The sequence below is a fragment of the Donghicola tyrosinivorans genome, assembly GCF_003003355.1.
In the GTDB taxonomy this organism is placed as follows: Bacteria; Pseudomonadota; Alphaproteobacteria; order Rhodobacterales; family Rhodobacteraceae; genus Donghicola; species Donghicola tyrosinivorans.
On record NZ_PVTQ01000002.1, the window covers coordinates 277659 to 333221 of the forward strand.

At 60.2% G+C, this 55563-nt stretch carries 56 protein-coding genes (2 of these 56 running past the window's edge); 32 read left to right on the forward strand and 24 right to left on the reverse strand.

Annotation, left to right across the window (positions count from 1 at the left end; genetic code table 11):
• On the reverse strand, nucleotides 1-69 hold the start of the coding sequence (gene uvrB, locus CLV74_RS03845) for an excinuclease ABC subunit UvrB (RefSeq protein WP_106262896.1). It extends 2127 nt beyond the left edge of the window; the window shows 69 of its 2196 coding nt (coding positions 1-69); its start codon is at nucleotides 67-69; the stop codon falls past the left edge of the window.
• A 229-nt stretch (nucleotides 70-298) separates the two neighbouring features.
• Here uvrB and CLV74_RS03850 point away from each other — a divergent pair, with 229 nt between their 5' ends.
• Nucleotides 299-610 (forward strand): ETC complex I subunit, encoded by a 312-nt coding sequence (locus CLV74_RS03850; RefSeq protein ID WP_106262897.1) that lies wholly within the window; start codon nucleotides 299-301, stop codon nucleotides 608-610.
• Between the two features lie 73 nt (nucleotides 611-683).
• Here CLV74_RS03850 and CLV74_RS23350 read toward each other — a convergent pair whose 3' ends face one another.
• Nucleotides 684-806: a hypothetical protein gene (locus CLV74_RS23350; protein ID WP_281260639.1), complete on the reverse strand. Its 123-nt coding sequence runs from the start codon at nucleotides 804-806 to the stop codon at nucleotides 684-686.
• Here CLV74_RS23350 and CLV74_RS03855 point away from each other — a divergent pair.
• Nucleotides 805-1740 carry an MYG1 family protein gene (locus tag CLV74_RS03855; RefSeq protein WP_106262898.1) on the forward strand — a complete coding sequence of 312 codons (936 nt, stop codon included), beginning with the start codon at nucleotides 805-807 and terminating at the stop codon, nucleotides 1738-1740. The genes CLV74_RS23350 and CLV74_RS03855 overlap by 2 nt on opposite strands.
• A gap of 17 nt (nucleotides 1741-1757) precedes the next feature.
• Nucleotides 1758-2390 (forward strand): alpha/beta family hydrolase, encoded by a 633-nt coding sequence (locus CLV74_RS03860; protein WP_106262899.1) that lies wholly within the window; start codon nucleotides 1758-1760, stop codon nucleotides 2388-2390.
• A gap of 113 nt (nucleotides 2391-2503) precedes the next feature.
• Here the strand turns inward: CLV74_RS03860 and CLV74_RS03865 are convergent, their stop codons facing one another.
• Nucleotides 2504-3040, reverse strand: coding sequence for a hypothetical protein (locus CLV74_RS03865; RefSeq protein ID WP_106262900.1), 537 nt, complete (start codon nucleotides 3038-3040; stop codon nucleotides 2504-2506).
• A gap of 260 nt (nucleotides 3041-3300) precedes the next feature.
• Here CLV74_RS03865 and CLV74_RS03870 point away from each other — a divergent pair, with 260 nt between their 5' ends.
• Complete coding sequence (locus tag CLV74_RS03870; protein WP_106262901.1) at nucleotides 3301-4449, forward strand: muconate/chloromuconate family cycloisomerase; 1149 nt, start codon at nucleotides 3301-3303, stop codon at nucleotides 4447-4449.
• 27 nt (nucleotides 4450-4476) lie between these two features.
• Here CLV74_RS03870 and CLV74_RS03875 read toward each other — a convergent pair whose 3' ends face one another.
• Nucleotides 4477-5367, reverse strand: a complete 891-nt coding sequence (locus CLV74_RS03875) for a LysR family transcriptional regulator (RefSeq protein WP_106262902.1) — start codon at nucleotides 5365-5367, stop codon at nucleotides 4477-4479.
• Between the two features lie 108 nt (nucleotides 5368-5475).
• Nucleotides 5476-6351 carry a dioxygenase family protein gene (locus tag CLV74_RS03880; protein ID WP_106262903.1) on the reverse strand — a complete coding sequence of 292 codons (876 nt, stop codon included), beginning with the start codon at nucleotides 6349-6351 and terminating at the stop codon, nucleotides 5476-5478.
• Nucleotides 6352-6599: 248 nt separating this feature from the next.
• Here CLV74_RS03880 and CLV74_RS03885 point away from each other — a divergent pair, with 248 nt between their 5' ends.
• Both CLV74_RS03885 and CLV74_RS03890 read left to right on the forward strand, forming a co-directional pair.
• Entirely contained in the window at nucleotides 6600-6980 is a 381-nt protein-coding gene (locus tag CLV74_RS03885) for a hypothetical protein (protein ID WP_245888453.1), read from the forward strand.
• The gene (locus CLV74_RS03890; RefSeq protein ID WP_106262904.1) at nucleotides 6977-7810 is read left to right on the forward strand and encodes an alpha/beta fold hydrolase; all 834 of its coding nucleotides are present in this window, start codon (nucleotides 6977-6979) and stop codon (nucleotides 7808-7810) included. Before CLV74_RS03885 ends, CLV74_RS03890 begins: the two co-directional genes overlap by 4 nt.
• 33 nt (nucleotides 7811-7843) lie before the next feature.
• Here the strand turns inward: CLV74_RS03890 and CLV74_RS03895 are convergent, their stop codons facing one another.
• From CLV74_RS03895 to CLV74_RS03905, 3 genes are read right to left on the reverse strand one after another with little or no spacing between them, the layout of a single operon-like run.
• Nucleotides 7844-8770 (reverse strand): FAD:protein FMN transferase, encoded by a 927-nt coding sequence (locus tag CLV74_RS03895; RefSeq protein WP_245888454.1) that lies wholly within the window; start codon nucleotides 8768-8770, stop codon nucleotides 7844-7846.
• Nucleotides 8751-10943: a PepSY domain-containing protein gene (locus tag CLV74_RS03900; protein WP_106262905.1), complete on the reverse strand. Its 2193-nt coding sequence runs from the start codon at nucleotides 10941-10943 to the stop codon at nucleotides 8751-8753. The genes CLV74_RS03895 and CLV74_RS03900 overlap by 20 nt, the downstream gene beginning before the upstream one ends.
• A 9-nt stretch (nucleotides 10944-10952) precedes the next feature.
• Nucleotides 10953-11423 (reverse strand): DUF2271 domain-containing protein, encoded by a 471-nt coding sequence (locus CLV74_RS03905; protein WP_106262906.1) that lies wholly within the window; start codon nucleotides 11421-11423, stop codon nucleotides 10953-10955.
• A gap of 168 nt (nucleotides 11424-11591) precedes the next feature.
• Here CLV74_RS03905 and CLV74_RS03910 point away from each other — a divergent pair, with 168 nt between their 5' ends.
• The gene (locus tag CLV74_RS03910; protein ID WP_106262907.1) at nucleotides 11592-12251 is read left to right on the forward strand and encodes a response regulator transcription factor; all 660 of its coding nucleotides are present in this window, start codon (nucleotides 11592-11594) and stop codon (nucleotides 12249-12251) included.
• 8 nt (nucleotides 12252-12259) lie between these two features.
• On the forward strand, nucleotides 12260-13567 hold the full coding sequence (locus CLV74_RS03915) for an ATP-binding protein (protein WP_211299005.1): 1308 nt from the start codon (nucleotides 12260-12262) through the stop codon (nucleotides 13565-13567).
• Nucleotides 13568-13584: 17 nt separating this feature from the next.
• On the opposite strand, the gene CLV74_RS03920 is transcribed toward CLV74_RS03915, so the two are convergent.
• Nucleotides 13585-14466: a LysR family transcriptional regulator ArgP gene (locus tag CLV74_RS03920; RefSeq protein ID WP_106262909.1), complete on the reverse strand. Its 882-nt coding sequence runs from the start codon at nucleotides 14464-14466 to the stop codon at nucleotides 13585-13587.
• 88 nt (nucleotides 14467-14554) lie between these two features.
• On the opposite strand from CLV74_RS03920, the gene CLV74_RS03925 reads away from it, so the two are divergent.
• Complete coding sequence (locus CLV74_RS03925; protein WP_106262910.1) at nucleotides 14555-15157, forward strand: LysE/ArgO family amino acid transporter; 603 nt, start codon at nucleotides 14555-14557, stop codon at nucleotides 15155-15157.
• Nucleotides 15158-15299: 142 nt separating this feature from the next.
• Complete coding sequence (locus tag CLV74_RS03930; RefSeq protein ID WP_106262911.1) at nucleotides 15300-17603, forward strand: DEAD/DEAH box helicase; 2304 nt, start codon at nucleotides 15300-15302, stop codon at nucleotides 17601-17603.
• A gap of 22 nt (nucleotides 17604-17625) precedes the next feature.
• Here the strand turns inward: CLV74_RS03930 and CLV74_RS03935 are convergent, their stop codons facing one another.
• A complete protein-coding gene (locus tag CLV74_RS03935) occupies nucleotides 17626-18102 on the reverse strand; it encodes a DUF2938 domain-containing protein (protein WP_106262912.1) in 477 nt (158 codons plus the stop codon).
• 189 nt (nucleotides 18103-18291) lie between these two features.
• Between CLV74_RS03935 and CLV74_RS03940 the strand changes: the two genes are divergently transcribed.
• From CLV74_RS03940 to CLV74_RS03985, 11 genes are all read left to right on the forward strand, one after another.
• The gene (locus CLV74_RS03940) at nucleotides 18292-19332 is read left to right on the forward strand and encodes a zinc-dependent alcohol dehydrogenase family protein (protein ID WP_106262913.1); all 1041 of its coding nucleotides are present in this window, start codon (nucleotides 18292-18294) and stop codon (nucleotides 19330-19332) included.
• Between the two features lie 26 nt (nucleotides 19333-19358).
• The gene (locus CLV74_RS22735) at nucleotides 19359-19499 is read left to right on the forward strand and encodes a hypothetical protein (RefSeq protein WP_170107973.1); all 141 of its coding nucleotides are present in this window, start codon (nucleotides 19359-19361) and stop codon (nucleotides 19497-19499) included.
• A gap of 281 nt (nucleotides 19500-19780) precedes the next feature.
• Entirely contained in the window at nucleotides 19781-20806 is a 1026-nt protein-coding gene (locus CLV74_RS03945; RefSeq protein WP_106262914.1) for an efflux RND transporter periplasmic adaptor subunit, read from the forward strand.
• Between the two features lie 3 nt (nucleotides 20807-20809).
• On the forward strand, nucleotides 20810-23851 hold the full coding sequence (locus CLV74_RS03950; protein WP_106262915.1) for an efflux RND transporter permease subunit: 3042 nt from the start codon (nucleotides 20810-20812) through the stop codon (nucleotides 23849-23851).
• A 192-nt stretch (nucleotides 23852-24043) separates the two neighbouring features.
• Entirely contained in the window at nucleotides 24044-24967 is a 924-nt protein-coding gene (locus CLV74_RS03955; protein WP_106262916.1) for a lipid A-modifier LpxR family protein, read from the forward strand.
• Between the two features lie 103 nt (nucleotides 24968-25070).
• A complete protein-coding gene (locus CLV74_RS03960) occupies nucleotides 25071-26120 on the forward strand; it encodes a Hint domain-containing protein (protein ID WP_106262917.1) in 1050 nt (349 codons plus the stop codon).
• A gap of 173 nt (nucleotides 26121-26293) precedes the next feature.
• Nucleotides 26294-26671: a hypothetical protein gene (locus CLV74_RS03965; protein WP_146134895.1), complete on the forward strand. Its 378-nt coding sequence runs from the start codon at nucleotides 26294-26296 to the stop codon at nucleotides 26669-26671.
• Between the two features lie 247 nt (nucleotides 26672-26918).
• A complete protein-coding gene (gene rpsD, locus CLV74_RS03970) occupies nucleotides 26919-27539 on the forward strand; it encodes a 30S ribosomal protein S4 (RefSeq protein WP_106262919.1) in 621 nt (206 codons plus the stop codon).
• A 165-nt stretch (nucleotides 27540-27704) separates the two neighbouring features.
• Complete coding sequence (gene hisC / locus CLV74_RS03975; protein WP_106262920.1) at nucleotides 27705-28793, forward strand: histidinol-phosphate transaminase; 1089 nt, start codon at nucleotides 27705-27707, stop codon at nucleotides 28791-28793.
• Nucleotides 28790-29710 (forward strand): prephenate/arogenate dehydrogenase family protein, encoded by a 921-nt coding sequence (locus CLV74_RS03980; RefSeq protein ID WP_106262921.1) that lies wholly within the window; start codon nucleotides 28790-28792, stop codon nucleotides 29708-29710. The genes hisC and CLV74_RS03980 overlap by 4 nt, the downstream gene beginning before the upstream one ends.
• A complete protein-coding gene (locus tag CLV74_RS03985; protein WP_245888455.1) occupies nucleotides 29707-30582 on the forward strand; it encodes an extensin-like domain-containing protein in 876 nt (291 codons plus the stop codon). The genes CLV74_RS03980 and CLV74_RS03985 overlap by 4 nt, the downstream gene beginning before the upstream one ends.
• Here the strand turns inward: CLV74_RS03985 and CLV74_RS03990 are convergent, their stop codons facing one another.
• Nucleotides 30583-31569 carry a DUF2125 domain-containing protein gene (locus CLV74_RS03990; RefSeq protein WP_170107974.1) on the reverse strand — a complete coding sequence of 329 codons (987 nt, stop codon included), beginning with the start codon at nucleotides 31567-31569 and terminating at the stop codon, nucleotides 30583-30585.
• A gap of 62 nt (nucleotides 31570-31631) precedes the next feature.
• On the opposite strand from CLV74_RS03990, the gene CLV74_RS03995 reads away from it, so the two are divergent.
• The 3 genes from CLV74_RS03995 to CLV74_RS04005 all read left to right on the forward strand — a co-directional run bounded on the left by CLV74_RS03995 (nucleotide 31632) and on the right by CLV74_RS04005 (nucleotide 35450).
• On the forward strand, nucleotides 31632-32162 hold the full coding sequence (locus CLV74_RS03995) for a gamma-glutamylcyclotransferase (protein ID WP_106262923.1): 531 nt from the start codon (nucleotides 31632-31634) through the stop codon (nucleotides 32160-32162).
• Nucleotides 32163-32228: 66 nt separating this feature from the next.
• Nucleotides 32229-33458 (forward strand): ABC-2 transporter permease, encoded by a 1230-nt coding sequence (locus CLV74_RS04000; protein ID WP_106262924.1) that lies wholly within the window; start codon nucleotides 32229-32231, stop codon nucleotides 33456-33458.
• Nucleotides 33459-33461: 3 nt separating this feature from the next.
• Nucleotides 33462-35450, forward strand: a complete 1989-nt coding sequence (locus tag CLV74_RS04005; RefSeq protein ID WP_106262925.1) for a peptidoglycan -binding protein — start codon at nucleotides 33462-33464, stop codon at nucleotides 35448-35450.
• A 3-nt stretch (nucleotides 35451-35453) separates the two neighbouring features.
• Here CLV74_RS04005 and CLV74_RS04010 read toward each other — a convergent pair whose 3' ends face one another.
• The 3 genes from CLV74_RS04010 to gloB all read right to left on the reverse strand — a co-directional run bounded on the left by CLV74_RS04010 (nucleotide 35454) and on the right by gloB (nucleotide 39678).
• Nucleotides 35454-36413: a M23 family metallopeptidase gene (locus CLV74_RS04010; RefSeq protein WP_106262926.1), complete on the reverse strand. Its 960-nt coding sequence runs from the start codon at nucleotides 36411-36413 to the stop codon at nucleotides 35454-35456.
• A gap of 2 nt (nucleotides 36414-36415) precedes the next feature.
• Nucleotides 36416-38752: an ATP-dependent Clp protease ATP-binding subunit ClpA gene (gene clpA, locus CLV74_RS04015; protein WP_106262927.1), complete on the reverse strand. Its 2337-nt coding sequence runs from the start codon at nucleotides 38750-38752 to the stop codon at nucleotides 36416-36418.
• A 155-nt stretch (nucleotides 38753-38907) separates the two neighbouring features.
• Nucleotides 38908-39678, reverse strand: coding sequence for a hydroxyacylglutathione hydrolase (gene gloB / locus CLV74_RS04020; RefSeq protein ID WP_106262928.1), 771 nt, complete (start codon nucleotides 39676-39678; stop codon nucleotides 38908-38910).
• Nucleotides 39679-39742: 64 nt separating this feature from the next.
• Between gloB and CLV74_RS04025 the strand changes: the two genes are divergently transcribed.
• The 7 genes from CLV74_RS04025 (at nucleotide 39743) to CLV74_RS04055 (ending at nucleotide 46070) form a co-directional block, all read left to right on the forward strand.
• On the forward strand, nucleotides 39743-40486 hold the full coding sequence (locus tag CLV74_RS04025; RefSeq protein ID WP_106262929.1) for a class I SAM-dependent methyltransferase: 744 nt from the start codon (nucleotides 39743-39745) through the stop codon (nucleotides 40484-40486).
• A 255-nt stretch (nucleotides 40487-40741) separates the two neighbouring features.
• Nucleotides 40742-41302, forward strand: a complete 561-nt coding sequence (locus CLV74_RS04030) for a F0F1 ATP synthase subunit delta (RefSeq protein ID WP_106262930.1) — start codon at nucleotides 40742-40744, stop codon at nucleotides 41300-41302.
• On the forward strand, nucleotides 41303-42841 hold the full coding sequence (atpA, locus tag CLV74_RS04035) for a F0F1 ATP synthase subunit alpha (protein WP_106262931.1): 1539 nt from the start codon (nucleotides 41303-41305) through the stop codon (nucleotides 42839-42841).
• Nucleotides 42842-42860: 19 nt separating this feature from the next.
• Nucleotides 42861-43733: a F0F1 ATP synthase subunit gamma gene (locus CLV74_RS04040; RefSeq protein ID WP_106262932.1), complete on the forward strand. Its 873-nt coding sequence runs from the start codon at nucleotides 42861-42863 to the stop codon at nucleotides 43731-43733.
• A gap of 20 nt (nucleotides 43734-43753) precedes the next feature.
• A complete protein-coding gene (gene atpD, locus CLV74_RS04045; protein ID WP_106262933.1) occupies nucleotides 43754-45175 on the forward strand; it encodes a F0F1 ATP synthase subunit beta in 1422 nt (473 codons plus the stop codon).
• A 25-nt stretch (nucleotides 45176-45200) separates the two neighbouring features.
• Nucleotides 45201-45599, forward strand: a complete 399-nt coding sequence (atpC, locus tag CLV74_RS04050; RefSeq protein ID WP_106262934.1) for an ATP synthase F1 subunit epsilon — start codon at nucleotides 45201-45203, stop codon at nucleotides 45597-45599.
• Between the two features lie 120 nt (nucleotides 45600-45719).
• Nucleotides 45720-46070, forward strand: a complete 351-nt coding sequence (locus CLV74_RS04055; RefSeq protein WP_106262935.1) for an H-type lectin domain-containing protein — start codon at nucleotides 45720-45722, stop codon at nucleotides 46068-46070.
• A gap of 21 nt (nucleotides 46071-46091) precedes the next feature.
• On the opposite strand, the gene CLV74_RS04060 is transcribed toward CLV74_RS04055, so the two are convergent.
• Nucleotides 46092-47108: a ribose-phosphate pyrophosphokinase gene (locus CLV74_RS04060; protein ID WP_106262936.1), complete on the reverse strand. Its 1017-nt coding sequence runs from the start codon at nucleotides 47106-47108 to the stop codon at nucleotides 46092-46094.
• Between the two features lie 101 nt (nucleotides 47109-47209).
• On the opposite strand from CLV74_RS04060, the gene CLV74_RS04065 reads away from it, so the two are divergent.
• Nucleotides 47210-47809 (forward strand): 2-hydroxychromene-2-carboxylate isomerase, encoded by a 600-nt coding sequence (locus tag CLV74_RS04065; protein WP_106262937.1) that lies wholly within the window; start codon nucleotides 47210-47212, stop codon nucleotides 47807-47809.
• 34 nt (nucleotides 47810-47843) lie between these two features.
• On the opposite strand, the gene CLV74_RS22740 is transcribed toward CLV74_RS04065, so the two are convergent.
• The 9 genes from CLV74_RS22740 to CLV74_RS04110 form a co-directional block, all read right to left on the reverse strand.
• Nucleotides 47844-49535 carry a methyl-accepting chemotaxis protein gene (locus tag CLV74_RS22740; RefSeq protein WP_170107975.1) on the reverse strand — a complete coding sequence of 564 codons (1692 nt, stop codon included), beginning with the start codon at nucleotides 49533-49535 and terminating at the stop codon, nucleotides 47844-47846.
• Between the two features lie 206 nt (nucleotides 49536-49741).
• Nucleotides 49742-50785 carry a threonine aldolase family protein gene (locus CLV74_RS04075; RefSeq protein ID WP_106262939.1) on the reverse strand — a complete coding sequence of 348 codons (1044 nt, stop codon included), beginning with the start codon at nucleotides 50783-50785 and terminating at the stop codon, nucleotides 49742-49744.
• Entirely contained in the window at nucleotides 50785-51255 is a 471-nt protein-coding gene (locus tag CLV74_RS04080; RefSeq protein WP_106262940.1) for a YcgN family cysteine cluster protein, read from the reverse strand. The genes CLV74_RS04075 and CLV74_RS04080 overlap by 1 nt, the downstream gene beginning before the upstream one ends.
• Complete coding sequence (locus CLV74_RS04085; RefSeq protein ID WP_106262941.1) at nucleotides 51252-52190, reverse strand: bifunctional riboflavin kinase/FAD synthetase; 939 nt, start codon at nucleotides 52188-52190, stop codon at nucleotides 51252-51254. Before CLV74_RS04085 ends, CLV74_RS04080 begins: the two co-directional genes overlap by 4 nt.
• 38 nt (nucleotides 52191-52228) lie before the next feature.
• Nucleotides 52229-52672 carry a MaoC family dehydratase gene (locus CLV74_RS04090; RefSeq protein WP_106262942.1) on the reverse strand — a complete coding sequence of 148 codons (444 nt, stop codon included), beginning with the start codon at nucleotides 52670-52672 and terminating at the stop codon, nucleotides 52229-52231.
• Nucleotides 52673-52795: 123 nt separating this feature from the next.
• Nucleotides 52796-53671: a TIGR01459 family HAD-type hydrolase gene (locus tag CLV74_RS04095; RefSeq protein ID WP_106262943.1), complete on the reverse strand. Its 876-nt coding sequence runs from the start codon at nucleotides 53669-53671 to the stop codon at nucleotides 52796-52798.
• 95 nt (nucleotides 53672-53766) lie between these two features.
• Nucleotides 53767-54264 carry a DUF2867 domain-containing protein gene (locus tag CLV74_RS04100; protein WP_106262944.1) on the reverse strand — a complete coding sequence of 166 codons (498 nt, stop codon included), beginning with the start codon at nucleotides 54262-54264 and terminating at the stop codon, nucleotides 53767-53769.
• Between the two features lie 218 nt (nucleotides 54265-54482).
• Nucleotides 54483-55403: a manganese-dependent inorganic pyrophosphatase gene (locus tag CLV74_RS04105; RefSeq protein WP_106262945.1), complete on the reverse strand. Its 921-nt coding sequence runs from the start codon at nucleotides 55401-55403 to the stop codon at nucleotides 54483-54485.
• 138 nt (nucleotides 55404-55541) lie between these two features.
• Nucleotides 55542-55563, reverse strand: the end of a protein-coding gene (locus CLV74_RS04110) for a TraB/GumN family protein (protein WP_170107976.1). 977 nt of this gene lie beyond the right edge of the window; 22 of the gene's 999 nt are visible here — the last part of the coding sequence; its start codon lies off the right edge, out of view; its stop codon occupies nucleotides 55542-55544.

Consider the following 55563-nt stretch of genomic DNA (forward strand, 5'->3'; position numbering starts at 1 on the left):
GCGGGCGCGAACATCGGCCCCGTGCGCCAGATTGGAAGGGTCGGTTTTGTCAGAGTGGGCGTACGGCATCGGGCAGATTCCTTTATCAGCCCCTTCAATGTGGTCCAAAACGGGAACACTTCAACCCCGATTCCCGTGTGCGGGGCGGGGAATGGGGCGAAAAGGCCTCCGTGTCGCGGGCTATGAAGGGCTCGGCATGATCGACATGGGTGAAAACAGCGCAATTTTCGGAATCCCGCTTGCCCATTGGCCTGTGATTTTACATATGTCTCCTATCAGGTACCTGTAGGAGGCCCCCATGCGCGCACGCATCTATCGTCCCGCCAAGACCGCTATGTCGTCTGGCACTGCCAAGACCAAGCAGTGGGTTCTGGAATTTGCACCCGCCAGCGCACGTGAAGTGGATCCCCTGATGGGCTGGACCAGCAGCACCGATACGCAGGCTCAGGTCAAAATGCGTTTTGACAGCAAAGAGGCCGCGATCGAATATGCCCAAGAGCATGGTATCGAAGCTACCGTGACCGAGCCCAAGACCCGCAAGCCCAACATCCGCGCCCGCGGCTACGGCGAGAACTTCGCAACAGACCGCCGGACCGCTTGGACCCACTAAGTTTGTAGATCGGGGTAAAGTTGTCTCGAAATCGGGGCAAAGATTTCGCGGAACCCCAGATTTAGATTTCGGCCTATGTGGCGCACAACATGTTGATGCTGGCCGCGCCGCTGCTGAAATCCCCCGAAACTGACTTCCACAGGGCGACCCAACCGGTCGCCCGTTGTATTTCCAGACCTGCCAGAGTGCCCATCATGACCATCACCCACCTCGTTACCCACAATGGCGGCTTTCACGCGGATGAGCTGCTGTCCTCGGTGATCCTGACCCGCCTTTTCCCGCAGGCCGAAGTGGTGCGCACCCGTGACGCCGCTTGGATCACCCCGGGTGAGGGCAAGATCATCTACGACGTGGGCCGCGATTATGATGCCGAGGCGGGCATCTTTGATCACCACCAGCGCCCCAATCCCGTGCGTGAGGATGACCAGCCCTACAGTTCCTTCGGTCTGATCTGGAAGCACTACGGTCTTGAGTACCTGCGCGCCTTGGATATCCCCGAGGCCGATCTGGAAGACATCCACGCCAGCTTTGAGCAGAGCTTCGTCCTGCCCATTGACCTGATGGACAACGGCGCGATGAACCCCTCAGTTGCGGGGCCGCTGACGTCTCTGACGCTGTCGGTCCTCTTGGAAAGCCTGAAGCCCGTCTTCGACAACCGCAGCCCCGATGCGGACGACAAAGCCTTTGCTGAGGCCCTGCCGATTGCGCGGGCCTTCGTTGAGGCGTCGATCACCAAGAAAGCTGCCAAGCGCCGCGCCGAAGCGATGGTGACCAAAGCCATCGCAGACGCGGGCACCTCGCGCATTCTGGAACTACCCATGGGGATGCCGTTCCGCTCGGCCATCGAGGTGACGGGCGCAGATCACCTGCTGTTCGTGGTAAACCCCCGCGACACGGATTGGTCCATCGGCGGCATCCGCATCAGTGGTGACAGCTTTGAACAACGCGCCGATCTGCCCGCTGCATGGGCTGGCCTCACAGATGAGGCGCTGGAAGAGGCCAGCGGGGTCAAAGGCGCCAAGTTCTGCCACAACGGCCTATTCATCGCCGTGGCCAGCACTCGCGAAGCGGCCATGAAGATGGCTGAGCTGGCCGTGGAAGAGGCTGAGCGCACAAGCCCCGCCGCCTGATCCCGCAGGAGGGCGACATGGAGTTTCTGCTGAACGGAGACGAGAAGGGGCGCACAACGATCCTTCTGGCCCACGGTTCTGGCGCGGCGATGGACACCCCTTGGATGGACATGGTTGCCGAAGGGCTGGATGCCCAAGGCTTCCGCGTTGCCCGTTTCGAGTTCAGCTACATGGCCGCCCGCCGCACGGGCGGCTCGAAACGCCCGCCTGCCAAGGCCGAGACCTACGCGCCGGAATTTCTGGCGGCCATTGACGCACTTGCCTGCGACGGCCCGCTGATCATCGGCGGCAAAAGCATGGGCGGCCGCGTGGCCAGCCTGATTGCTCAGGACCTTTATGACGCGGGACGGATCAAGGGCCTCTTGTGCCTCGGCTTCCCGTTCCATCCGCCGAAGAAACCCGACACCCGACGGGGCGAGAACCTGGCCCAGATCACCTGTCCCACCCTCATCTGCCAAGGTACCCGCGATCCCTTCGGCACGCGGGAAGAGGTGGCGGGCTACGACCTATCCGATGCCGTCACCCTGCACTGGCTGGAAGACGGCGATCATGATCTGAAGCCCCGCAAGCGGGTGACGGGAAAGACGCTTGAGGACTATCTCTTTGCGGTCGTCGAGCGAACCATGGGTTGGGTGAACTCCAGTCACTGATGAGATTGGTTAATGTTCGTCTGGTGATCATGAGTCACCCATGAATGGGTCACCCATACATGTCTCATCGCGTTGGGCGATAATTGTGGCGTAGTCCTTTGTTTCTCCATTGATTATGTCGGGGAACATAATGTCAGAGAGCAGGGCAATGTCCCCGAAGTGGCTGGTTGAGTTTTCGGGGAATCGCCAATGGAAACCAGATATCCAATCCCATCTTTGCGAACCTCAAGCGTTTTGGGGTGCGCGAAGAATGCACCGTCATGGTCCATCGCAAGTACATCAGACATCTTGCGAATGAAGCTATCAATTTCTTCTTGGCCAGAGGGCGTATCGGGCTCTTTAAAAGGCACCCAGAACCCGCAGAGACCCGCCCCTACCTCCTCAACCAGCGCCAGCCCAGAGAATGGGGTGTTTGAGAGATCAACGATCTGGTCGGCGCTATAGTAGTGTCGCGTGCTTAAGTTGCGGGTGTGAACTGCGCCTGCTGGTACAGGATCACCAAATCTGAACCCGAAGAAGGTCGAAGGCTGGATTTCCTCGTATGTCCCCTCTGCACTGAAGAGGTCCGTAAAATCAGCGGACAGTGCATCTGTTGGTATCAATACCGACAGGCCAATGAGTGTGCGGGAAACTGATAAGGAAACAGACATGGAAAACTCTCCAGCAGAAAATGAAGTGGTATCCACGTTAGCTGAAGTAAGATGTTAGAAATTCTAAGGAAATATCTGGGCGATTTCTTGGTTGCCGTGAAACTTCAAGATGGGTCTGTCTGCGGGCTCCGCCGTCAGAGATTGCGGGACTGATGCGGACAGATTGGCGGGTATCAACCGATACCCCGCCCGTTATAGACTAGAAGCCTCTGCGCGCAGCATGGTGAGGCACACTTGAATGACGCAACGGGAAGAGCCCAGTGACCAAGATCGACCGCATCGAGACCAGCATTCTAGAGATCCCGACCATTCGGGGGCATGTTCTGTCGATGGCCACAATGCGCACGCAGGTAATCGTATTGGTGTCTGTGCGGTTCTCTGACGGCTCTGTCGGGATCGGTGAAGGCACCACGATTGGGGGCCTCAGTTATTGTCTGGAAAGCCCTGAAAGCATCCAGTCCGCGATTGAAACCTACATTGCTCCCGTTCTTGAAGGGCGCGACGCGGATGATGTGAATGGTGCGATCTACCTGATGGATAAGGCCGTGCGCGGGAATGCCATCGCCAAAGCCGCGGTCGAGATTGCCCTTTGGGACGGTTTGGGCAAGCGTCTTGATGTCTCAGTCGCGACCCTCTTTGGCGGGGCGGTACACAAGCAGTTGCCGGTGGCTTGGACCCTTGCTTCGGGCAATTCTGAGACTGACATCGAAGAGGCGCACCAGATGCTGGAGAGCCGCCGTCACAACATCTTCAAGCTAAAGATCGGCAAGCATCCGGTGCGTGATGACGTGGAGCATGTGCGCCGGATCAAAGAGGCGGTGGGCGATAAGGCCAGCGTTCGCGTGGACGTCAATCAGGCATGGACACTGACCGAGGCCCGTTGGGGCCTGGCTGGTCTTCAGGATGCGGGGTGTGAGCTGGTCGAACAGCCGATCAGCGTCAAGGACCTGTCTGGCATGACCGAACTGACCCAAGGCTATGAGATCGCCGTTATGGCGGATGAGGTGCTGAACGGCCCCGAGGATGCCTTTGCCGTCGCGGCGGCCCGTGCGGCCGATGTGTTTGCGGTCAAGGTCGCCCAGTCGGGTGGCTTGAAACGGGCCAATGAGGTTATCGGCATCGGCCAGTCGGCTGGCATCGGCCTTTATGGCGGGACCATGCTGGAAAGCGGGCTAAGTACGGCGGCAGCGCTGCAACTATTCGCAACAGTGAACACTCTTGAATGGGGAACCGAGCTGTTCGGGCCGCTGCTGCTTGTCGATGAAATTCTGGCAACGCCTGTGGGCTACAGTGATTTCTGCGTAGAGGTGCCCACGGGCGCTGGCCTGGGCGTGGCGCTGGATCAGGACAAGGTCGCCTATTATCGCCGTGATCGCAGCCGCAGCGTGTCGGCGCTGGCTGGCGAATAGGCCGGACCTCTGCGCCTGCCGGACCGTTTAAAAAGTCTTGCGGGCGACCTTTTGCGAAATCCGGACAAAGTTCTGGACGTGCACGCTTTGATCATCCAGCCGGTAATTCACGGACAGCGAGGTTCGTGCGATCTCGGGCTCGATCGCTAGAAAGCGGATGCCGTTGCGCGGGGCATTTCGCACGGATTCCGGCACCACACAGATCCCTTCGCCAATTGCCACAAGGCTCAGTGCTGTTTGCAGGTCCATCGTGAACATCCGCAGGGGTGTCGGGTATCCGGCGGCCTCACAGGCGTTGATCACAACATCTGCGTAACTGGGGCGGGGATATTCGGGATAAAGGATCAGGTGGTGCGCCTTTAGCAGTTCAAGCGGGGCGTGATCGCGTGTGCCGGTCTCGATTGTATCGGGCAGGGCAAGCACCAGCTTTTCCTGATGTAGTTCTTTGGTGATGAACTCGGGGTCTTTCAGGGCAGGGCGGGCGAAGGCGATGTCCAGCTCGCGCGAGACCAGCGCTCGATGCAACTGGCTGTTGTTCATGGGGATCAGGCTGAGGTTCACATCGGGGAAATTCGCGCGGAACGATTTCACGATGTTCGGCAATATCCCGTAAGTGGCCGAGCCGACAAACCCCACCCGCAGACGCCCTTCGGCCCCTTGTCCCAGCCTGCGGACTTCAAGCCGCGTATCCTCGATCTGGGCAAAGATGGATTTGGCCCGCACCAGCAGACGTTCGCCCGCTTGCGTCAGGGTCGTGGTGCTGCGTCCACGGTTCAGTAGAACCGCGCCCAGTTCCTCTTCCAGCTGTTTGATCTGCCGGCTGAGGGGCGGCTGCGCGATGTCCAGCCGTTCGGCGGCGCGGCCAAAGTGCAATTCCTCGGCGACAGCGATGAAATAGGTCAGATGTTTCAGGTTCAAGATCGTGTTCCCCTAACGCACTTGATCCGCGCACAATCGCCCGAGCGCGTCCATGAGAAAAGGCCCCCATTGTGCAATGGAGGCCTTTCCAATCAGTTGCTTTGGCACTTACTCGGCGGCCATTTTGGATGCGGCAGCGGCATTTTTCAGAACGAAGTCGAATTCAATGTGCAGCTTGGTGCCCAGTTCGGGCGCGGCGGGTTTGAACTTGCCGATCAGGCTTTCCTTCACCGCGAACACGCTGTCATCTTCCAGCCAATCGCTGTCGGCGTCATAGATCTGGCTGATCAGCTGCTGATAGCCGTCCTTCGAGATGATGAAGTGCATATGTGCAGGGCGGTTCGGGTGGTGGCCCATATAGCGCAGCAACTCGCCCGCGGTTTCATCATCGGGGATCGGGTAGGGGACAGGACGGACGGCGACAAAGGCGTAATGGCCGTTCTCATCGGTCTCGAACCGACCACGCAGGTTGTATTCGGGCTGATCGGGGTCAAGGTTCTCATAGACGCCGTTGGGGGCATCTTCCCAGATGTCCATGGTGACGCCGGCAATGCCGTTGCCCGCCTCATCGCGGATGTAGCCTTCGTAGTAGACGGTTTCTTCATCATCGTAGTGCTTCAGAATGACCGAGCCGCCTTTGGGCAGAACCGGCGGGTTCTCACGATAGAATGGCCCCAGAACGGTGGATTCACTTTCAGAGCCTTCAATTGGGTTGGTCATCATATCGACCAAAACTTCGACCCCTAGAATATCCCCCAGCAGGATGAATTCCTGACGGTTCTCGTTGCAGAGCTTACCGGCGCGGGCCAGATAATCGCAGACGGCCAGAAACTCCGAATGCTGAAGCTTCACGTCCTTGATGAAGCCATGCATGTGCTTGAGCATCGAGACCATAATCTCGCGCTGGCGATCATCGATGTCGCCGTGCTTGCCCAGACTGTTGATGACGACATCGGTAATGTTGTCGATATTCACGATACCCATTTAGCAATCCTCCTCCGAAACGTTGCCGTGGCGAACGTCCTCCGCCGCTCGTGTTGAAGGGGACATTTGACGAAAAGACCGGGCAACCCAATGCGCGCAGGGGTATCGGGTGATACCGGAAACAAGATGCAACACGCGATTGCTCCATCATAGGTGAAGAAGGGTATCAGCCAATACCCTCAGCCCTATCGCGCGGGAAGCTTTGACTGTGGCACCAAAGGCCCGGACACAGCGAACGGGAGGGTATCGTGCTGGAGAAATTTACCTTCATGCAGGCGGAAATCGCGCGCAGACCGTATCTGCAGCGCCTCGGGGCACTGTTTTCGGAAACCGTGTTGGTGCAGATCGACGATCAGGAATTCTATCTGACCTTTGACAAGGGCCAGCTGGTGGATCTGGCGCAAGGGATCAGCCGCAAGACGCCTTGGACCTTTGCGATCCGCACCGACGCAGAGGCACTGTCCGAGTTCTGGACCGCACGCCCCAAACCCGGATTTCACGACATTTTCGGCCTTGTGAAACTGGGCCGTGGCCGGATCGACGGCAACATTCTGACGCTGGTCAAGAACCTGCGTTTCTTCAAAGACGTGATGGCCCTGCCGCGCGAAATGCAGGAGGCTGCTCAATGACCATCGAACCTATTTGCGGCCGCTACCTGACTGTGCAAATCGACGGGACACCCCAGCGCATCTATTTCGAAGAGGCCGGACAGGGGCGTCCTGTGATCTGCCTGCATACGGCGGGGGCCGACACCCGTCAGTGGCGGCATCTGATGAACACGCCAGAGGTCACAGGACGCCATCGCCTGATCGCCTTTGACATGCCGTGGCACGGGAAATCCCTGCCGCCAGAAGGGTTCCAGACGCAAGAATATCTCCTGCAAACGGATGCTTACATCAAAACCGTGCTGGCTGTGATTGACGGTTTGGGTCTGGAAAATCCGATCCTTGCGGGCTGCTCGATGGGGGGGCGTATCGCGCTGCAACTGGCCGCGCTGCATCCCGACAAGTTCAGCGGCTTTATCGCGATCGAGGCGTCGGACTTTCAGCCCGCTTGGTATGACATTGACTGGTTCCACCGTCCTGACGCGCATGGTGGCGAGATGGGCGCGGCTTTGGTCAGCGCCAATATCTCGCCCTACGCGCCCGAGGCCGAGCGTTGGAATACCCTGTGGATGTTCATGCAAAGCGGTCCCGGGGTGTTCCGTGGTGATCTGAATTTCTACACCAAGGACGACAGCTTGATTGCCCGTCTGCCGATGATCGATACGGCAAAGACGCCGGTCCATATTATCGTCGGCGCCTACGATCTGACCTGCACGCCCGAAGATGCCAAGCGCACTGCCGACCAGATCCCCGGCGCGACGCTGGCGGTGATGGACGAACTAGGCCACTTCCCCATGAGCGAGCATCCAGACGGCTTCCTGCCGTTTTTCCGGCACGGCCTTAGCCTGATGTGACAATTGTTGCGGGTAGGGTAGGTCGGACGCGCGTTACTGGCGGGTCAGGAACATGGCCTTGATGCCTTTGGCCTTGGCCAGCGTGCGTCCGGCCTCTTCGCCCAAGACAAGAAAAACGGTCGCCCATGCATCCGCCATCATGCAAGTTTCTGCCAGCACGGTGACAGAGCACAGGGCGCCCGACACAGGCCCCCCGACGCGGGCGCTCATGGTGTGGCTAAAGCGCTGGCCCTGAATATCGACCCAGTGGCGATAATCGCCCGAGGTGGCAATTGCGCAGTCTTCCAACTCGACCACGGAATGGATGCCGCGGCTGTCGTAATCGGGTACCTCGATCCCTACGGGCCAAGGCTGGCCATCTGGCCTGGTGCCGACGCAGCGCAGGTCGCCATCAATGCCGCAGGTCAGGGCTTTGACGCCAAAACGGGCGGCGGTTCGGACCAGTTCATCCGTGCCAAAGCCCTTGGCGATCCCGCCCAGATCAAAGCGGGCAGGGGCAAGCTTGCGGGCAGATCGGGTCTTGGGGTCCAATTCCAGAACGGAATGGGCGGGCTTGGGTTTTGACCCGCGAAGTAGCGCTTCAATGCGCGAGGGATTGGAAGGTTCGGGGCCGAACCCCCAAGCGCTGACCAGATCGCCCACCGCAATATCAAAGGCCCCGCCAGAGGCGCGCCCCACCTGCAAGGCGCTGTCCAGCACGGTGAACATCTGTGGCGGCACCGGCATCCATTCGCCAACAGGCGCGCTGTTCAGCCGGTTCAGGGCGCTGTCCGGTTTCCACAGAGACATCTGGTCATCCACCGCATCGACCGCCGCTTGCAGCGCTGCCAGTAGCGGGTCGCTGTCAGCGGGGCCGTCAAAGTAGGTGACATACCAGTGACTGCCCATGGTCGGGCCGTTCAGGCTGATCCGGTTTGTCTCATCCGGCAGTGTGGCGGCTTCAGAAGACATCAGCAGCATAGCGGTTTTCTTTCCGAAGGCTGTCAACGGTCAGGCCAAGGGGCGCAAGGATCTGGTTCAGGGCTTCGGCCACGCCGGACCCCATGTTTTGACTGCCACATATCATCACCCGTGCCCCGTCAGTTATCAGTTGTTGCAGGCGGGCGGCGTCATCTAGCAAAGCCTGCTGCACATAGCGCGGGCGCATACCGCGCGACCAAGCTAGCGCGACCGAGGCCACTTGCCCGTGATCCGCCCATTGCGTCAGTTCTTCAGCATAAGGCAGGTCGGCGCCGGTCGAGCGGCTGCCATAGAACAGATGCACCTGTTGCCCGTTTGCGGCGCGGGCGAAACCGGCTAGCGGGCCGATCCCTGCGCCAGCGCCGATCAGGATCAGGGGTTTGTCGTCGCGGGGCACGTGGAAGGCTGGGTTGGGCCGGACTGCGGCCTGTATCTGATCGCCCGGCTTCAGGTCAAAAAGCTGCCCGCTGCACAGGCCGCCTGCCTTCTTGCGGACGCAGATCTCAATGAACCCGTCGGCGGTGGCAGAGGCCAGCGAATAGCTGCGCGGGCTGTCCGAGGCTTGGGGCAGAACATCCAGCAAATCGCCTGCCTCAAACTGCAGTTTGCCACGGCACCAAAGGCGCTGAGGCAGGCTGCGGTGGGGCAGGGCAAAGCGCAGGATGGCGGTCGGGGCCTGCACATCCTCGCCATAGACGCGGGATGAGGTCAGCGTTAGCGGTTGCACTTGCACAGGGTCCAGCGCCCCCAGGATATCATTCAGTGCGATGCCTGCGGCCTGTCCCCATGCGTCTGCCCAAGTGGCAAACTCGGATGTGGATTGGCGGTTGATGCACGTCAGCGCCAGCGTTTGGGGCCAGCCTTTGGCGGTGATCGCGTCTGAAACCGTATGGGCATAGCCGCAGAAGGCAGGGTAGCCATCGTCGCCAAAGCCAAGGACGGTTATCGCGGCGCTTGGCGCATCCGCTGCCTCCAGAGCGGTCAGGAAATCGGCCGCTGTTTCGGGGGCATCGCCGTCGCCATAGGTGGCGGCGAACAGCAAGATATTTTCTGCCCTCTTGTAGGTCTGAGGGGCGAAATCATTCATCTTGGCCAGATGCACGGATTTGCCTGCTGCATGGGCACATGCGGCAAAGGCGCGGGCAAAACGCCATGTGGTTCCCCCTTCGGACCCCACAAGGACCACCACATCCGCCGCTTGTGCGCGGGTTTGCGGCACCTCTGCTTTGCGCGAACGGCCCGACAGCCAGACGAGCAGGCCAGTGCCCGACAGAACCGGAACCGAAAGGCTGATCAGCCCCAACAGCAGCCCCAGAACCGAGGCACCTTGTCCCGTGTGCAGCAAATGCATCAAGTCCATGACTTTCGAGGACATCGGGCGATCGGCCCACGTCAGCATCTGGCCCGTGGCGGGATCGATGTAGCCTGCGCCTGCGTCGGTTTCGACCTGCCAGGCCTGACCGGGAATGCCGGCGCGGGGCAGGGTGATCTGGCGCAGGCTGTCGCCAGAGATGGCCACAAGGGCAGGCAGTTGGCTCGGGGATGCGGCGGTATCTGTGCTGACGGACATGGGGAAGGCAGGTTGCGGGCTGCCCTCTTCGATTAGCCCAAGGGTCGAGGCCCCCATCCACAGCCCCGACAAAGAGGACACCAGCAGGCCGATGATCGCAAATCGCGCCAGGCGTAAGTGCAGGTTGCCCGCACCATCGCCGAGATCGCGGCTGAAAATCTTGCGCCAGCCGCCAAGCCGACGCGCCGCCAACCACAGACCACTGAACCCCAGTGCGATCATCGCGCCGGTGGCGATCAGCACGATGATATGGCCAGTGTCGGATAGCAGCAGCGCACGGTGCAGGTTCTCGAACCACAGCTCGGTTTGGCTCTGGGTCACAGGGCCCAGAACAGCGCCGGTCGCAGGATCAATCACCTGCTGGACAAAACCATCGGGGCCAAAGGCCACGGCGGTCATGACGTTGTTGTCGTTGACCAGAATTTGCTCGACCCCCGGCGCCGATTGCATGACTGCCTCGGCCAGAGCGCCCGCGTTCAGGCGGGCGCTGGTCCGGTCGGCGTCCAACAGCGGAAAGACTGACAGGATCGTACCCGTCAGGGAAACCACAATCAGGATCAGCGCAAAGCCGATGCCCGCATATCGGTGCAAAGAGCGGAACATGGTCAGACCTCACATATCAAAGCTGAACGAGGCCACATATCCGCGACCCGCCGTCGTTTGGCCTGCCGTGCTTTGATCAAGGGGCATGATGATCTCGGCGGGGCTGTTTGGCATGTGTTCAACGGCGGCGTCCATGCGGATCTGGTAGCCTGCGTTGATCAGAGCGTCCTCAACCTCGACCGAGATTTTCAGGGATTGGCCCGACCCGACCGACGCGCCGCTAAGGCCCGCGATTTCTGACGATGATCCGCCTGTGCCTGCGTACCATGCCGACAGGTGGTCCCACCAACGGGATTTGCCCGACGCGATCCACACATGGCGCACGAATTTCCCCTGCGCGTCGGTGATGTAATAGGCCAGATAGGCATCTTCGCCGCCGTAGTTGCGCAGGGTCGTGTTGATTGTCACCTCGGCGGCATTCGCAAGACCGGGGGCTGTCAGGGCAGTGGTCGCTGCAAGCAAAGAGGACAATAGCTTCATTGGAATTCTCCGTGGCTCGAAAAGGGCGCGCAAATAGACTTTTACGCCGTCTGCGGTCCCTTCTCTTTGATCTGGCTGAAGCGAACCTGAAGCAGATGCCCAAATGCCTTCAGCTTGCCTTCAGGTTCACAGAAGAGTGTAAAGGTTGTGCAGACAGCGGGGGTGAAAATGCGTGTTTTGCTGATCGAGGACGACAATGTGCTGGGTGGCGCAGTGGCGGACCAGATTCGCGCAGACGGTCACGGCGTGGATCGGGCGGCTCGGCTGGTGGAGGCGCAGGAGGCGCTGGATGCGCAGCCCTTCGATCTGATCTTGCTGGATCTGATGCTGCCGGACGGGCGCGGCATTCCGTTTCTGAAAGCCTTGCGGGCGCGGGGCGATGTGACGCCGGTCATCATCCTGACTGCGCTGGATCAAGTCAGTGACCGGATCGCAGGGCTACAGGCAGGGGCCGATGATTATCTGGTGAAACCTTTTGATCTGGCTGAACTGTCCGCGCGGATCGGCGCGGTCTCGCGCCGTTATGCGGGCAACCCCAATCCGCTGGTTGAACTCGGGGATATCCAGATTGATCTTGGCGGGCGTGTTGTGACGCAAGCCGGACGGCTGGTTGCCTTGACCGCCCGCGAATGGGCGCTGCTTGAGGCATTTGCCAGCCGCCCCACCCAGCTTTTCACCAAAGCGCAGCTGGAAGAGCTGCTGTACAGCTTTGACGACAGTGTCGGCTCAAACACGATTGAGGTGCACGTCAGCCATTTGCGCAAGAAACTGGGCAAGGGGCTGATCGTGACAGAACGGGGCATGGGTTATCGGTTGGGTCAGCCATGAGGCGAACCTTGTCCCTGACCGCCCGCATCGGGATTTTTACCGGCGCACTGGTGACAGTGCTGTGGCTGGTTGCGTCCATCATCACGGTCGGCAAGCTGTTCCATGAAGTGGATGAGGTTTTTGACCGCGATCTGAAGGCCACTGCCGAGCGTTTGCTGCCGATCATCATTCACAGCCGCGAAGACAAAGAGGACGACGACGATTATGAGGGCAAAGACCTGCGGCGGATGCAGGCCGAGGCTGATGATACGGTCTTTGTCGCGACCTCTGACCGGCACGGGCTTTTGTTGCGCTCGGGCGAGGCGGCGGATGTGGATTTCCCGACGGCTGAGGGGTTTTCCCGCGATGACACTTGGCGGTTCTACGTGGATCGTGCGCGACGCGGGGATGTGACGATAGCGGTGGCGCGGCCTTTGGATGCACGGCGGGCGCTGTATCGGCGGGCCTTGATGGCCTCGCTCTTGCCTTTGCTTGCGGTGGTGCCGCTGGTGATCTTTGGCATCTGGTTTGCCGTGCGTCGGGGGCTGCGCCCGCTGGACGGGGTGCGGGATGAATTGGCAAAGCGCGGGCCGATGAATCTGTCGCCTCTGCCCATGTCCGGTCTGCCGTCCGAATTGGCGCCAGTGGTGGCCTCGGCCAATACACTGATGCAGCGGATTGAGGCAGGCTTTGAAGCCGAACGCAACTTTGCCGCCAATGCTGCCCATGAGATGCGCACGCCTGTGGCGGGGGCCATCGCTCAGGCGCAGCGGTTACAGGTCGAAAGCCGCGATCCCTCGGTCCGCACCCGCGCTGCTGAAATTGAGGAAACCCTCAAGCGTCTGAACCGCTATACCAACAAACTGATGCAGATGGCTCGCGCCGAAGGGGCGCGACTGCGGCTGTCAGAGCAGATGGATTTGCGCCCCGTCGCGCAGATGATTGCCGAGGATTTCACCCGTTCCGAAAAAGCAGGGGACAGGATTGTTCTGGACCTGCCCCATGGGCCGGTGAACAGCGATCTGGACCCTGATGCCTTCGGGATCGTGTTGCGCAACCTGCTGGAAAACGCCTTGCGTCACGGGGGCGGGGACAAGGTGCATGTGCGCTTGTCTGATTGTAAAGAATTGTGTGTGTCGAACGCGGGCGCAAACTTGCCCCCCGAACAGATCACCCGCCTGACCCAGCGCTTTTCCCGTGGCGACGGGGCTGGGGATGGCACGGGGCTGGGGCTGTCGATCGTCAGCATTATTGCCGAGCGTAGCGGGGCGCAGTTCCAGATCACCTCGCCCTTGCCCGATGATACTGACGGGGTGATGGTGACGTTCCGCTTTTGAATGATGCGGGCTGTTTTCTAGGCCAGATATTGCCGCGCTGCCTGTTTGATGGCGTGCGTCAGCGGGGCGATGGCTTCGGCCATCAGACGGCTGAACTGCCAGTAGAGGGCCGAGTCGTAAGGGTGTGCAGGGGCCAGCGGCACAAGGGTTCCGGCCTTCAGGTAGGGTCGGGCCAGAATTTCGGGGTGCATCGCCCATCCCATTCCCAAAAGGCACGCATCCAGAAAGCCGTGAGTTGATCCGATCCGGTGCTGGCGCAGCGCCGCCCGATGGCAGCGGCCTTGGGTGAACTGATGCACCCAGTCCTCTTGCAGCTTGTCCTTGTCGGAAAAAACCAGCGTCGGAGCTTGCATTAACGCTGCATCAGTCGGTCCGTCCGGCATCCAGCGCTGCATATAGGCGGGGCTGGCCGCAGCCACATAGCGCAGGTTCCCCAAGGAGAGCGTGTCGCAACCCTGCACGGGCCGCGCCTGAGAGGTCACGGCCCCCGCAACCTCGCCCCGCGAAAGCCAATCGCGCGAGGCGTTCTCATCGTCGATGATGGTGTCAAAGAGGAGCCCGTCGCATTGGGCCAAAGCGGGCAGGAACCACGTGGCCAGACTGTCCGCGTTCACGGCAATCCGGACCGTGGCGGTATCGGGCGGCGTGCCGGTGATCTCGGACCGGACCTGACGTTCCAGCAGGGCGATGGTGTCATAGTGCTGGATCAGGCGCAGGCCGGTCTCGGTGGCGCGGCAAGGTTGGCCGCGCTGGATCAGGACGGTGCCGACTTGTTCCTCAAGCGCCTTGATCCGCTGAGAGATCGCGGACTGGCTGACGTGCAGCTGACTGGCGGCCTGATCAAAGGTGCCGCGCCGATGAACGGCGGCCAAAGCGGCCAGATGGGCAGGGTCGAGCATTAGCAAAACTGATCCAAGTGAAGTTTATCTCATTTTACTAATGTACTTGGCGCCGCTACGTCAAAGGCGGAACGGATAGGAGAGCCCGATGATCGCAACGTTTTTCCAAGGACTTCTGGTGTCGCTGGGGCTGATTGCGGCGATCGGATCGCAAAACGCCTTTGTCTTGCGGCAAGGGTTGCGGCGCGAACATGTGGGGTGGGTCGTGCTGGCCTGCGCCTTGTCGGATGCCATCCTGATCAGCGCAGGGGTTGCGGGGATGGGGGCGCTGGTTGCCTCTATGCCGATGTTAGAGCTGGTGATGCGCTGGATCGGCGCGGCTTTCCTCTTCACCTACGGCGCTTTGCGGTTCAAAGCGGCCCTCAAAGGGGGAGAGGCGCTGGTGCCCGCCGAAGGGCAGGTCACAAGTCTGGCCAAGGTGCTAGCGATCTGCCTGACCCTGACGTGGGCGAACCCCCATGTTTATCTGGATACAGTCCTGCTGCTTGGAACGATTTCCGCGCAATATGCCCCGCTGCATTGGGTCTTTGGCGCGGGCGCAATGATGGGATCACTGCTGTTCTTCACCGCGCTTGGGTTTGGTGCGCGTTTGCTGGCGCCGGTGTTCCGTCAGCCGCGTGCATGGGTTGTTCTGGAGATTATCATCGGTTGCACCATGTGGGCCATCGCCTTGGGGCTGGTGACATCATAGTCCTGTGATCTGCATGTAACGCGGGGCTGTTATACCGAATTGCTAGTATACAAACGCGTAAACCCCGTGTAGGGAGGCCCATCAAAGCCGCTGCCCACAGGTGTTGCAGCGCCACCAATATACAGCCAGAGACTTCCGACACATGATCCAGATCCTTTCCGAAGCGCTTGCCGAGCGTGGTTATGACACTTTGACCGACGTGCAGCAGGCCGTGACCGCAGAAGAACTTGCGGGTCAGGATCTGCTGGTTTCTGCGCAGACCGGCTCGGGTAAAACCGTTGGCTTTGGTCTGGCGATGGCGCGGGACGTTCTTGCCGAAGACGGCTCGCTTGGGCCGGCGGCTGCGCCTCTGGCACTGGTGATTGCCCCGACCCGCGAACTGGCACTTCAGGTCAAGCGCGAGCTGGGTTGGCTCTATGGCAAAGCAGGTGCCCGTCTGGTGTCCTGCGTTGGCGGCATGGACGCCCGTGACGAACGTCGCGCGCTGGAACGTGGTGCCCACATCGTTGTTGGCACCCCTGGCCGTCTGCGTGACCACCTAGAGCGTGGCGCGCTGGATCTGGAAAGCCTGCAAGTGGCGGTTCTGGACGAGGCCGACGAGATGCTGGATCTGGGCTTCCGCGAAGATCTGGAGTTCATTCTGGGCGGTGCCCCCGAAGAGCGCCGCACGCTTCTGTTCTCGGCTACCGTGCCGCCGATGATCGAAAAGCTGGCCAAGGAATTCCAGCGCGATGCGCAGCGGATCAGCACCACTTCGGGCAAAAAGCAGCACTCGGACATCTCGTATCAGGTGATCCGCGTGAACATGAAGGACAGCGAACGCGCGATCTTCAACATGCTGCGCTTCCATGACGCCGAGAACGCGATCATTTTCGCCAACACCCGTGTCGAGGTCGCCCGTCTGACCTCGCGTCTGGCGAACCGTGGATTTCAGGTGGTTTGTCTATCCGGTGAACTGACCCAGCAAGAGCGGACCAACGCCCTGCAGGCCATGCGCGATGGTCGTGCGAAGGTTTGTGTGGCAACCGATGTGGCGGCCCGTGGTATCGACCTGCCCAATCTGGAACTGGTGATCCACGCCGATCTGCCCACCAACACCGAAGCACTGCTGCACCGTTCGGGCCGGACCGGCCGCGCGGGACGCAAGGGTATCTCGGCGCTGATCGCGAACCCCAAGTCGGCCAACCGCGCTGAGCGTCTGCTGAAGTGGGCGAAGATCACCGCAGAATGGACCGAGGCCCCCAGCGCCGAAGACATCCAGCGCCGCGACGAAGAGCGTCTGCTGGCCGATCCGCTGTGGACCGAAGAAACCACGCCCGAGCAGCAGGATTTCGCAACCCGCCTGCTGGAAATGCACAGCGCTGACCAGATCGCGGCAGCTTACCTGCGCCTTTACCGTGCCCGTCTGTCGGCACCTGAAGAACTTGGTTCGCCCGATGAACGCCCCGAGCGCAAAGAGCGTAAGGAATTCGGCCCCTCGCGCTGGTTCCGTCTGTCGGTTGGCCGCAATGAGCGTGCCGAGCCCCGCTGGCTGTTGCCGATGGTGTGCCGTTCGGCCAACATCGACAAGACCGTCATCGGTGCGATCCGTGTGCGTCAGGACGAAAGCTTCATCGAGATCGCGGAAGCGGCGGCAGATAACTTCCTTGCCTCTCTAGGGGATGCTGCGCAGCTGGAAGACGGCATCAAAGTGACTGCCGCTGATGGCCCGCCCGCACCCGAACCGCGCCAGCCCCGTGGCGACGACCGCCGTGGTGATGACCGTCGCGGCGGTGGTCGTGATCGCGGCCCCCGTGAGGATCGCCCCCGCGGTGACCGTTTCGATCGTCCCAAGCGTGAGGACCGTGGCGACCGCTTTGATCGCCCCAAGCGCGAAGATCGCGGCGAGCGTCCCCAGCGTGAAGACCGCCCTCAGCGCGATGACCGTCCCAAGCGCGAAGAGCGTGGCCCCAATATGGTCGCTCCCAACCCGAACAAGAGCAGCTACAACCCTGCGCCTGTGATGGATGATGACGCGCCCCGCAAACCCCGCGCCAAGAAGGTCTGGGGCGATAAGCCCGAGGGCAAAAAGCCCTACAAGCCTGAGGGTCGTGGCGATTTCAAAGGCGGTAAGCCTGATGGGAAAAAGTCGTTCGGCAAACCTGACGGCAAAAAGCCCTATGGCAAGTCCGAAGGCGGTTTTGGCGGCAAGCCCAAGCGTGATGGCGACAAGCCCGGTTACGACAAACCCCGTGGCAAGCCCGCTGGCAAGTTTGGCGATAAGCCCAAGTTTGGCGACAAGCCGAAATTCGGTGACAAGCCCCGTGGCGATGGTCCCAAAGGCGGCAAACCTGCCCGTTTCAACGCGGCGGATACCAGCAAGCGGATGGACCGCCCCGGTGGCAAGCGCCCCGCAGCGGGTCCGCGCAAGGGCGGTGACGGGTTCCCCCGTCGGCCCAAAGGCTAAGAACTAACAGCGGGGCGCTTGGTCAGACGGCCAGCGCCCCGATCCACATGCCAAGGCCGAACCAAGTGTGTGCGACCAGCCCCAGCCCTCGGCTTTTCCAAGGGGTCGGCGTTTTCGACAGCGCCCATCCCAGTCCCAGACCCGGATGCAGCAGGAACCAGCCCGCCGCGATGGTCACCAGCGCATAGATCCACACGGGCACAAAGCTAGGCATTGCCAGCCACGCAGCCCCTGCGATCATCGCGAAAAAGATCCCGTAGATCACGCCCACCGCATAGTGGAAGACCCAGCCGATGGTCAGTTCGCCCTGAGCAGGGGTGGCTTGGGCGATGTCGTCGTGAAAGACTTTGCCTTTCGCCACATGAGCAACCCAGCGGCCCACGAAGGCCCAGTTCGGCAAAGGCGCGCCGGTGATGCGGTTCAGGGCAAGTGCCCACAGGTCCATCACAATTGTGCCGCCAAGGCCCATCACGATCCCAGCAAATATCAAATACGCCACGTGCTGGCCTCCTTTGAATTGATATACTCAATATACCTGTTGCTTAGTCATTTCACGGATTGCCCTTGTTGCAAAGACCAAAGGCTTCAATCTTTAGGGTTGCAATGTAAAGGGCAGACAAACCCCTTTGGACCAGTGTAGACTCGGTCCGATTTACCCGCTCTGCGGGTTGTGGAGTGGGGAGAATCCATGAAGGCCGTCTTGTTTGAATCCTTTGGTGCGCGTCCTGTGATCGCCAATTTGCCGGACCCGTCACCTGATGCGGACGGCGTTGTTTTGCGCGTCATGGCCACGGGGGTGTGCCGCAGCGACTGGCACGGCTGGATGGGGCATGATCCGGGGATCGAACTGCCGCACGTGCCGGGCCATGAACTGGCAGGGATCATCGAGGCTGTCGGCCCGAATGTCTCCAAATGGAAAGTGGGCGATCGCGTCACGGTGCCTTTCGTCTGCGGATGCGGCACGTGTTCGGAGTGTCATTCGGGCAACCAGCAGGTCTGCGAAGATCAGACACAACCGGGGTTCAGCCACTGGGGCTCGTTCGCGGAATATGTGGGACTGCATCAGGCGGACCTGAATCTTGTGGCCCTGCCGGAGACGGTGGATTTCGCAACCGCCGCCTCGCTTGGGTGCCGGTTTGCCACCTCGTTCCGTGCAGTGGTGGATCAGGGACGCACGGCCCCCGGTGAATGGGTGGCGGTGCATGGCTGTGGCGGCGTCGGTCTGTCGGCCATCATGATCGCCAACGCGATTGGCGCGAATGTGGTCGCGGTTGATATCGACGATGCCAAACTTGCGCTGGCCAAAGAGCTTGGCGCAGCAGTCACCATCAATGGCGCGACCGAGCCCAAAGTGGCCAAGGCTGTGCTTCAGGCGACAGGGGGCGGGGCGCATGTTTCGATTGATGCCCTTGGCAATCCTGTAACCTGCTTTAACTCTATCTCGTGTTTGCGTCGGCGCGGGCGACATGTGCAGGTGGGATTGATGCTGGCAGATCACGCCAAGCCGCAGATCCCCATGTCCCGTGTTATTGCCTATGAATTGGAGCTGCGCGGCAGCCACGGAATGCAGGCCCATCGCTATGATGCGATGCTTGCGATGGTTCAATCGGGTAAGCTGTCACCCGAGCGTCTGGTGGGGCGCGAAATCACATTGGAAGACTCGATCGATGCACTGATCGGTATGGATCGTTTCGAAGGTGTGGGCGCGACAGTGGTGACGAAATTCTAGGTGTTTCATTCGTCGGGGGACGAAAGATGAAGCAAGTTTTAACGATCGGAATTCTGGGCCTGCTTGGTGGGCTGGCGCTGGCCTATGTGGTGCTGACCTACCAAGCCTCTTTGCAACGGGACGGATCGCTTTCGCGGTCCGCCTTGCCCGCTGCGATAGCCGGTTAAGCGTGCGTTAAGCGCATGAAAAGACCTTTGATGCGGCGTGAACGCCATTTTCAGGGTCGGGGCTGCTGTCACTTCTTTGTGATGGGGTTATGGGCTGCCCCACAGGTTTTCTCCAACATATTGAGCCTTTTGGGTGAAACCTGCGTCGCGGGTTCCCTTTCGGGAGGAAATTCTGCGTAAGCTGAAACAAAACTGAACGGTTCGGTTCACTTTTTTCGTGCAAGATGCGGGATTCTGGCCTACCTAATGGCGGAAATGCCCTCCGCCCGAAGGAAGACCCGATGCGCATGATCCCTGTTCTGGCCTTGATTGCCGCGACTTTTGCTGTGCCTGCTATGGCGCAGGATGTGCCCAAGCCTGTGAAACTGATGACCCTGCAAAGCGGCCCTGCCCATATCGAGCGGCAGTTCTTCGGGCAGGTGGTGGCCAAGCAGACCGTTGATTTGGCTTTTCAGGTTGGCGGCCAGCTGCAGCAGTTGACCGCACCGGAAGGGCAGATGATCCGCGAAGGCGAGGTGATCGCTCAGCTGGATTTGCGGGCCTACACCCGCGCCCGTGATCAGGCCAAGGTCAATTTGGATAAGGCCCGCCGCGATCTGGAGCGTCTGACCGCCCTGCGCGGCTCAACCGTCAGCGACGTGACGATCCGCGATGCGCAGACGCAGGTAGATCTGGCTCAGATCGCCTTGCAGAACGCTGAGGATAGCTTGGATGACGCGACCCTGCGTGCGCCCTTTGATGCACTGGTCGCCCGCCGCGAGGTTGCCAATTACACCACTGTCGCCGCAGGCACGCCCATTGTGCTGTTGCACGATGTCTCTGAACTGCGGGTCGAGATTGAGGTGCCCGAGGTTCTGTTCCGTACGGCAGGCCGTACCGGCGACGTGACCTTTAGCGCCGAGTTTCCCGATGGCGACACCCGCTTCAACCTCTCGCCGCGCGAGTTTGAGGCCGAAGCCAGTGCCGTGGGTCAGACCTACACGCTGACCCTTGCTTTTGACAAAAATCCCGGCGCGTTTGTGTATCCCGGTGCCTCGCTGACGGTCTATGCCGCGACCGAGCTTGGCGGCGGTGATGCGGTGTTCCTGCCCGAAACGGCGCTGTCCTTTGACCCCGAAGGCAAGCCCCGCGTGATGGTCTTTACGGATGGCACCGTTCGCGCCACGCCGATCACCATGCAGATCACCGACGACGGGCGCATCCAGATGGTCGAAGGCCCCGAAAACGGGACCGAGATCGTCCTGACCGGCGCATCGCAGTTGCAGGACGGGCAGACGGTCCGCCGCTTTACCCGTATCGGAGAGTAACCCATGTCCATTGCACGCGCTTCGATCGACCGCGCCCTTGTGACGTGGATGCTGATCATCGGCTGCCTTCTGGGCGGTATCTGGGGCTTTGCCACCATCGGGCGGCTGGAAGACCCCGCGTTCACCATCAAGAACGCCGTTATTATCACCCAGTACCCCGGCGCTTCGGCTGAACAAGTGGCCCGAGAGGTCTCGGAACCGCTGGAATCCGCCATCCAGAAGATGGCCGAAGTGGAAACGATCACCTCGTCCAACAAACCGGGCGTCAGCCGGATCAGCGTCGAAGTGGAAAGCACCTATGACGGGACCGAACTGCCCGCCATCTGGACCAAGCTGCGCAACCGAGTGAATGATGCGCAGTCCAGCTTGCCTTCTGGCGCGCAGGCGTCGGTGGTCAATGACACCTTCGGGGATGTGTTCGGCCTGTTCTTTGCGGTCACCACACCCGGTTTCAGTGATGCGGAAACCCATCAGATCGCCAACTATCTGCGCCGTGAAATTCTAGCGGTGGATGGCGTGGCCGATGTGGAACTGGCCGGTCTGCCGGAAGAGGCGATCTATGTGGCCCCCAAGACGGCGATCACCACCAACCTTGGCGTCGCGCCAGGCGCTTTGGCCGGTGCGATCACCAGTGCCACCAGTGTGTCCAGCGCGGGCAGCGTGACCCAGAACGGGCAGGATATCCGGATCGAGGCGCCCGAGGGCTCGAACTCAGTTGATGAGATTGCCAGCCTGACCATCGGTGTCGGCGGCGAAGTGATTGACCTGACCGATCTTGCTGATGTGACCCGTGAACGGGTGGCCGAGCCTTCGATGATCATCCGTTATAACGGGCAGGATGCCTTTACCTTGGGTGTGGCGGGCAAGGCCGATCTGAACATTGTGGACATTGGTCACGCGGTAGATGACCGGATTGCGGCGCTAATGCAGGACGTGCCTGCGGGCGTGCAGATCCAACCGATCTATCAGCAGCATGTGGTGGTGGAAGAGGCTTCGAACGCGTTTCTGGTCAACCTTGCCATGTCAGTCGCCATCGTGGTCATCGTGCTGGCGATCTTCATGGGCTGGCGTGCCGCGATCGTGGTGGGCGCGACCCTGCTGTTGACCGTGGTGGGCACCCTGTTTTTCATGTCGGTCTTCGGGATCGAAATGGAGCGTATCAGCCTTGGCGCCTTGATCATCGCCATGGGGATGCTGGTGGATAACGCCATCGTGGTGGCCGAAGGGATGCAAGGGGACATGCATCAGGGCAAATCCGCCCGTGATGCCGCCGAGGATGTGGCCAGCAAGACCCAGATCCCGCTGCTTGGGGCGACTGTGATCGGGATCATGGCCTTTGCGGGCATTGGTCTTTCGCCGGATGCGACGGGGGAATTCCTGTTCTCGCTGTTTGCGGTTATCGGGATTTCTCTGCTGCTAAGCTGGGTGCTGGCGATCACCGCCACGCCGCTTCTGGCGCACTATCTGTTCAAGGTGGGCGATCAGGTAGAAGGCGGCGCCTACAACGGCCCGATCTTCCGCGCGTACCGCAACACGCTGTCGCTGGCGCTGAAGCTACGCTGGTTGGTGATGGCTGGTCTGATCGCGGTGACGGTGGTGTGCTACATCGGCTTTGGTCAGGTAAAGCAGCAATTCTTCCCCGACAGCAATACACCGCTGTTCTACGTCCATTACAAGATGCCCCAAGGTACCGGCATTCATCGCACCGCTGACGATATGGCGCTGCTGGAAGAGTGGCTGTCCAAGCGGGACGATGTGGTCTCGGTCAGTACCTTTGTGGGCGGCGGCGCGACGCGATTTATGCTGACCTACGGGCCGGAAGAGGGTCTGAAAAGTTATGGCCATCTGATCATCCGGACCGAGACGCTGGACGCCATTCCGCCCCTGCGCCAAGAACTTGAGGACTTTGCCCGCAGCACCCTGACCGACGGCGAATTCCGCACCCAGCGTTTGGCCTTCGGGCCCGGTGGCGGTGCTCCGATTGAGGCGCGGTTCTCTGGTCCCGATCCGGTGGTTCTGCGCCAACTGGCGCAGCAGGCGATGGTCGAGATGAAAAAGACCAACCCGCTGGTGCAAGACATGCGTACCGACTGGCGCGAGCGAGAATTGGTACTCAAGCCCGTCTACGCGGATGAGCGGGCGCAGGCGACGGGCATCTCGCGCGAGGATGTGGCTTCGGCTTTCCTGACCGCGACCGATGGCATCCGTGCGGGCGTCTATCGTGAAGATGATCGCCTGATCCCGATTATGGTGCGTAACGCTGGCGCAACTGATGAAGGGGCCGCGCATCTGATTGACCAACCAGTCTATTCCAGCGCGGCGCAGGCCTATATCCCTGTGACACAGCTGATCGACGGGTTTGACTATGAAGCGCAGGACACCCTGCTACAGCGCCGTAACCGCGTGACCACCATCACGGTCGAGGTTGGTCTGCCTGCCGATACCAACGTCGCTGCGGTCTTCACGCAGGTGCGCCCCGCGATTGAGGCGATCCCACTGCCCGAAGGCTACAAGATGGAGTGGGGCGGCGAGTTTGAAAGCTCGACCAAGGCGCAGGGCAGCCTTGGCAAGCAGTTGCCCCTGTCGCTGCTGATCATGATCGTCATCTCGATCCTGCTGTTCGGCCAGTTGCGTCAGCCGCTGATCATCTGGCTGTTGGTACCGATGTCGGTGAACGGGGTGGCACTTGGCCTTCTGGGAACCGGATTGCCGTTCAGCTTTACCGCGCTTTTGGGTCTGCTGAGCCTTTCGGGGATGCTGATCAAGAACGGGATCGTTCTGGTCGAGGAAATCGATCTGGTCCGCGCCGAGGGTGTGCCCTTCCGGCAGGCGGTGCTGGATGCGTCGACCTCGCGTCTGCGGCCTGTGGTGCTGGCGGCGGCGACCACCATTCTGGGGATGATCCCGTTGCTGTCTGATGCGTTCTTCGCCTCGATGGCGGTGACGATTATGGGCGGGCTTGGCTTTGCCTCGGTCCTGACCTTGGTCGCGGCACCGGTGCTGTACTACACGTTCTTCCCAAAGGCGCGCCGCGCGGACGCCTGAGGGTAGGTTAACCACAATGGCCGCCCCGCTGGTCGCGGGGCGGTCTCTATTCTTGGTGCTGCTGTTGCAACTTCTCAACAGGCGGGTACCCATTCGGCTTTTTGCAAACGTCCTTTCGGGAAAAGACTGGAAATCTGAGCTATCGTTTTGGTAGGCTATCCGTGCCTGGGGAGGCAACTGTAGGGATAGCTGATGCGACAGATGACGATGGCGGTCGCCGCCATGGTTCTGAGTGCCCCCATGGCCGTAGCGCAAGGCTACGAATTTGTGGGCTACGGAAACATCCTTAACAACGATTACTACGGCGATGGTCGGGATCGTTGGCAGACGGGTTCGGACCAACTGAGTTTGGTGTGGTCGAACGGCTGGGAAAAGGGATGGAAAGATCAGCTAACCTCCGGATTTGGCGACACGATAGAGCTGCGCTTTGGCGCCCGTGTTGCGGCCCCTGACAATATCGATATTCCTGCAAATGACGACCGCCGCTATGCGGGGGTGCTGAGCCTTGGTCTTGTGACCCACATGGCTGTGGCGCAAGATTACCAGATGGTGCTTGGCGCTGGTGTCGAGGCCGTGGGGCCGGGCACTGCACTGGATGAATTTCACGCCAAGTTCCACAGCCTGATCGGCAGTGGTGACGCCAGCGCGGCGGTGCGTGACAACCAGATCGGTGACAAGATCACGCCCTATGCCTCGTTCGAGATGGCGCGAGCGTTCCCCACGGGGGGTAATTCGCGCATTCGTCCATTTGTTGAGGCCCATAGCGGGCTTGAGACACTGGCCCGTGTGGGTGTTGATTTCCACGTGGGTGATCTGACGCTGAACGGTTTGATGTCCCGCGATTACGTCACTGGCCAGACCTATCAGACCGTGCGCGGGACAGGGACCGGCTGGACCTTTATCGGCGGCGCGGATGTGGCGAAGGTCGCGCAATCGGTGCTGCTGCCCAGTGATGACTATACCCTGACGCCTGCCCGTGTGCGTGCCCGTGTGGCGGTGCAATGGGCGGGGAACTATGGGGTGGCGCAGTTCGGGCTGACCTATCTGGGCAAAGAGTTTGAACAGCAAGACAGCGGGCAGGTGCTCGGGTCTATCAGCTTTAAGTACGACTTCTGAAGACTATGGCTGCGACCCCGAAAACGGGGCGCGGCGTGCTGCATCATAAGCGGCAACAGGTTTTGTGACGCTCCAGAGCAGGGAGCAAGGTGGGTAACGCAGGATGGGTATTGCAGGCACATTTGTGATCGAGTGGTCGCAGACAGAGATCGACGGCATCAAGGGCGCCGCGTTGGGCGCCGTAATGGGCGGCAGCAGTTGGCGCTGGGATGGGGATGCCTTGCGCGTGGACGGGCCGAACTCGGTCCTGCCGTTGGTGGATGCCTTGGGCGAAGACGCTTTGCGCCGCCGCGCCGCTCCTAAAGCGCAGCGCATCTTGGGGGATGAGGTGATCAAGCGCCCAGATGCAGACCTGCCTGCCACGGCCAGCGGTTGCCACATCATCATCACCGACGGCCTGCGCAGCCATACCATACAAGTTATTCGCAGCCGCTCTTCCGGTCGGCTTTTGCTGCAAATGAACGGCACCCTGCCGATTCCGGGTCATGATTATTGGGTTATCCAGCATGATCTGGAGCGGATCACCCGCCCTGACGGCGAGTTAGAGCAGGGGGGTGTCATTTGCTTCACCGCGGGCACCATGATCGCCACGCCCTCGGGTCCGCGCCCTGTGCAAAATCTGCGCCCCGGTGATCTGGTTCTGACGCGGGACAACGGCCCGCAGGAAATCCTGTGGCGCGGGGCGCGCCGGATTTCAGGTGCGCGTATGTTTGTTCTGCCAGAACTGCGCCCCGTGCGCATTCTGGCCCATGCCTTCGGGGAGGACCGGCCCGACGGGACGCTGCTTGTGTCGCCCGAGCATCGCTTGCTGGTCTCTGGCTCTGCGGCGCTGAACCTTTTCAACACCGATGAAGTTCTGGTGCAGGCCCGCTTTTTGCTGAACGACCGGACCATCACCCGAGCGGCCGATCTGCATGAGGTGACCTATATCCACCTGTTGCTGCCCGCCCATGAGATTCTTTGGGCCAACGGTATCGAATGCGAGAGCTTTCACCCTGCAACCGCCAGCTTTGGCGCACTGGACCAGAACGATGCAAAGACGCTGGAAGAACTGGTCCCCGGCATTAGCGCGCGGCCTGAAAACTATGGTCCTTTTGCGCGGCGTAACCTGTCGCCGTCCGAGGCCGCAATCCTGAGTTACGACTCGGTCTAACGGTCACATCGGGGCAAAGTGCTGGGAACAGAGTGTTGCACTTATCCCGCGCATTGATACTTAAATTACAACTTTAACGGTTCTTTTGGTTTGAATTTTTCAGCTTGGTAGTGCATGCAGCAAATCATACCGAGTGGCGTTTTTCATTTTTGGTTTGTTTTTACTAAGGATGATTGTTTTTGAAGAATTTAATGATTGCCGGTGCTGCCATCGCTTTTGCAGGCACTGCTTCGGCTGGTTGTTATGACTTCGCCGAAGCTGGTGAGCCGTTGCCCGTCCTTGAAGTTTGCTTCATCGACATTCAGGGAAACGAGACCTGCAAGGAAGAAACGGTAGTGGCAGAGTGTCAGGACTTGAACGCTTGGGTTGTTGAATTCCAATCGGGCATGTCGATCACCAGAGAGCTGCCGCCCGCGCCACGCCATCGTGTGACGTTTGCTGACGCCGATCACAGATGGCAGTTGGATGAAGAGCATTTTGCCTCATGCCAGACGGCGGGCAATGACGCAGGGATCTGCGGTGTGTTTGAAGGTTTGGGGTACGCGAACTAGGTTCGACCGTATTCCATGTGGAAGGGGCGCGTCCGGGGGGAGCGCCCTTTTTATATTGTGCCAAGGGAACTGGCCGGTGCGAAAGCGGCGTGAAAGCCTGACGGAATCATGTCGGGCCTGTTGACTCTGCCGGTGGGCGCTGTATAGGGGCGGCTCACATTGGTGTTGGTGGCCCCCGCAAGGGGATGCCTGTCAGGGGAAACCCAGTAGGACAACGCCCTTCATACTCTAACGAAGGAGATCAGCCGTGACCAAACGCACGTCTGCCAAGTACAAAATTGACCGTCGCATGGGCGAAAACATCTGGGGCCGTCCCAAGTCGCCCGTAAACCGTCGTGAATATGGCCCCGGCCAGCACGGCCAGCGCCGTAAGGGCAAGATGTCGGACTTCGGTCTGCAGCTGCGCGCCAAGCAGAAGCTGAAAGGCTACTACGGCGACCTGACCGAGAAGCAGTTCCGTCGCATCTTCGGTGACGCAGAGCGTCGTCGTGGTGACACCGGTGAGATCCTGATCGGTCTGCTGGAAAGCCGTCTGGACGCAGTTGTTTACCGTGCCAAGTTCGTTCCCACCGTCTTCGCTGCACGTCAGTTTGTGAACCACGGTCACGTTCTGGTGAACGGCCAGCGCGTGAACATCCCCTCGTACCGCGTCAAAGAAGGCGACGTCATCGAGGTTCGCGAGAAGTCGAAGCAGATGGTTGTCCTGCTGGAAGCCGTTCAGTTGGCAGAGCGTGATGTTCCTGACTACATCGACGCGGACCACAGCAAAATGACCGCAACCTTCGTTCGTATGCCCGGCCTGTCGGATGTTCCGTACCCCGTCGTCATGGAACCGAACCTGGTTATCGAATACTACGCACAGAACTAATTCCACTTCGGAATTGGCTCTACGATCTTCGAACGCCGCCCCTCGGGGCGGCGTTTTGCGTTGTGATCCTGCGTTGCAGCATGATTTTTCCATGTATAGGGCGGTTTTGCAGTCTTTTCCCTTCGCGGTTGCCAAGCTATGGAAGGCGCGTTGAAGGAGACAAAGATGACGAAACCCATTCCTCAGCCTGGTATTCTGGACATCGCTCTGTATCAGGGCGGCGCTTCCAGCGCGCCGGGCGTGTCCAATGTCGTCAAACTGTCGTCGAACGAAAACCCGTTCGGCCCGTCCGAAGCTGCGGTCAAGGCCGTGGCGGTCGCTGCGCACCAGATGCATCGCTATCCAGAGATTGATGGCGCATCCCTGCGTGCGGCGCTGGCCGCCCATTACGATCTGGATGCGGATCGTATTGCCCTTGGTGTCGGCTCGGATGAGATCCTGTCGAATATCTGCAACGGTTATGCTGGTCCCGGCGATGAGGTCATCTATACCGAGCATGGTTTTTCCATGTATCGCATCTGTGCCTTGGCTTCTGGCGCGACCCCTGTGGTCGTCCCCGAAAACCAGCGTGTGGTCGATGTGGACAACATTCTGGCGGCCTGCACCGACAAGACCCGCGTGATCTTTGTCACCAACCCAGGCAACCCCACTGGCACCTTTATCCCCGTGTCCGAACTGGAGCGTCTGGCCGATGCCATGCCCGCGCAGGCGGTGCTGGTGATTGACGGCGCCTATGAGGAATACGCCGAAGGCTATGAGGGCGGGGCAGAGCTTGCCGCGTCTCGGCCCAATGTGGTGATGACCCGCACTTTCTCGAAGCTGTTCGGTTTGGGCGGCATGCGCGTGGGTTGGGCCTATGCGGATCGGGCGATCATTGATGTGCTGAACCGTCTGCGCAATCCGTTCAACCTCTCGACCATCGCGATTGAGGCAGCAAAGGCCGCGCTGGCTGACACCGCCCACACCAAGCGCTGCCTGACCGAGAATGCCCGTCTGCGTGCGTGGCTGTCTGGCGCGCTTGAGGCGCATGGGGTGATGTCCGACCGTTCGGGCGCGAATTTTGTGCTGGCCCGCTTTGATGATGAGGATGAGGCCAACGCCTGTGAAGATTACCTGCGTAGTCAGGGTCTGCTGGTGCGCCGTGTGGCGGGCTATGGCTTGCCCAATTGTCTGCGGATCACCGTCGGGGACGAACCCTCATGCCGCCGCGTGGCCCATGCCATCGGTGCCTTCAAAGGGGGCGCCCGCGCATGACCCAAGTCTATGATCGTGTGGCGCTGATCGGCCTTGGCCTGATCGCATCGTCGATGTTTTGGGCCATCAAGCGTGGTGGTCTGGCGGGCGAAGTGACGGGCTATGCCCGCAGTGCCGAAACCCGCGACAAGGCCCGCGAAATCGGTCTGTGTGACCGCGTATGTGATACTGCGATTGACGCAGTGAAGGACGCCGATCTGATCGTTCTTTGCGTGCCTGTCGGCGCTATGGGCGCTGTGGCCGAAGAGATCGCGCCTTATCTGAAACCAGGCGCGACCGTCAGCGATGTGGGCTCGGTCAAGCAGTCGGTGATCGATGCGGTTGGGCCCCATCTGCCCGATGACGTGCATTTCGTGCCCGCGCACCCGCTGGCAGGGACCGAGCATTCTGGGCCGACCTCGGGCTTTGCCGAGCTGTTCGACAACCGCTGGTGCCTTTTGGTGCCGGTTGAGGGCTCTGATCCGGAAGCGGTGGCGAAGCTGCGTGCGCTTTGGGAAGGCATCGGTGCCAACGTCGAAGAGATGGACGCCGAGCACCACGATCTGGTGCTGGCCGTGACCAGTCATACGCCGCACCTGATTGCCTACACGATGGTGGGTGTGGCCGACGATCTGCGCCGAGTAACCGATAGCGAAGTTATCAAATACTCGGCGGCGGGTTTCCGCGACTTTACGCGGATTGCCGCCAGTGACCCCACAATGTGGCGGGATGTGTTCTTGACGAACAAGGACGCGACATTGGAAATTCTCGGTAGGTTTACTGAGGAATTGTTCGCGCTCCAGCGGGCAATCCGGACTGGAGACGGTGATTTGTTGCACGCCTATTTCACCCGCACCCGCGCGATCCGTCGCGGCATTCTGCAGGCGGGTCAGGACGTGGACTCTCCGGACTTTGGCCGTGGGAAGGCGAAGAAGTGAAAGCAACCCTAGTCGTGTTTCTGGCCTTATTGGCCAGCACGTCCCTTGCCGCCGAGACGTCTGTGCGTCCGGTGGTGCGCCCCGGTACAGCAGAGGCTTCTGCGACCGAGGCACCTTCTGCTGCGCTCGCTGTGGTGGCCGAGGCATCCTCTCAGACCATCAAGCGGTTGCGCCCCAAAGCCCGCCCGAAGTCGGTGATCGACAGCGTTGAACGGGTCTTGCCCGAACCCACCCAAGAGCAGGTCGCTGAAAAAGCCTCCAAGTTCTCACTCATCCAGTCGTTGCGCCCCTTGGTGCGTCCCAAAGACGTGGTCAAGCAGGGTGAACGCCGTCAAGCAGCGCTGGCCAAGGGGGCCATCTGTGGCGATCCCGCCATTCAGGGTGAGGCCGTGGGCGCGGTTCCCAGCAAGACCAACGGCTGCGGTATTGATTCGGCAGTTCGGGTGCGGTCGGTCTCTGGTGTAAAGCTCAGTCAGGCGTCGCTGATGGATTGCGGAACGGCCAAGGCGCTGAAGACTTGGGTCGATAAGGGCATGAAGCCTGCCGTGAACGGCAAAGGCGGCGGTGTGGCCAAGATCAACATCATGGGTCACTACACCTGCCGTCCGCGCAACAACCAGAAGGGCGCCAAGATATCCGAGCATGGCAAAGGCCGCGCCATCGATATAGGGGGCTTTACGCTGGCCGATGGAACCGAGTTCACAGTGCTGAAGCACTGGCGCTCTAAAACCTTTGGCAAGGTGCTACAGCAGATGCATTCCAAAGCTTGCGGGCCGTTCGGCACGGTTTTAGGGCCGAAGGCGAACCAGTATCACCAAGACCACTTCCACTTTGACACGGCCCGCTATCGCAGCGGCAGTTACTGCAAGTAATCAGCGGATCACGATCTGCGGGGCAGGGCCAAGAGGCAGCACCCCAAGGCGCACCATCCCGCCTTTGAAGGTAAAGGTGGCGTCCAGATCGTCGGTCTTGCCCGAGGCCTGCGCCACCAGATCCAGCACCAGCATCATCTGTTTGGCGGCCTTGGGGGTGATCTTGCCCGCCTCAACCGCGGTCTCCAGCATCTGGGGCCAGTTGACGGCGCGCACGGTGATCTCGCCTTCAGGGATGCCGCGCTGGTCCAGCGTCAATTGACCGGCTGCGTCCAGATGCAAGGGCCCCCAATCCGCGAAGGCTTTTTCGATCTTCAGGGCCGTGATTTGCGGGCGTGCGCCGCGCAAGGCACCACTATTCCAAGGGGCGTCAAAGGCGACGCGCAGGTCCATCTCAAGCGCGGTCATGGCATCGGGCAGATTTGCCTGAACCTCGGCGGGGAAGGGCGCACGCAGGCCCTCTAGGCGGGTGAAGAGGTGATAGTTGGCAGTGTTTGCGGGGTCTTTCTCTGCAGCAAAGCGCAGCTTGTCTGCGGACCAAAGACCGCCCTCTGTGTCCAGCGTGGGGTTCATCCCCTCGGCCAGAAAACGGGCGGGCTGCATTTGGGCCACATCTTCCATGATCAGCGATGCGCGCAGGTCTTCGGCCCCCAAGGTCACGGCCCCATAGGGAGTAGCGATGCGCTGGGGTTCGGGCCAATACAGGATCAGGTGGCTGTCGTTATAGACCAGTTGCAGCACCTGAAGGAGGTCTGTGGACCACGCCAGCCCGCGCTGCGTATCGGCAAGCGATACATCGGTGAAGGTCGTGTCCAGCCGGTTCGGAAAGCCCGACACCGACAGATCGCTGTATTCGGCCTGCCAGCCCGCCGCCTGACGCGCGTGGAACCAGCCTTCGATGGCGGCGCGCTGGGATTGTGCCTTCCACAGCCAATGGGCGCTCCAGGCCAGAGCCAGAACAAGGGCGATCGCGACAAGACGCTTCATGGGGGAACCTTTCCAAATCTGCGGCATCTGTTTACAGATCAGCGCAAAGGAGGACCAGCGCAATGACGATGTGGGTATTCGGATACGGATCGCTGCTTTGGAACCCCGGCTTTGATGTGGCCGAGTCCCATCTGGCCACGTTGCAAGGCTATGCGCGGTCGTTCTGTATGCTCTCGGTCACTCATCGGGGGACGTATGAGCGTAACGGTCTGGTGCTGGCGCTGGATGCGCAACCCGATGCCCTGTGCGATGGTCTGGCCCTGCGCGTTCACCACGGTGAAGAAGAAAAGGTGCTGGCCTACTTGCGCGAGCGTGAGTTGGTCACCTCGGCCTATCTTGAGCGGCACCTGCCTGTGAACCTGTCCGATGGGCGCGAGGTTGAGGCGGTGACCTACATCATTGATCCCGAACACCGCCAGTATTGCGGAAAGCTGCCCTTGGAAAAGCAGGCGCAGATGATCGCGAATGCCGTCGGGATGCGCGGCCCCAATTCCGAATACCTCTATAATACCGCGGCACACCTGCGGCAGATGGGGGTCTCGGACGCGGATTTGAACTGGCTGGAAGGCCGCGTCCGCGAGATTTTGGGATAAAGATTGCGTCTGGCCTACAAGGGCTTATGCTGACCTGAATAGTTAACGGGGCAGGGGGCGTCTCGAATGGCACGCGAGGCAGAGCCGCATTTTTCGCAGCCGATCCGGCAAATTTTTCTGATGGTTCTGGTGATGGGCCTGACCGGCGCGGGCGGGTTTCTGGCCTACTCGGTCGTTCTGCCGTTGTTCTTCGCGAACCCTTGGCTGAATGGCGTGATCGCAATGGTCTTTGTGTTCGGCGTCATCGCCTGCTTCTGGCAGGTGGGGCAGCTTATCTCGTCCGTGCGGTGGATCGAAGGGTTTGCCGCCGACAATCCGGGCCATGAACATACCCGTCCGCCGCGCCTTCTAAAGCCGCTGGCCGCCCTGCTGCGGTCACGCGGGCGGCGCATGAAGATCAGCTCCAGCTCGGCGCAATCGATTCTGGACAGTCTGGCGACCCGTATCGATGAAGCCCGCGAGATCACCCGCTATGTGGTGAACCTGCTGATCTTCCTTGGCCTTCTGGGCACATTCTACGGTCTGGCCACCACGGTGCCTGCGGTGGTCGAAACGATCCGCAGCCTTGCCCCCGGTGAAGGGGACAATGGCGCTGCGATGTTCGGCAAGCTGATGACTGGCCTTGAGGCGCAGCTTGGCGGTATGGGCACGGCGTTTTCCAGCTCGCTTCTAGGTCTGGCCGGATCGCTGGTCGTCGGTCTGATGGAGCTGTTCGCCGGCCACGGCCAGAACCGTTTCTACCGCGAGCTTGAAGAGTGGCTGACCTCGATCACCCGTCTTGGCTATGTGGGCGACGGCGACGGTAGCTCGCCCGAGCAATCGGCCATGGTGCAGGTGCTTGAGAATATGGCCGAGCAGATGGAATCCATGCAGGTCGCACTGGTGCAGGCCGAAAGTGGTCGCGCAACGCTGGATGGTCAGTTGGAACATCTGGGCCGCACCTTGGACCGGATGACCGACAAGATCGCGCAAGTCGATAACAGCGAAATGATCTATGCCCTGCAAAAGGTGGCGTCCGGTCAGGAGCAACTGGTCGAAACGATGCAGGTCGCCATCGGGCAGGGACAGAACCAGAGTTCCGGCGAAGGCGGCGAATTCGACGCCGAGGCCAAGATGCGCCTGCGCTCGATCGATGTGCAACTGCTGCATATCCTTGAGGATCTGGCCGCTGGCCGTCAGGAAACCATGGCCGAGCTGCGCACCGATATCGCTGCCTTGACCCGCGCCGTGCAGCGTTTGGGCTCGGCAGATCTCGGGGCGGCAACCCGCCTGCGCCGCCACCCCGAAGAGGACTGATCCATGGCCCTCTCGCGCCGCACGGGACAACGGTTCCAAAGCTCGATCTGGCCGGGTTTTGTGGATGCGATGACCGGCCTTTTGCTGGTTCTGATGTTCGTGCTGACCATCTTCATGGTGGTGCAATCGGTCCTGACCGAGACGATCTCGGGGCAGGAAAGCGAATTGGACACCTTGAACCTTGAGGTCGCGGAACTGGCCCGCGCGCTGGGGCTTTCGCAGACGCGGGCAGATGGGCTTGAGGCCGAGGTTTCCACGCTGAACGCCACACTGGCGGACAACCAGTCACAGATCGAAAGCCTTTTGGCCCAGACCGCCGCGCAGCAAACGGCCTTGTCCGAGGCGCAGGCAAAGATCACCGGTTTTGAAGCGCAGGTCGCGGCACTGATTGCGCAGCGCGATGATGCCCTGTCGAATGTGTCTTCGCTTGAAGGGGAAAAGACCGAACTTTTGACCGCGCAAGAGGCCCTGAATACCGCGCTGGCGCAGGCCCGCGATGAGATTTCCGCGCAGGAAGAGGCTGCCCGTCTGGCCGCTGCCCGCCGTGAGGCGCTAGAGGCGCTGACCGAGGAATTGCGCACCAAGAACGCCGAGCAAGCGCAGGCCCTGACTGACGAAGAGGCCGCTCGTCTGGCCGAGGCAGAGGCCGCAAAGGCCCTGCGTGAACGTCTGCAAAACGCTGACGCCGAACTGACCGCCATGACACTTGCGCTGGAAGAGCAGCGTAAGCGGGCCGAAGAAACCCTGACCAAACTGGCTGCCGCCGAGGCGGTGCAAAAGGACCTGAACCAGCAGCTTGCCACAGTCGTTCTGGCCCGCGATGCCTTGCAGCAAGAACTGGCGGGGCTTCAGGCTGACACTCAAGGCGAGGTTCTGAGCCGAGAGCAGCTACAGCAAAAGCTGGCCAACGCCCTTGCCGCACAACAAGAGGCGCAGGCTGTGGCCGAAAAAGTCGGCACGCTTGAGGAAGAACTGGCCGCCGCGCTGGCCGCTCAACAGGACACCGCTGCGCAACTGAAAGAATTGCGCGATGCAGGTCTGTCGCTGGATGATCAACTGGCCGCGGCCTTGACCGCCCGTTCAGCCGCCGAGGATCGTGCCGCGCAGGCCGAGGATGCCTCTGCCGCGCTGGAAGAACAACTGGCTGCCGCTTTGGCCGCACAGCAAGAGGCAGAGGCGGCCTTGACCGGCCAATTGACCGAGGCTGAGCAGCGTGCCGCCCTTCTGGCTGCTGCCAATAGCGCCCTGTCGGACAAAGAGGCCGAAAGCGCCGAGGCGCAGCGCCGCGTGACTTTGTTGAACCAGCAATTGGGGGCCTTGCGCACGCAATTGGGCCAACTTCAAAGTCTGCTGGATGATGCGACGGCACGGGATGCGGCCTCTCAGGTGCAGCTGGAATCGTTGGGGTCGGACTTGAACGCCGCGCTAGCCCGTGCCGCTGCCGAAGAACGCCGCCGCCGTGAATTGGAAGAGGCCGAGCGTAAGCGTCTTGAGGCCGAAGCCGCCCGCCTGACCGCCGAGACCAAAGAACTTGAGAAATACCGCTCGGACTTTTTCGGGCGTTTGCGTGATCTTCTGGGGGCGCAGGACGGGGTCCAGATTGTGGGGGACCGCTTTGTCTTCTCGTCCGAGGTGCTGTTTGACCAAGGCAGCGCGGATCTGTCTGAAGCCGGCCAGACCGAGATCGCCAAGGTCGCTGGCATCCTGAAATCGGTGGTCGGTGAAATCCCTGCCGATGTGAGCTGGATCATGCGCGTGGATGGTCACACCGATAATATCCCGCTCAGCGGGACAGGGGAATTCGCGGACAACTGGGAGCTAAGCCAAGCGCGTGCCCTGTCTGTAGTGCGCTATATGGTCAGCACCTTGGGCATTCCGGCGGACCGCCTGTCGGCCAATGGCTTTGGGGAATACCAGCCGGTGAACTCTGCCAATACTGCCGAAGCGCGGGCGCAAAACCGCAGGATCGAGCTGAAGTTCACCGAAAAGTAAGGATTACGGCACGCGAATGGTTTGTGCCTGCTGTGCCAGAACCTTTCCATGCCGGATCAGGGTCACATCGCCTTCGTACCCGCCAGAGCGCCAGCCGCCACCGGGGGCTTTGCGGCCCGCCGCGCGGAAGAACTGCGCCTGCTGCTTGTCGATCGTGACCTCGCTTCGCACAACCTCGCCTTCGGGGCCGTAAATGCGCAGGACCATGATGTCACCGGGCAGGGCACCATAGGCGAAAGCCCAGAAGACAATCGGCGCGTCAGCGCGAAGCTCTGCGTCGCCATGGCCTTGCTTGATTGTGTTGTAGGCGGGGATTTCGGTGTCGAAACCCACATCAATCACACCCGCAGGGGTATAGGCGATGTCCGCCTCCCACAGGGGCCGCTCTGCATCGCCGCAGGAGTTCAGCTTTTCGGGGCGGAAGGGGTCCACCACAGCGCCATCCTTGCGGACCGAGAGGTGAACGTGGGGGAACTGGGTGTTGCCGGAAAAACCGACCTCTCCCAACACGTCGCCGGTATTCACCACGTCACCCTTCTGCACCTTCACGCTGCCGCGTTTCAGATGGCAGTACTGGGTTTCCCAGCCATCGCCGTGATCGATTGCCAGCCCGTTGCCGCATTCACGGCCGTCCAGCTGCGCCGCTGAAATCCCGTCGCGTCCTGTGTCCGGCATTCCATCCCGCACAGCGCGTACGACACCTGCCGAAGCCGCCAGCACATTCACGCCAGCTTCCATCTTGTCGAAGGTTTTGACCGAGAAATCTGTGCCCTTGTGCCCGTCATAGCTGAGCGCGCCGCAGGCGTAATCCGACGACCCCTCTGAGGGATCGTGATCAACATATTGCTGGATATAGCAGGTCTCGCCCAAGGTGCAGTCGAGGGGAAGTTGCAAGTCCAGCGCACTGGTTACACACGGAAACGCCCCCGCCAGTGCGGCGAGGGCGAAGGTCGTTTTTGTCATACTTAGTTTGCCGTCAGAAGAGGGGGCTTTTTGCCAGCCTCGATGCGTTTGCTGTCGGGGCCGTTGATCTCCAGTTTCAGTTCGCCATTCTCGACGCTGACATTGACGATACCGCCCTTTGCCAGCTTGCCGAACAGCAGTTCCTCGGCCAGCGGTTTCTTCAGGTGTTCCTGGATCACGCGGCCAAGGGGACGGGCGCCCATCTTGTCGTCGTAACCCTTGTCGGCGATCCATTCGGCGGCTGCCGGGCTCAGCTCGATGTGGACGTTGCGGTCCATCAGCTGAGCTTCCAATTGCAGGACGAACTTTTCGACCACCTGCAGGATCACCTCTTTCGGCAGCGGACCGAAGCTGATCACCGCGTCCAGACGGTTGCGGAATTCCGGCGTGAAGGTGCGTTCGATCGCGGCAGTGTCTTCGCCTTCGCGGCGGTCACGACCAAAGCCGATGGCCGCTTTCGCCTGCTCGGACGCGCCCGCGTTCGAGGTCATGATCAGCACCACATTGCGGAAGTCCACCGTGCGCCCGTTATGATCGGTCAGCGTGCCGTGGTCCATCACCTGCAGCAGGATGTTGTAGACGTCGGGGTGCGCTTTCTCGATCTCGTCCAGCAGCAATACGCAGTGCGGATGCTGGTCAACGCCATCGGTCAACAGACCACCTTGGTCAAAGCCCACATAGCCCGGAGGGGCACCGATCAGACGGCTGACCGCGTGCTTTTCCATGTATTCAGACATGTCAAAGCGCAGCAGTTTCACGCCCAGTTGGTCGGCCAGCTGTTTGGCCACCTCGGTCTTGCCGACACCCGTGGGGCCAGCGAACAGGTAGTTGCCGATGGGCTTGTCCGGTTCGCGCAGACCCGCGCGGGACAGTTTGATCGCGCTGGACAGGGCCACGATGGCATCGTCCTGACCAAAGACCACTCGCTTGAGCGATGCTTCCAGATCCTTGAGGACCTCTGCGTCGTCCTTGCTGACGTTTTTCGGGGGGATGCGCGCGATCTTGGCCACCACGGCTTCGATCTCTTTGACGCCGATGGTCTTGCGGCGCTTGGAGTCGGGCAGCAGGTGCTGTGCCGCGCCAGCCTCATCGATCACGTCGATGGCTTTGTCGGGCAGCTTGCGGTCGTTGATGTAGCGGGCCGACAGTTCGACAGCGGTTTTGATCGCGTCCGCGGTGTAGCGGATGTCGTGATGCTCTTCGAAGTAGGGTTTCAGACCCTGAAGGATCTTGACCGCGTCTTCGACGGTGGGCTCGTTCACGTCGATCTTCTGGAAACGGCGGCTCAGGGCGCGGTCCTTTTCGAAGTGTTGACGGAACTCTTTATACGTGGTGCTGCCCATGGTGCGCAGCTTGCCGCCCTGAAGCGCGGGCTTCAGCAGGTTCGAGGCATCCATCGCCCCGCCAGAGGTCGCGCCTGCGCCGATCACAGTGTGAATCTCATCGATGAAGAGAACCGCATCAGGGTGATCTTCCAGTTCGGTGACCACGGCCTTCAGGCGTTCTTCAAAGTCACCACGATAGCGGGTGCCCGCCAGCAGTGCGCCCATGTCGAGCGAGTAGATGACGGTGTTTTTCAGCACATCAGGGGTCTGGCCCTTGATGATCTTGCGCGCCAGACCTTCGGCGATGGCGGTCTTGCCCACACCGGGATCACCGACCAGAAGCGGGTTGTTCTTGCGGCGGCGGCAAAGCACCTGAATGCAGCGCTCAACCTCTTCGGCGCGGCCGATCAGGGGGTCAATGTCGCCCTTACGCGACTTTTCGTTCAGATCGACACAGTATTTCGCCAGCGCGGATTCGCGGTTTTCGGACGGATTGGGGCCGGTAGGTTCGACGTTCTGCGCCTCTTCCTCTTCGGTCGCGCCCTGAACGGGGCGGCTTTCGCCGAAGGCGGGGTTCTTGGCCACACCATGAGCGATGAAATTCACAGCGTCGTAGCGGGTCATGTCCTGCTCTTGCAGGAAGTAGGCCGCATTTGATTCGCGTTCGGCAAAGATGGCGACCAGAACGTTGGCGCCGGTCACTTCGGTCCGGCCCGAGGACTGGACGTGGATCGCCGCCCGCTGGATCACGCGCTGGAATGCAGCGGTGGGCACAGCTTCAGAGCCGTCGATTTCAGTGACAAGGTTTGCAAGGTCTTCGTCAATATAATCAAGCAGCGAACGCCGCAGGTCTTCGATGTCCACATTGCAGGCACGCATGACGCGGGCCGCATCGGGTTCGTCCACCAAGGCCAGTAGCAGGTGTTCCAATGTCGCAAATTCATGCGCGCGTGCGTTCGCCAGCGCCAGTGCGGAATGGATCGCCTGTTCGAGCGTATTCGAGAATGAAGGCACGAGGGTGCTCCTTCTGATCGGGGGTCAGAGGGGCCCGAGGCCCCAACCAACCGTGGCCTGTATAAGTTAAAGTTTGGTCGATCCACGCGGGTCTTCAAGAGAAAACTTGATTTAAAGCGACGAAAAGAGGGGTGACGCTCCCCCTTTAGGCGGTATCAAAAGCTATCCTTTCGGGCGCGAACCTCAGCAAACACTAGGTCATCTGGTGCATTTGCCATGCCAACTGCTTCTTTCACTTCGGCGTGATGCGCCCGCAAAAAAGGATTTGTCGCCAGCTCGGTGGCCAAAGTCGCGGGCACTGTGGGTTCGCCCTGTTCCCGTAAAGCGCGGATCTGGGCTGCCCGAGAGATAAGGTCTGCGTTCTCGGGTTCAATGGTCAGGGCAAAACGGGCGTTGGATTCGGTGTATTCGTGCCCTGAATAGATCAGAGTTTCCGGCGGAAGGGCTGCCATCTTGGACAGGCTCTGCCACATCATGGGCGGGGTGCCTTCAAAGATGCGGCCGCAGCCAAGGGCCATCAGGCTGTCGGCGGAAAACAGCGCCTTGGCGCCTGCAAAGTAAAAGGCGATGTGGCCGACCGTGTGACCCGAGACGTCCAGAACGCTGCCGGTCTCGCCCCCGACGGAAATGCTGTCCCCTTCGGAAACCGCCAAATCCAGATCGGGCAGGCGGTGGGCGTCTGCCTTGGCACCAGTGACCTTCAGATCGGGGAAGGCTGCTCGCAGATCGGGTAGCCCGTCTACATGGTCCCAGTGGTGATGGGTTAGCAGAACGTGGTCGGCCTTCCAGCCCCGCGTATTCAGGGCCTCGATGATCGGGGCCGCGTCAGGGACATCGACCACTGCGGTCTGTCCCGATTGGCTGTCGTGCGCCAGATAGGCGTAGTTGTCGCTGAGGCAGGGGACGATCACAATCTCAAGGGGCATGGCGTTTCCGGTATTCGTTGCTATTGTCTGGGTAAGAGAGTGGCCGAAGGGATCCAAAGGCGCAATGCATCTGGATGTGCAAGACCTGCGCAACTTCTATTACCGCAGCGCCTTGGGGCGCGCCGCGCAGCGTGTCATACGTAATGAGTTGCTGACCTATTGGCCCGAAGCAAAGGGCCAGTCCGTCTTGGGCTATGGCTTTGCCGTGCCGCTGCTGCGTCCCTATTTGCATGAGGCCCGCCGCGTCACCGGATTGATGCCCGGCCCGCAAGGTGTGATGGCGTGGCCCGCGGGCATGCCCAACGTCAGCGTTCTGTGCGAAGAAGCCAATTGGCCCGTTGAGACCGGTCACGTGGATAAATTGGTCCTTATGCACGGCCTTGAGACGTCCGAACAGCCTGCGCTGGTGTTGGAAGAGGCCGCGCGGGTTTTGGGGCCGGGGGGCAGCGCTGTCTTTATCGTGCCGAACCGCGCAGGGGTCTGGTCGCGCCGTGATGCGACGCCGTTCGGCTTTGGTCGGCCCTATTCCAACAGTCAGTTGAACGCGCAACTTGTCCGCAGCGGCTTTCAGGTCGAGCGCAGCTCGGCGGTTCTATACCAGCCGCCCTCGCACCAGCGGTTCTGGCTGCGCACGGGCGCGATGATCGAGCAGGTCGGCAAAAAGCTGGCCGGTCCCCTGTCAGCGGGCGTTCTGATTGTCGAGGCGACGAAGCATTCGCGTATGCCGACCGGTCTGGGTCAAACGCTGACCTCTCGGTCGTCGACGGTGCTGGGGGGGCTGGCGCAGCCCGAAGTCAAACCGGCGTGAATCACAGAATCATCTTTTTCAGACTTTCGTCGCGGTGAATGCGGCAAGGGGTAGCACCTTGCACAGTAAATTTGCCCTTCCGTGTAAATGCTAGCGCCAAACCGATCACTATTTGCGTGATCGATAGTTGCTAGGTGGCGAACCCTCTGCTAAGTCCTGCGCGATTTCGATGCCCTAGGATTTCCCTTTGGGGCGTAAACGCCCCCGATCGGCCGGTAACGGATGGGTCGGGGCCAGAATATCGGAAGGGTGGACGTGTCCGAACCAGCTTCGATTTCCCTGGGCATTGCACAACGCTATGCCTCTGCCGTATTCGGTCTCGCGATCGAAACCAGCGCACTGGACGCCGTCGAGAACGACGTCGATGCGCTGGCTGCTGCACTTGATGAAAGTGCAGACCTGCGTGATCTGATCAGCAACCCCGTATACTCGCGTGAGCAGCAAAGTGCTGCGATCAGCGCCGTGGCCAGCAAAATGGGCCTCAGCGCAACGGTCGCAAACACGCTCGCACTGATGGCGTCCAAGCGTCGTCTGTTCGTGCTGCCCCAGCTGGTGACCGCCCTGCGCGAGAAAATCGCCGCGCATAAAGGTGAAGTGACCGCCGAAGTTGTCAGCGCAACCGAGCTGACCCAGGCGCAGAAAGACAAGCTTGCAGAGGCTCTGAAAGAGAGCGTCGGCAAGACTGTGAAAGTTAACGCCGCTGTTGATGAAACACTCATCGGCGGTCTCGTTGTTAAGGTGGGCTCGAAGATGATCGACACGTCGATCCGCTCCAAGCTCAGCGCCCTACAGAATGCAATGAAAGAGGTCGGATAAATGGGTATCCAAGCAGCCGAAATTTCTGCGATCCTAAAGGAGCAGATCAAGAACTTTGGCCAAGACGCCGAAGTGGCCGAGGTTGGCCGCGTGCTTTCCGTCGGTGACGGTATTGCGCGTGTGCATGGCCTCGACAACGTTCAGGCCGGTGAAATGGTCGAATTCCCCGGTGGCATTCAGGGCATGGCGCTGAACCTCGAGAGCGACAACGTTGGTGTTGTTATCTTCGGTTCGGACCGTGACATTAAAGAAGGCGACACCGTAAAGCGCACCAACTCGATCGTGGACGTTCCCGCGGGCGAAGGTCTGCTGGGTCGCGTTGTTGATGGTCTGGGTAACCCCCTGGACGGCAAAGGCCCCATCGTATTCAGCGAGCGTCGTATCGCTGACAGCAAAGCACCGGGCATCATTCCCCGTAAGTCGGTTCACGAGCCGATGGCAACCGGCCTGAAGTCGGTTGACGCGATGATCCCGATCGGCCGTGGCCAGCGCGAGCTGATCATTGGCGACCGTCAGACCGGTAAAACTGCCGTTGCTCTGGACGCGATCCTGAACCAGAAGTCGTACAACGACGCAGCTGGCGGCGACGACAGCAAGAAACTGTACTGCATCTACGTTGCAGTCGGTCAGAAGCGTTCGACCGTTGCTCAGCTGGTGAAGAAGCTGGAAGAAACCGGCGCGATTGAATACTCGATCGTTGTTGCCGCGACCGCTTCGGACCCCGCACCCATGCAGTTCCTGGCGCCCTACGCCGCAACCGCAATGGCTGAATACTTCCGTGACAACGGCAAGCACGCCCTGATCATCTACGATGACCTGTCGAAGCAGGCTGTTTCGTACCGTCAGATGTCGCTGCTGCTGCGCCGTCCCCCGGGCCGTGAAGCTTACCCCGGCGACGTTTTCTACCTCCACTCGCGTCTGCTGGAGCGTTCGGCGAAGATGGGCGACGACCACGGTGCTGGCTCGCTGACCGCTCTGCCGATCATTGAAACCCAGGGCGGCGACGTTTCGGCGTTTATTCCGACCAACGTGATCTCGATCACCGACGGTCAGATCTTCCTCGAAACCGACCTGTTCTACCAGGGCATCCGTCCCGCTGTGAACACCGGTCTGTCGGTTTCGCGTGTGGGTTCGTCGGCTCAGACCAACGCGATGAAAACTGTTGCAGGTCCGGTTAAGCTGGAACTGGCTCAGTACCGCGAAATGGCAGCATTTGCTCAGTTCGGCTCGGACCTCGACGCCGCAACCCAGAAGCTGCTGAACCGTGGCGCACGTCTGACCGAGCTGATGAAGCAGCCCCAGTACGCACCGCTGACCAACGCAGAAATCGTCTGCGTGATCTTCGCCGGTACTCAGGGTTACCTGGACAAAGTCGCTGTGAAAGATGTTGGCCGCTACGAAGCCGGTCTGCTGAAGTTCCTGCGCACCCAGAAGAAAGATCTGCTGGACTGGATCACCAACGAAGATCCCAAGATCAAGGGTGATGCAGCGGACAAGATCAAAGCGGTTCTCGACGAATACGCCAAAAACTTCGCCTGAGCCCTGAAAGGACTGGAGAATGCCAAGCCTTAAGGACCTTAAAAACCGGATCTCGAGCGTGAAATCCACGCGGAAGATCACCAAGGCCATGCAGATGGTGGCCGCCGCAAAACTGCGGCGGGCACAGGATGCAGCCGAGGCAGCGCGCCCCTATTCGGAGCGTTTCAATGCTGTCTTGGGTAGCCTTGCTGCATCGGTTGGTGGTTCCGACACTGCGCCCCGACTTCTGTCGGGGACCGGTTCGGACCAGGTACAACTGCTTATCGTAATGACCGCCGAGCGTGGTCTTTGCGGCGGCTTCAACAGCTCGATCGTGAAACTGGCCCGCACTAAGGCCAACGAACTGATCAAAGCTGGCAAGACGGTCAAGATCCTGACCGTTGGCAAGAAAGGCCGCGAACAGCTCAAGCGTGATTTGGGCGAGCTTTTCATTGGCCACGTGGACCTCTCCGAGGTTAAGCGCGTGGGCTATGACAATGCTCAGGCAATCGCGAAGGACGTACTGGCCCGTTTCGACGCCGGTGAGTTCGACGTAGCCACCATTTTCTACGCTCAGTTCCAGTCGGTGATCGCGCAGATCCCGACCGCACAACAGATCATCCCCGCCCAGTTCGAAGCAGCTGGCGAAGGGGAGGGAACCCTGTACGACTACGAACCCAGCGAAGAGGCCATTCTGGCCGACCTGCTGCCCCGTGGTGTGGCAACCCAGATCTTTGCGGCTCTTCTGGAAAACGGCGCGTCCGAGCAAGGTGCTCGTATGTCGGCGATGGATAACGCGACCCGCAACGCGGGCGACATGATCGATCGTCTGACCATCGAATACAACCGCTCGCGTCAGGCCGTGATTACCAACGAGCTGATCGAAATTATCTCGGGCGCGGAAGCGCTCTAAGAAATCGGAGAAACAACGACATGGCAAATGCAGTCGGCAAAATTACGCAGGTCATCGGCGCCGTCGTTGACGTGCAGTTCGAAGACAGCCTTCCGGCAATTCTGAACTCGCTCGAGACGGACAACAATGGCAAGCGTCTGGTGCTGGAAGTTGCTCAGCACCTGGGCGAAAACACCGTACGTACCATCGCGATGGACGGTACCGAAGGTCTGGTCCGCGGTCAGAAAGTGACCGACATGGGCAACCCGATCTCGGTTCCCGTCGGTAACGCGACTCTGGGCCGTATCATCAACGTTGTGGGCGAGCCCATCGACGAAAAAGGCCCCCTGGAAGCAACCGAAACCCGTGCGATCCACCAGCCTGCTCCCGAGTTCATCGAGCAGTCGACCGCTTCGGAAATTCTGGTCACCGGCATCAAGGTTATCGACCTGCTGGCGCCCTACTCGAAGGGTGGTAAGATCGGTCTGTTCGGCGGCGCCGGCGTGGGCAAAACCGTTCTGATCATGGAACTGATCAACAACATCGCAAAAGTACACTCGGGTTTCTCGGTGTTCGCAGGTGTTGGTGAACGTACCCGTGAAGGTAACGACCTGTACCACGAGATGATCGAATCGAACGTTATTAAGCCGGACAACCTGTCGGAATCGCAGGTGGCCCTGGTTTACGGTCAGATGAACGAGCCTCCGGGAGCCCGTGCACGTGTTGCTCTGACCGGTCTGACTCTGGCGGAACAGTTCCGCGACCAGTCGGGTACCGACGTTCTGTTCTTCGTGGACAACATCTTCCGCTTCACTCAGGCAGGCTCGGAAGTGTCGGCTCTGCTCGGCCGTATTCCTTCCGCTGTGGGCTACCAGCCGACTCTGGCGACCGACATGGGCGCGATGCAGGAACGCATCACTTCGACCAAGCAGGGTTCGATCACCTCGATCCAGGCCGTCTACGTTCCCGCGGACGACCTTACCGACCCCGCACCTGCAACCACCTTCGCACACCTCGACGCAACCACCGTTCTGTCGCGTGCGATCTCGGAACTGGGCATCTATCCCGCGGTTGACCCGCTGGACAGCTCGTCGCGTATCCTTGATCCCTCGATCGTTGGTGAAGAGCACTACCAGGTAGCTCGTGACGTTCAGAACATCCTTCAGCGCTACAAGTCGCTGCAGGACATCATCGCCATCCTTGGCATGGACGAACTGAGCGAAGAAGATAAGCTGACCGTTCAGCGTGCGCGTAAGATCCAGCGCTTCCTGTCGCAGCCCTTCGACGTGGCAAAAGTGTTCACCGGCTCGGACGGCGTTCAGGTTCCGCTGGAAAAGACCATCGCGTCGTTCAAAGCGGTTGTTGCTGGCGAATACGACCACCTGCCCGAAGCCGCCTTCTACATGGTTGGCGACATCGACGAAGTGATCGCGAAAGCCGAGAAGCTGGCAGCTGCTGCCTAACCAACCTGCTGTAAGGAGGCCCTGAATGGCTGATATGGTCCAATTCGATCTGGTTTGCCCCGAGCGTTCTTTGGCGTCGGGTCTGGCTAGCGAAGTGCTGATCCCCGGCTCCGAGGGCGAACTGACCGCGGGTCCCGGCCACGAGCCGATGCTGACCACCCTCCGTCCCGGTTTTCTCCGGGCGGAGCTGGAAGGCGGCGCACAGGATTTCGTCGTAACCCACGGGTTCGTTGAAATCTCGGCGCAGTCGGTTTCGGTGATTGCCGAGCGTGCGTTCGCAGCGGCTGACGTTGCCCGTCCCGATCTGGAAGCGATCCTCGAAGAGGCACGTGACCGGATGGAACAGGCTGCCGAGGACGAAGAACGCCACGGTCTGGAACGCTTTGTTGCCGATCTGGTCCATCTGATCGACCGGATGGACTAAGGTTCAGAACTGAATAACGAATTACGGAGGCCCGCTGATCAGATGACAGCGGGCCTTTGTCGTATTATTGACGTAAAGAGGGTGTTCACCCTGCGATAAATTTCGGTAAGTCTGGCTTACATGAAGAGATTGAAGACATTTCAGATCGGCGTTGATTCTGGCGACGTCCCCATGTTCTCGGATTTTGAGGACGACGGACCCATGTGGCGTGGGGAAGGCCCCCGTGAATCCCGCAAGAAGATCGTCTTTTCCGAAGCCTTCCAAGAACCGCCATCAGTGCACGTAGGACTGTCCCTCTGGGACGTGGCCGAGGGGGCGAATGCGCGGATTGAAATTGTTGCTGAAGCTGTGACCGAGACCGGTTTCGATCTGGTGTTCCGCACGTGGGGAGACACCCGTGTGGCCCGTGCGCGGGCCGCGTGGCAGGCGATTGGCAGCTTGCCCCATGAGGACGACTGGCAGCTCTATTAAAGCCGCCAGCCGCGTAATCTATCAGCCCTTGCTGTAGAAGCCTTCGTAGATCGGGACCAGAGTCTCGGTCTCGAACAGCGACGATACCGAAGTGCCATTCCAGATGTTCAGGATACCCTGCGCGAAGACAGGCGCGGTGGGAACAACGCGGATGTTCGGGCAGTCCAGAATTGCTTGGGTGGGCTCGATGGTGTCGGTGATCACAAGGCTCTTCATGACCGAGTTGGTCACACGCTCGACCGCGGGGCCCGACATAACACCGTGTGTGATGTAGCTGTGAACTTCGGTCGCGCCTGCGTCCATTAGAACCTCGGCTGCTTTGCACAGAGTGCCAGCGGTGTCGCAAAGGTCGTCTACGATGATGCAGCGCTTGCCGGTCACGTCACCAATGACGGTCATCTCAGCCACTTCACCGGGCTTTTCGCGGCGCTTGTCCACGATTGCCAGCGGTGCGTTGATACGCTTTGCCAGTTCGCGGGCGCGGGCCACACCACCAACGTCGGGCGAAATGATCATTACGTCATCCATGTCGCCAAAGTGGTGCTGGATATCCAGCGCGAAGATCGGTGCGGCGTAGAGGTTGTCTACGGGAATGTCGAAGAAGCCCTGAATCTGCGCGGCGTGCAGGTCCATGGTCAGCACACGCTCGATCCCGGCGCGGGTCAGCATGTTGGCGACCAGCTTGGCGCTGATGGGGGTACGTGCTTTGGTGCGGCGGTCCTGACGGGCATAGCCGAAGTAGGGGATCACTGCGGTGATACGACCAGCCGACGAGCGCTGCAGCGCGTCTGCCATGATCAGCAGTTCCATTAGGTGGTCGTTCGCCGGCTTCGAGGTCGACTGGATGATGAACATGTCCTCACCGCGGACGTTCTCGAAGACCTCAACGAAAATTTCGGCATCGTTAAAGCGTTCGACCCGTGCGTCGACCAAGCCGACATTCATTCCACGGTGCATCGACATCCGGCGGGCGATTGAATTTGCCAGCGGCTTATTGGAATTGCCGGTAATCAGTTTAGGTTCTGTGAGTGCGGGCATGGGGGGACGTCCTTGCGCGGGTTGTGACGGATTCGTGACGTGCGCACCGCTTAACACGGGCCTAACAGAAGGCCAAGAAATCGCTATGGGAGAGGCGGAAGATGCCGCAGATAGACTACTTTTTCACAACCCTTTCACCCTATGCCTATCTGGCAGGACAACGTCTGGAGGAAATCGCCACCCGTCATGGGGCAGGGATCACTTACAAGCCGATGGATATCATGTCGCTGTTCCCGCGCACGGGCGGCACCAAGCCATCCGAGCGTCACCCCAGCCGCATGGACTATCGGGCGCAGGAGTTGCCCCGTCAGGCGAAAAAGGCGGGCATGGCGCTGAATTTGCGTCCTGCGTTCTGGCCCACCAATGCAGCCCCCTCCAGCTATGCGATTATCGCGGCGCAGAAAGCGGGCGGCGGCGATGTGGGGGCGCTGGTCCATGCGATCCTGCGTGCCACTTGGGCCGAAGAGAAAGACATCGCTGATGATGAGGTGATCCGCGCCGCGTTGAGCGAGGCGGGTTTTGATCCCAATCTGGCCAACAGCGGTCTGCTGGTCGGGGCCGAACAATACGCTGCCAATCTGGAAGAGGCGGTCGGGCTGGGGGTCTTCGGATCGCCCTTCTACATCGTGGACGGGACCGAGAAGTTCTGGGGTCAAGACCGGTTAGAGGATCTGGACCTGTTCCTGTCCGGAAAGCTTTGAAAACCAAAGGGGGCCGCGTTGGCCCCCTTTTTCGTTAGTCTTCCAGATTGAAAGTAATCTTCTTTTGGTCTTTCGTCCCGCTTGGCGCAGGGGTGTCCCAATCTGGTGCTATATCACCCGAGGTGTTCGCCTTTGTTAGCGCGTCCAACGTCGCCTCATCCGCTTCAATTTGCAGTGGCTCCATCGGATCATTGGCACCCGCCATGATCACCACATCCGTATCCAGATTCAGCAGGAAGAACGACATGGACTCGGCCAGAGCCTGCGCCTGACTGGACAGCTCGGTCGCCGCTGAAGACATCTCTTCTGAGGCAGAGCTGTTTTCCTGCGTGATCCGGTCCAGCGATTGCAACGATTCATTGATCTGGTTCGAACCGGTCGCCAACTCTCGCGAGGCGCTGCTGATCTGGGTGACCAGCGACGAGGTTTCCTCGATGTTGGGCAGCAGGCTTTGCAGACGCTCGCCCGCTGCCTTGGCCGAAGCCACAGTGTTGCCCGACAGGTTTGAAATCTCGGTTGCGGCCTTCTGGGTGTTTTCTGCCAGCTTACGGATTTCCGACGCAACCACCGCGAAGCCGCGACCATGCTCGCCCGCGCGGGCAGCCTCAACGGCGGCGTTCAGGGCCAGCAGGTCGGTTTGGCGGGCGATTTCCTGCACGATCATGATGCGATCCGCGATGGTCCGCATGGCGCCCAAAGCCTCGGATACGGCAGCGCCGGACTGGCTGGCCTCGGTGGCCGATTGCTTGGCGATGCCCTCAGTGGTCGAGGCGTTTTCCGAGGTGCTGGCGATGTTGGCGGACATCTGTTCAACCGCAGCCGAGACGCGCTCGGTCGAGACGGCCTGATCATTCGCACCGCTGGCCAGCGATTCAGAGGTCTTGGCCATCTGGTTCGATCCCGAGGCCACATAGCGGGCGGCTTCATTCACGCTAGTCACAACCTCGCGCAGACGCTCGATCATGCTGTTCTGGGCCCGCAGAAGGTCGCTGAATTCGTTGTTGCGGGTGATCTGTGTGGTCTCACGCAGGTCGCCTTCGGCAACGCGGCTTGCTTGCGCAATGGCTTTCTTCATGCCGCGTCCAATCGACAGGATGACAACCGTCGCAGAAATGATCCCTATCAGCAGCATTGCCGCAGTCAGCATGATAAGTTGTGTTCGAATCTTTGTGGTTTGCGCATGCAGTTTGGAGATAGCCAATTGTGATCGTTCGTTAGTGATCGAATGCACTTCGTCGGCAAGGGTCAGCAGGCGGTCGGTGATGTTTGCGGCGGCACCATGGAACATGCTGTTCGCAGAATCCCCTTTTCCAGCCAGTTCTAGCTTGATGAGGCTGCGGTTAATCTTCATCAGCTTGGTGTGTTCGACCAAAAGCTGTTCGACCTGCGCTTTGTTGTCCTCATCTTTCAGACGTCCGATGAACTCGGTTAATTCTGCGGTTAACACGTCGCTGAGGGTAACGATCTTGTCTTGCAGCCGTTGCATGCGCTCAGGGTCCGGATAAGGCAGAGAGATCAGGATTTCTGCGACGGTTGTTCGCAGGGCCAGCTCGGTGGTGCCGATGCTATCGATCAATTGCAGGTCTTTCTGCTCCCGCTCAACAAACAGAGCGAAACGATCATCGAGCAGGGTGATCTTGTTGATTGCAACAAGCGTTGCGGTGGATGCCAGCGCGAAGATCGCCAGAAACGTAATCAGTAGTTGTGCCTTAATGGTGAAGCGCATTTGGCCTTCCTTTTCCATGACCAGACAGAACGGTTGCGAAGCAGACGCTTCAACGAGACGTTCATCAGCTTATTATGGAAAAAGTTGTGTCGGTACGTCAGCCATCCGATTGCGCATCGTGTTAGCCGAAGTTGCCAAATGCCCATGGGCGTTTGGTGGTGCAACACTGCGTCGAAGGGACCGGCTTTGATACTTTCGGGGCGGAATTATCCCATTCCGCGCAAGATTTCGGCGAAGGCATCGATCTGTTCATAGGGCAAGGACCAGTCGCAAACAAAGCGCGACAGCAGCATTTCGTTGCCATCACCCTCAATGCTGCCCCAGTGATTCATCTTCACGCCCGAATCCATCAGACGCTTGATTTCGGAACGAGGCAGGGCGGGGAACAGCATGTTCGCCTCAGGCGCATAGGGCCATTCGATGCGGGGATGCTGGCGTAGGATGTCGGCCAGATATTGGCCGCGGGCGTTCGCCTCGGCCCCCAGTTGCCGCCACAGGCCATCGCGGCAGAACCCTAGCATTTGGGCGGACAGGAACCGACTTTTTGAGAACAGCAGGCCAGCCCGCTTGCGGCGGGCAGCAAAGCCGCGGGCGTGGTCGGGGTTGAAGAACACCACCGCCTCGACCCCCATGCAGCCCGACTTGGTGCCACCAAAGGTCACCACATCGACGCCAGCCTTCCAAGACATCTCGGCGGCCGAGCAATCCAGCGCCGCGCAGGCATTGGCAAAGCGTGCGCCATCCAGATGCAGGGGCAGGTTATGGCGGTGGGTCACCTCAGCGATGCGGGTGATCTGGTCCAGGGTGTAAAGACGGCCCCGCTCGGTCACATTGGTGATGCTGACTGCGCCCGGTTGGGCACTGTGAACGCCGCCTTCGTTCAGAAATACAATCTCGCGCTCTAGCGCGTCAGGGTCCATCAGATCGCTATCACCGATCAGGGACAGCTTGGCCACGCCATAGAATTCGGGCGCGCCGCATTCGTCCTCGTGGATATGGGCCAAGGCGGTGCATAGCACGGACTGGTAGGGCATACACAGGGTCGAAAGCGCCAGCGCATTGCCAGAGGTGCCTGTGGGAACGAAAAAAACCTGCGCTTCGGGGGCCTCAAACACATCCCGCACGGCGGCGATGGCGACCTGAGTGACCTCGTCGTTGCCGTAGGGCAGAAGGTACCCGTTGTTCGCCTCTGTCAGCGCCTCCATCACTTGGGGGTGGATGGGGCCGGTGTTGTCAGAGGCGAAATGCATCAGATGGGTTCCTCGATAATATAATCTTCCCATTCGTCTTCATCGACTTCGAATTCGGGAATGGTCCAGCCTTGGACCGAAACACCGGCATCATGTACCGATTGCGCGGTCCCTGTCAGCAGGGGATGCCATTCGGGCAGAGGCTTGTTCTGCCAGAGTAGCCGGTAGGCGCAGGTCTCGGGCATCCAGTAGGCGTGCTGATCCAGCGTGTCGGGCTTCAGGACGATGCATTCAGGCACGAACTGGTGGCGGATCGGGTACTGGCTGCACCGGCAGGTCTGATCGTCCAGCAGACGGCAGGCCACGCGGGTCAGGGCAACCTCGCCGGTGTCGGGGTCTTCCAGCTTGTTCAGGCAGCATTTGCCGCAGCCGTCGCAGAGGGCTTCCCATTCCACATCGGTCAGCTTGTCCAGCGGGAAGCGTTCCCAGAACTTTGACCGGACCTTTTTACGCTCGATCGGGTCCTTCATAGGGCGGCCAAGATCGCGCGCGCCTGCGCGCTGTCCGCGTCCATCTGGGTGATCAGGGCGTCCAGCCCGTCGAACTTCAGTTCGGGGCGCAGGTAGTCCACCAGACCGATCGACAGATGGGTGCCGTAGAGATCGCCTTTGAAATCAAAGATGAAGGTCTCAAGGTTGGGCTTGTTCTCACCGAACATGGGCCGCACCCCAAGCGAGGCGACCCCGTGGTAGTTGCCCTTGTGGGGGCCTTCCTTCACCTGAACCAGAACCGCATAGACGCCCAGTTTCGGCAGGTGCAGTCCGTCCACAGACATGTTGGCAGTAGGATAGCCCAGTTCGCGTCCGCGCTGTTCACCGCTGATGACGGGGCCATCAATGCGGTGCCAGTGTCCCAGCATCTCGGCGGCGTGGCGGGGATTGCCATCGGCCAGCGCCTGACGGATCGCGGTCGAGGACACACGCCCCTGCGATCCCTGAACCATTTGCGAGATTGTCACGCCAAACCCCATTTGTTCGCCAAAGCGCGCCAGATCATTCGCGTTGCCGCTGCGCCCTTTGCCAAAGTGGAAATCATCGCCCACCACCACATGGCGCAGGCCCAGACCCTCGGCGATCACCTCACGGGCAAAGGCTTCGGCGTCCAGCGCGGCCAGCACGCGGTTGAAGGGCAGCTCATACAGCAAATCAACGCCAAGCTTGTCCAGACGGTTCGCACGGCTTTCCGCGCTCATGAGGCGGAAGGGCGGGCCATCGGGGGCGAAAACCTGACGGGGGTGCGGCTCGAACGTCATGACGCCCAAGGGGGCGTTCAGAGCGGTGGCTGCATCGCGGGCAAGGCCGATGACGGCCTGATGCCCCAAGTGGACGCCATCGAAGTTCCCGATGGCGACGCTGGCCCCTTTATCGTTCGAGGCAACAAACTGATGATCGCGAATGATGCGCATGAAGGGCAGTTAGCCTTCCTGATGCGCCTACGCAAGGCTCAGTCGAATTTGCGGCTGGGTGCCAGCACTTTTGCTTCGCCTTTCAGCACCGGTTTGCCGTCGATTTCACAGACGCAATCCAGAGTGACGCGGCGCTTGGCGTGGTCGATGTCGATCACGGTGACCTTGGCCAGCACCATGTCACCGGGACGCACGGGGGCCAGGAATTTCAGGGTCTGACCCATGTAAACGGTGCCATGGCCGGGCAGCTGTTCGCCAATCACAGCCGAGATTAGACCGGCTGTCAGCATCCCGTGGGCAATACGGCCTTCGAAGATGGTGTCTTGCGCGTATTCGTCATCAAGGTGCACCGGATTGCGGTCTGTGGAGACCTCGGCGAACATCTCGATGTCGCGGTCGGTCACCACTTTGCGCAGATAGCGGGACATCCCCATTTCGATGTCTTCGATGCAGATTGTACCACGGGGCAGGTTATCCAACATTCGGGTCCTCCGATCCGAGTGCCAGAAAATGGAAGGGTAATTTTCCGGCACATGCAAAGCTTACTTGGGTAACTTTATTACTTTGCAGATGCAGAAAATCAAGGGGAGATTTGCAATCCCACTCTACCGAAGGTAGCCAATCGCGTAGGTCGGATTGGATTTTTCCTCATCAAGATAAGAGGTTAGGGCATCGGCGTCCGGCTGATGCGACGTTTTGGTAATATCCCGGGCCAGACCGCCGGTGATGAACAGCGAATCGATTCCTTCGCCCATCGCGCCAGCGATATCGGTAAGAATCCCGTCGCCTACCGCAAGAATATTGCTGTCGGGAATATCCTTCTCCATCGCGGCCATGCGGCGGCGGGCCAGATCGTAGATCGGCGGATGGGGTTTGCCGAAGTAGAGGCTCTCGCCGCCAAGCTCGGTGTAGAATTTGGCCACTGCGCCCGCGCACCATTCGCGGGTCTCGCCACGGTCCACGACGATATCGGGGTTGGCGCACAGCAGCTTGAGGCCCATCTGTTTGGCCAGCATCAACTGCGGGCGCAGGTCTTCGATATCGGCCATCGGATCGAAGGGGCCGGTGCAGACGATGCCCTCGGCGTCTTTCAGTTCGACGCGCTGGACGTCCACGGGATTTTCGATGACCTTTAGGGGCTCAAAGAAAGGTTCATCCCACTTGGTGCCAATGTGGTAGACTTTTTCTCCCACGGCGCCAGTGAACATGGCTGCGCGGGCGCTATCGCCGCTGGTGGCGATCACGTCCCAGCAATCCTCGGGCACTTCGAACTGTTCAAGCAGCTGTTTGTGCACGCCCGCGCGGGGGCGGGGGCTGTTGGTGACCAGCACCACGAACCCGCCTTGTGCGCGGTAGGCTTGCAGGGCCTTTGCCGCCTCGGGCAGGACTTTGATCCCGTCATGGACGCACCCCCAGAGGTCGCAAAACAGGGCGTCGTAGTTCGAGGAAATCTCGGCGAGGGACTGGACGATACGGGTCATGAGCGGGCACCTTTTTGAGGGTCTGCATTGGGTATGGCTTGCGTATGGCAAACGTCATGACACGGGTAGTCGGTTCCCTGCGGTCAGAAAAGACTTTAGTGCGTCGCCGAGGCACCTTTGACGCCGGTGTCGAGACGTCGCAACATCGCGTTTACGATCAATTTGTGCGCGGGGCCGACGGGCAGCATGTAAACCTTGCCGAAGAGATTGTGTGTCAGCACCGACGAGATCACGAAAAGCCGATCGTCATGCACCGCGATGCAGGTCATCACATCTAGGTGCCGGTCGCGCTCGGTCAGGACAAGGCAATCGGGGGTGATGTCTTCGACCAAGAAGAAATCCAGATGATCGCCCGTGGCAACGGATGTTTGGCGGGCGCCGGTAAAGCCGCCGATCTTTTTCACGCCGAAAAGACCCGAAATCGCATCGCGGATTTTGAAGGCCAGCCGGATCAGCGGCAGGGGGCGGGACATGATCAGGTTCCATGCCTCAAGAGCGGTCATGGGATGGGGCAGCGGAGCAGAGCGAACGTCGAAGTAGTCCAGCTTTGCGGCTGGGGCGAGAAGCTGTGCATTCGGGGGAAGGGCGGTCATTGGGAAATCCTGTCAAACAATGACCGGACTTTAAGAGATGGGCCGCACGCAGCGGGATAGGACGCAGGGTCGCTGCTGATCACAGTTTTGTGGCGCATGAAAAAGGCAGACCCTTCCTGCGAAGGGTCTGCCTGAAACGATTTTCGCCGAAAATCGTTCGACGCGGGCCAGAGGCGGTGGACAGATTTTTCGCCGAAAAATCTGCGCCCCTTGGCGGATCAGAGTGCCAGGTTGGGGATGATCTGCTTTTTGCGGCTCATGATGCCGGGCAGAACGACGGTGTCGCCATCCACGGTCGCGCCAAAGCTTTTCTCTGCGACGGTTTTGACCAAATCGTTGGGGACCAAGAGGGTCGCCTCTTCTTTGATAATGTCCACGACGAACAACAGAACCTGATCGACGCCATCTTCGGCTTCAACGGTCTTGAAGGTTTCCATCAGGCTGGCTTTGCGGTCCAGCGGGATCTGGGGGGCGGTGGTTTCCAGAACCGAGACACGGAATTTCTTGCCGGCGACTTCGTATTCTTTCGAATCCATGCGGATCAGTTCCGCGTCCGAGAACGCCGAAACGTCCGACTTGGCAGCGAACAGTTCAGCGGCGTAGTCGGCGATGTTCACGCCCAGATCAGCCGCCAGCTTTTCCGCGACCGCGCGGTCGTGGTCGGTGGTGGTAGGGCTGCGGAATTCCAGCGTGTCGGAGAGGATGCACGACAGGGCGGCGCCTTTGATGGCTTCGGGCATCTTGGCTGCATCGTCACCCATCAGGTCAACCATGATGGTCGCGGTGCAAGCCAGCGGGCGCACGGTGATGTCGATGGGGCCTTTGGTTTCCAGACCGCCGACCAGCTTGTGGTGGTCGATGATGCCTTGGATGTCGGCCTCATTGATGCCTGCGGGCAGTTCGGCGGGGTTGTTGGTGTCCACGATGACGACGGGGGTGTCGGCAGCCACGTCCGAGATAATTTCCGGCTTGTCCAAGTTCCAGCGGGTCAGGACAAAGGCGGCTTCGGTGTTCGGCTCGCCCAGAAGGCGGGGGGATGCGGCGATCCCTTTCACTTCGTTCAGGTACCACGACCAGATGATCGGGCTGCCGGTCGAGTCGGTGTCAGGGGCTTTGTGGCCGAAAACGAGTGTCGTCATTGGAAATTTCCTCGGAGCATGAGTTTTGTCGCGTGCCTTATATGGCTGCGCGGTGCCGTTGTCACCAGAACGTGGTGGACAGGTTGTCACAACTTTGGTGCAGGCTGTTTGGTGTGAGGCCGCGGTCTGGAGCGGGGCTTACAAGGGGATGCGGCTGATG

What these genes read in the sequence shown, in the direction of transcription:
- CLV74_RS03850 (WP_106262897.1), top strand. Translation starts at nt 299, where the DNA reads ATGCGCGCACGCATCTATCGTCCCGCCAAGACCGCTATGTCGTCTGGC.
- CLV74_RS03855 (WP_106262898.1), top strand. Translation starts at nt 805, where the DNA reads ATGACCATCACCCACCTCGTTACCCACAATGGCGGCTTTCACGCGGAT.
- CLV74_RS23350 (WP_281260639.1), bottom strand. Translation starts at nt 806, where the DNA reads ATGATGGGCACTCTGGCAGGTCTGGAAATACAACGGGCGACCGGTTGG.
- CLV74_RS03860 (WP_106262899.1), top strand. Translation starts at nt 1,758, where the DNA reads ATGGAGTTTCTGCTGAACGGAGACGAGAAGGGGCGCACAACGATCCTT.
- CLV74_RS03865 (WP_106262900.1), bottom strand. Translation starts at nt 3,040, where the DNA reads ATGTCTGTTTCCTTATCAGTTTCCCGCACACTCATTGGCCTGTCGGTA.
- CLV74_RS03880 (WP_106262903.1), bottom strand. Translation starts at nt 6,351, where the DNA reads ATGGGTATCGTGAATATCGACAACATTACCGATGTCGTCATCAACAGT.
- CLV74_RS03890 (WP_106262904.1), top strand. Translation starts at nt 6,977, where the DNA reads ATGACCATCGAACCTATTTGCGGCCGCTACCTGACTGTGCAAATCGAC.
- CLV74_RS03895 (WP_245888454.1), bottom strand. Translation starts at nt 8,770, where the DNA reads ATGCTGCTGATGTCTTCTGAAGCCGCCACACTGCCGGATGAGACAAAC.
- CLV74_RS03900 (WP_106262905.1), bottom strand. Translation starts at nt 10,943, where the DNA reads ATGTTCCGCTCTTTGCACCGATATGCGGGCATCGGCTTTGCGCTGATC.
- CLV74_RS03905 (WP_106262906.1), bottom strand. Translation starts at nt 11,423, where the DNA reads ATGAAGCTATTGTCCTCTTTGCTTGCAGCGACCACTGCCCTGACAGCC.
- CLV74_RS03910 (WP_106262907.1), top strand. Translation starts at nt 11,592, where the DNA reads ATGCGTGTTTTGCTGATCGAGGACGACAATGTGCTGGGTGGCGCAGTG.
- CLV74_RS03920 (WP_106262909.1), bottom strand. Translation starts at nt 14,466, where the DNA reads ATGCTCGACCCTGCCCATCTGGCCGCTTTGGCCGCCGTTCATCGGCGC.
- CLV74_RS03925 (WP_106262910.1), top strand. Translation starts at nt 14,555, where the DNA reads ATGATCGCAACGTTTTTCCAAGGACTTCTGGTGTCGCTGGGGCTGATT.
- CLV74_RS03930 (WP_106262911.1), top strand. Translation starts at nt 15,300, where the DNA reads ATGATCCAGATCCTTTCCGAAGCGCTTGCCGAGCGTGGTTATGACACT.
- CLV74_RS03940 (WP_106262913.1), top strand. Translation starts at nt 18,292, where the DNA reads ATGAAGGCCGTCTTGTTTGAATCCTTTGGTGCGCGTCCTGTGATCGCC.
- CLV74_RS22735 (WP_170107973.1), top strand. Translation starts at nt 19,359, where the DNA reads ATGAAGCAAGTTTTAACGATCGGAATTCTGGGCCTGCTTGGTGGGCTG.
- CLV74_RS03945 (WP_106262914.1), top strand. Translation starts at nt 19,781, where the DNA reads ATGCGCATGATCCCTGTTCTGGCCTTGATTGCCGCGACTTTTGCTGTG.
- CLV74_RS03950 (WP_106262915.1), top strand. Translation starts at nt 20,810, where the DNA reads ATGTCCATTGCACGCGCTTCGATCGACCGCGCCCTTGTGACGTGGATG.
- CLV74_RS03955 (WP_106262916.1), top strand. Translation starts at nt 24,044, where the DNA reads ATGCGACAGATGACGATGGCGGTCGCCGCCATGGTTCTGAGTGCCCCC.
- CLV74_RS03960 (WP_106262917.1), top strand. Translation starts at nt 25,071, where the DNA reads ATGGGTATTGCAGGCACATTTGTGATCGAGTGGTCGCAGACAGAGATC.
- hisC (WP_106262920.1), top strand. Translation starts at nt 27,705, where the DNA reads ATGACGAAACCCATTCCTCAGCCTGGTATTCTGGACATCGCTCTGTAT.
- CLV74_RS03980 (WP_106262921.1), top strand. Translation starts at nt 28,790, where the DNA reads ATGACCCAAGTCTATGATCGTGTGGCGCTGATCGGCCTTGGCCTGATC.
- CLV74_RS03990 (WP_170107974.1), bottom strand. Translation starts at nt 31,569, where the DNA reads ATGAAGCGTCTTGTCGCGATCGCCCTTGTTCTGGCTCTGGCCTGGAGC.
- CLV74_RS03995 (WP_106262923.1), top strand. Translation starts at nt 31,632, where the DNA reads ATGACGATGTGGGTATTCGGATACGGATCGCTGCTTTGGAACCCCGGC.
- CLV74_RS04000 (WP_106262924.1), top strand. Translation starts at nt 32,229, where the DNA reads ATGGCACGCGAGGCAGAGCCGCATTTTTCGCAGCCGATCCGGCAAATT.
- CLV74_RS04005 (WP_106262925.1), top strand. Translation starts at nt 33,462, where the DNA reads ATGGCCCTCTCGCGCCGCACGGGACAACGGTTCCAAAGCTCGATCTGG.
- CLV74_RS04010 (WP_106262926.1), bottom strand. Translation starts at nt 36,413, where the DNA reads ATGACAAAAACGACCTTCGCCCTCGCCGCACTGGCGGGGGCGTTTCCG.
- gloB (WP_106262928.1), bottom strand. Translation starts at nt 39,678, where the DNA reads ATGCCCCTTGAGATTGTGATCGTCCCCTGCCTCAGCGACAACTACGCC.
- CLV74_RS04025 (WP_106262929.1), top strand. Translation starts at nt 39,743, where the DNA reads ATGCATCTGGATGTGCAAGACCTGCGCAACTTCTATTACCGCAGCGCC.
- atpA (WP_106262931.1), top strand. Translation starts at nt 41,303, where the DNA reads ATGGGTATCCAAGCAGCCGAAATTTCTGCGATCCTAAAGGAGCAGATC.
- CLV74_RS04040 (WP_106262932.1), top strand. Translation starts at nt 42,861, where the DNA reads ATGCCAAGCCTTAAGGACCTTAAAAACCGGATCTCGAGCGTGAAATCC.
- atpD (WP_106262933.1), top strand. Translation starts at nt 43,754, where the DNA reads ATGGCAAATGCAGTCGGCAAAATTACGCAGGTCATCGGCGCCGTCGTT.
- atpC (WP_106262934.1), top strand. Translation starts at nt 45,201, where the DNA reads ATGGCTGATATGGTCCAATTCGATCTGGTTTGCCCCGAGCGTTCTTTG.
- CLV74_RS04055 (WP_106262935.1), top strand. Translation starts at nt 45,720, where the DNA reads ATGAAGAGATTGAAGACATTTCAGATCGGCGTTGATTCTGGCGACGTC.
- CLV74_RS04060 (WP_106262936.1), bottom strand. Translation starts at nt 47,108, where the DNA reads ATGCCCGCACTCACAGAACCTAAACTGATTACCGGCAATTCCAATAAG.
- CLV74_RS04065 (WP_106262937.1), top strand. Translation starts at nt 47,210, where the DNA reads ATGCCGCAGATAGACTACTTTTTCACAACCCTTTCACCCTATGCCTAT.
- CLV74_RS22740 (WP_170107975.1), bottom strand. Translation starts at nt 49,535, where the DNA reads ATGCGCTTCACCATTAAGGCACAACTACTGATTACGTTTCTGGCGATC.
- CLV74_RS04075 (WP_106262939.1), bottom strand. Translation starts at nt 50,785, where the DNA reads ATGCATTTCGCCTCTGACAACACCGGCCCCATCCACCCCCAAGTGATG.
- CLV74_RS04080 (WP_106262940.1), bottom strand. Translation starts at nt 51,255, where the DNA reads ATGAAGGACCCGATCGAGCGTAAAAAGGTCCGGTCAAAGTTCTGGGAA.
- CLV74_RS04085 (WP_106262941.1), bottom strand. Translation starts at nt 52,190, where the DNA reads ATGCGCATCATTCGCGATCATCAGTTTGTTGCCTCGAACGATAAAGGG.
- CLV74_RS04090 (WP_106262942.1), bottom strand. Translation starts at nt 52,672, where the DNA reads ATGTTGGATAACCTGCCCCGTGGTACAATCTGCATCGAAGACATCGAA.
- CLV74_RS04095 (WP_106262943.1), bottom strand. Translation starts at nt 53,671, where the DNA reads ATGACCCGTATCGTCCAGTCCCTCGCCGAGATTTCCTCGAACTACGAC.
- CLV74_RS04100 (WP_106262944.1), bottom strand. Translation starts at nt 54,264, where the DNA reads ATGACCGCCCTTCCCCCGAATGCACAGCTTCTCGCCCCAGCCGCAAAG.
- CLV74_RS04105 (WP_106262945.1), bottom strand. Translation starts at nt 55,403, where the DNA reads ATGACGACACTCGTTTTCGGCCACAAAGCCCCTGACACCGACTCGACC.